General features: G+C 59.3%; 57 protein-coding genes (2 of these 57 cut by a window edge). 26 read left to right on the forward strand and 31 right to left on the reverse strand.

Annotated features, from left to right (window positions below; all coding sequences use genetic code 11):
• The 10 genes from HGP17_RS24290 to HGP17_RS24335 all read left to right on the forward strand — a co-directional run.
• On the forward strand, positions 1–26 hold the 3' end of the coding sequence (locus HGP17_RS24290; RefSeq protein WP_168813020.1) for a chromate transporter. It extends 541 nt beyond the left edge of the window; 26 of the gene's 567 nt are visible here — the last part of the coding sequence; its start codon lies off the left edge, out of view; the stop codon is at positions 24–26.
• On the forward strand, positions 23–547 hold the full coding sequence (locus tag HGP17_RS24295; RefSeq protein WP_168813021.1) for a chromate transporter: 525 nt from the start codon (positions 23–25) through the stop codon (positions 545–547). Before HGP17_RS24290 ends, HGP17_RS24295 begins: the two co-directional genes overlap by 4 nt.
• 153 nt (positions 548–700) lie before the next feature.
• Positions 701–1,267, forward strand: a complete 567-nt coding sequence (locus tag HGP17_RS24300; RefSeq protein WP_168813022.1) for a cytochrome b — start codon at positions 701–703, stop codon at positions 1,265–1,267.
• A 366-nt stretch (positions 1,268–1,633) separates the two neighbouring features.
• Entirely contained in the window at positions 1,634–2,362 is a 729-nt protein-coding gene (locus HGP17_RS24305; protein WP_348648988.1) for an MBL fold metallo-hydrolase, read from the forward strand.
• A gap of 617 nt (positions 2,363–2,979) precedes the next feature.
• A complete protein-coding gene (locus HGP17_RS24310; RefSeq protein WP_168813024.1) occupies positions 2,980–4,815 on the forward strand; it encodes an ABC transporter ATP-binding protein in 1,836 nt (611 codons plus the stop codon).
• A 165-nt stretch (positions 4,816–4,980) separates the two neighbouring features.
• The gene (locus HGP17_RS24315; RefSeq protein WP_168813025.1) at positions 4,981–6,138 is read left to right on the forward strand and encodes a M20 aminoacylase family protein; all 1,158 of its coding nucleotides are present in this window, start codon (positions 4,981–4,983) and stop codon (positions 6,136–6,138) included.
• A gap of 126 nt (positions 6,139–6,264) precedes the next feature.
• The gene (locus HGP17_RS24320; RefSeq protein WP_168813026.1) at positions 6,265–7,971 is read left to right on the forward strand and encodes a peptide ABC transporter substrate-binding protein; all 1,707 of its coding nucleotides are present in this window, start codon (positions 6,265–6,267) and stop codon (positions 7,969–7,971) included.
• Positions 7,972–8,026: 55 nt separating this feature from the next.
• Entirely contained in the window at positions 8,027–9,037 is a 1,011-nt protein-coding gene (locus tag HGP17_RS24325) for an ABC transporter permease (RefSeq protein ID WP_168813027.1), read from the forward strand.
• On the forward strand, positions 9,030–9,950 hold the full coding sequence (locus HGP17_RS24330; RefSeq protein ID WP_168813028.1) for an ABC transporter permease: 921 nt from the start codon (positions 9,030–9,032) through the stop codon (positions 9,948–9,950). The genes HGP17_RS24325 and HGP17_RS24330 overlap by 8 nt, the downstream gene beginning before the upstream one ends.
• 117 nt (positions 9,951–10,067) lie before the next feature.
• On the forward strand, positions 10,068–10,301 hold the full coding sequence (locus HGP17_RS24335) for a BrnA antitoxin family protein (protein WP_168813029.1): 234 nt from the start codon (positions 10,068–10,070) through the stop codon (positions 10,299–10,301).
• A 159-nt stretch (positions 10,302–10,460) separates the two neighbouring features.
• Here HGP17_RS24335 and HGP17_RS24340 read toward each other — a convergent pair whose 3' ends face one another.
• Positions 10,461–11,681, reverse strand: coding sequence for an MFS transporter (locus HGP17_RS24340; protein WP_246704190.1), 1,221 nt, complete (start codon positions 11,679–11,681; stop codon positions 10,461–10,463).
• Positions 11,682–11,972: 291 nt separating this feature from the next.
• On the opposite strand from HGP17_RS24340, the gene HGP17_RS24345 reads away from it, so the two are divergent.
• Positions 11,973–12,416, forward strand: a complete 444-nt coding sequence (locus HGP17_RS24345) for a helix-turn-helix domain-containing protein (protein WP_246704191.1) — start codon at positions 11,973–11,975, stop codon at positions 12,414–12,416.
• A 186-nt stretch (positions 12,417–12,602) separates the two neighbouring features.
• On the opposite strand, the gene HGP17_RS24350 is transcribed toward HGP17_RS24345, so the two are convergent.
• Complete coding sequence (locus tag HGP17_RS24350) at positions 12,603–13,115, reverse strand: Tautomerase enzyme (protein WP_168813030.1); 513 nt, start codon at positions 13,113–13,115, stop codon at positions 12,603–12,605.
• A gap of 96 nt (positions 13,116–13,211) precedes the next feature.
• Between HGP17_RS24350 and HGP17_RS24355 the strand changes: the two genes are divergently transcribed.
• Positions 13,212–14,234 (forward strand): helix-turn-helix domain-containing protein, encoded by a 1,023-nt coding sequence (locus HGP17_RS24355; protein WP_168813031.1) that lies wholly within the window; start codon positions 13,212–13,214, stop codon positions 14,232–14,234.
• Between the two features lie 266 nt (positions 14,235–14,500).
• Here HGP17_RS24355 and HGP17_RS24360 read toward each other — a convergent pair whose 3' ends face one another.
• From HGP17_RS24360 to HGP17_RS24390, 7 genes are all read right to left on the reverse strand, one after another.
• Positions 14,501–14,707: a DUF2945 domain-containing protein gene (locus HGP17_RS24360; RefSeq protein WP_168813032.1), complete on the reverse strand. Its 207-nt coding sequence runs from the start codon at positions 14,705–14,707 to the stop codon at positions 14,501–14,503.
• Positions 14,708–14,896: 189 nt separating this feature from the next.
• Entirely contained in the window at positions 14,897–15,598 is a 702-nt protein-coding gene (locus tag HGP17_RS24365; RefSeq protein ID WP_168813033.1) for an ABC transporter ATP-binding protein, read from the reverse strand.
• Positions 15,595–17,310, reverse strand: coding sequence for an ATP-binding cassette domain-containing protein (locus tag HGP17_RS24370; protein WP_168813034.1), 1,716 nt, complete (start codon positions 17,308–17,310; stop codon positions 15,595–15,597). Before HGP17_RS24370 ends, HGP17_RS24365 begins: the two co-directional genes overlap by 4 nt.
• Positions 17,297–18,166 (reverse strand): branched-chain amino acid ABC transporter permease, encoded by an 870-nt coding sequence (locus tag HGP17_RS24375; RefSeq protein ID WP_168813035.1) that lies wholly within the window; start codon positions 18,164–18,166, stop codon positions 17,297–17,299. Before HGP17_RS24375 ends, HGP17_RS24370 begins: the two co-directional genes overlap by 14 nt.
• 106 nt (positions 18,167–18,272) lie before the next feature.
• Positions 18,273–19,454 (reverse strand): ABC transporter substrate-binding protein, encoded by a 1,182-nt coding sequence (locus HGP17_RS24380; RefSeq protein ID WP_168813036.1) that lies wholly within the window; start codon positions 19,452–19,454, stop codon positions 18,273–18,275.
• Positions 19,455–19,504: 50 nt separating this feature from the next.
• Positions 19,505–21,166, reverse strand: a complete 1,662-nt coding sequence (locus HGP17_RS24385; protein WP_168813037.1) for an amidohydrolase — start codon at positions 21,164–21,166, stop codon at positions 19,505–19,507.
• Positions 21,167–21,454: 288 nt separating this feature from the next.
• A complete protein-coding gene (locus HGP17_RS24390; protein ID WP_205926109.1) occupies positions 21,455–21,913 on the reverse strand; it encodes a cupin domain-containing protein in 459 nt (152 codons plus the stop codon).
• Between the two features lie 300 nt (positions 21,914–22,213).
• On the opposite strand from HGP17_RS24390, the gene HGP17_RS24395 reads away from it, so the two are divergent.
• Entirely contained in the window at positions 22,214–23,440 is a 1,227-nt protein-coding gene (locus HGP17_RS24395) for an alpha-D-ribose 1-methylphosphonate 5-triphosphate diphosphatase (RefSeq protein WP_168813038.1), read from the forward strand.
• A 47-nt stretch (positions 23,441–23,487) separates the two neighbouring features.
• On the opposite strand, the gene HGP17_RS24400 is transcribed toward HGP17_RS24395, so the two are convergent.
• The gene (locus HGP17_RS24400; protein WP_168813039.1) at positions 23,488–23,838 is read right to left on the reverse strand and encodes an ethanolamine utilization protein; all 351 of its coding nucleotides are present in this window, start codon (positions 23,836–23,838) and stop codon (positions 23,488–23,490) included.
• Between the two features lie 102 nt (positions 23,839–23,940).
• Here HGP17_RS24400 and HGP17_RS24405 point away from each other — a divergent pair, with 102 nt between their 5' ends.
• Complete coding sequence (locus HGP17_RS24405) at positions 23,941–24,312, forward strand: hypothetical protein (protein WP_348648989.1); 372 nt, start codon at positions 23,941–23,943, stop codon at positions 24,310–24,312.
• Between the two features lie 81 nt (positions 24,313–24,393).
• Here HGP17_RS24405 and HGP17_RS24410 read toward each other — a convergent pair whose 3' ends face one another.
• From HGP17_RS24410 to HGP17_RS24445, 8 genes are all read right to left on the reverse strand, one after another.
• Positions 24,394–24,999 carry an alkylhydroperoxidase domain protein gene (locus tag HGP17_RS24410; protein WP_168813040.1) on the reverse strand — a complete coding sequence of 202 codons (606 nt, stop codon included), beginning with the start codon at positions 24,997–24,999 and terminating at the stop codon, positions 24,394–24,396.
• A 22-nt stretch (positions 25,000–25,021) separates the two neighbouring features.
• A complete protein-coding gene (locus tag HGP17_RS24415; protein ID WP_168813041.1) occupies positions 25,022–25,651 on the reverse strand; it encodes a CMD domain protein in 630 nt (209 codons plus the stop codon).
• Between the two features lie 31 nt (positions 25,652–25,682).
• Positions 25,683–26,732: a putative FMN-dependent luciferase-like monooxygenase gene (locus HGP17_RS24420; RefSeq protein ID WP_168813042.1), complete on the reverse strand. Its 1,050-nt coding sequence runs from the start codon at positions 26,730–26,732 to the stop codon at positions 25,683–25,685.
• 5 nt (positions 26,733–26,737) lie between these two features.
• Complete coding sequence (locus HGP17_RS24425) at positions 26,738–28,411, reverse strand: ABC transporter ATP-binding protein (protein WP_168813043.1); 1,674 nt, start codon at positions 28,409–28,411, stop codon at positions 26,738–26,740.
• Complete coding sequence (locus HGP17_RS24430) at positions 28,408–29,292, reverse strand: ABC transporter permease (protein ID WP_168813044.1); 885 nt, start codon at positions 29,290–29,292, stop codon at positions 28,408–28,410. Before HGP17_RS24430 ends, HGP17_RS24425 begins: the two co-directional genes overlap by 4 nt.
• Positions 29,292–30,233 (reverse strand): ABC transporter permease, encoded by a 942-nt coding sequence (locus tag HGP17_RS24435; protein ID WP_168813045.1) that lies wholly within the window; start codon positions 30,231–30,233, stop codon positions 29,292–29,294. Before HGP17_RS24435 ends, HGP17_RS24430 begins: the two co-directional genes overlap by 1 nt.
• A 57-nt stretch (positions 30,234–30,290) precedes the next feature.
• Positions 30,291–31,916: a TIGR04028 family ABC transporter substrate-binding protein gene (locus tag HGP17_RS24440; protein ID WP_205926110.1), complete on the reverse strand. Its 1,626-nt coding sequence runs from the start codon at positions 31,914–31,916 to the stop codon at positions 30,291–30,293.
• A 237-nt stretch (positions 31,917–32,153) separates the two neighbouring features.
• Entirely contained in the window at positions 32,154–33,011 is an 858-nt protein-coding gene (locus tag HGP17_RS24445; RefSeq protein WP_168813046.1) for a LysR family transcriptional regulator, read from the reverse strand.
• Positions 33,012–33,313: 302 nt separating this feature from the next.
• Here HGP17_RS24445 and bla point away from each other — a divergent pair, with 302 nt between their 5' ends.
• Positions 33,314–34,201, forward strand: coding sequence for a class A beta-lactamase (bla, locus tag HGP17_RS24450; protein WP_168813047.1), 888 nt, complete (start codon positions 33,314–33,316; stop codon positions 34,199–34,201).
• 171 nt (positions 34,202–34,372) lie between these two features.
• Here bla and HGP17_RS24455 read toward each other — a convergent pair whose 3' ends face one another.
• Both HGP17_RS24455 and HGP17_RS24460 read right to left on the reverse strand, forming a co-directional pair.
• On the reverse strand, positions 34,373–35,068 hold the full coding sequence (locus HGP17_RS24455; RefSeq protein WP_168813048.1) for a siderophore-interacting protein: 696 nt from the start codon (positions 35,066–35,068) through the stop codon (positions 34,373–34,375).
• Entirely contained in the window at positions 35,068–35,763 is a 696-nt protein-coding gene (locus HGP17_RS24460; protein ID WP_168813049.1) for a class I SAM-dependent methyltransferase, read from the reverse strand. The genes HGP17_RS24455 and HGP17_RS24460 overlap by 1 nt, the downstream gene beginning before the upstream one ends.
• A gap of 133 nt (positions 35,764–35,896) precedes the next feature.
• Between HGP17_RS24460 and HGP17_RS24465 the strand changes: the two genes are divergently transcribed.
• Both HGP17_RS24465 and HGP17_RS24470 read left to right on the forward strand, forming a co-directional pair.
• A complete protein-coding gene (locus HGP17_RS24465; protein WP_168813050.1) occupies positions 35,897–36,736 on the forward strand; it encodes a helix-turn-helix transcriptional regulator in 840 nt (279 codons plus the stop codon).
• Between the two features lie 111 nt (positions 36,737–36,847).
• On the forward strand, positions 36,848–37,645 hold the full coding sequence (locus tag HGP17_RS24470; RefSeq protein WP_168813051.1) for a creatininase family protein: 798 nt from the start codon (positions 36,848–36,850) through the stop codon (positions 37,643–37,645).
• On the opposite strand, the gene HGP17_RS24475 is transcribed toward HGP17_RS24470, so the two are convergent.
• Positions 37,633–38,601, reverse strand: a complete 969-nt coding sequence (locus tag HGP17_RS24475) for a LysR substrate-binding domain-containing protein (protein WP_168813052.1) — start codon at positions 38,599–38,601, stop codon at positions 37,633–37,635. The two genes, HGP17_RS24470 and HGP17_RS24475, sit on opposite strands and share 13 nt — an antisense overlap.
• Before the next feature lie 184 nt (positions 38,602–38,785).
• Here HGP17_RS24475 and HGP17_RS24480 point away from each other — a divergent pair, with 184 nt between their 5' ends.
• From HGP17_RS24480 to HGP17_RS24505, 6 genes are all read left to right on the forward strand, one after another.
• The gene (locus HGP17_RS24480) at positions 38,786–39,802 is read left to right on the forward strand and encodes an ABC transporter substrate-binding protein (RefSeq protein ID WP_168813053.1); all 1,017 of its coding nucleotides are present in this window, start codon (positions 38,786–38,788) and stop codon (positions 39,800–39,802) included.
• A 77-nt stretch (positions 39,803–39,879) separates the two neighbouring features.
• Entirely contained in the window at positions 39,880–40,680 is an 801-nt protein-coding gene (locus HGP17_RS24485; protein ID WP_246704192.1) for an ABC transporter ATP-binding protein, read from the forward strand.
• Positions 40,680–41,546, forward strand: a complete 867-nt coding sequence (locus HGP17_RS24490; RefSeq protein WP_246704193.1) for an ABC transporter permease — start codon at positions 40,680–40,682, stop codon at positions 41,544–41,546. The genes HGP17_RS24485 and HGP17_RS24490 overlap by 1 nt, the downstream gene beginning before the upstream one ends.
• A complete protein-coding gene (locus HGP17_RS24495; RefSeq protein WP_168813055.1) occupies positions 41,546–42,859 on the forward strand; it encodes a cytosine deaminase in 1,314 nt (437 codons plus the stop codon). Before HGP17_RS24490 ends, HGP17_RS24495 begins: the two co-directional genes overlap by 1 nt.
• Before the next feature lies 1 nt (position 42,860).
• A complete protein-coding gene (locus HGP17_RS24500) occupies positions 42,861–44,270 on the forward strand; it encodes an FAD-binding oxidoreductase (protein ID WP_168813056.1) in 1,410 nt (469 codons plus the stop codon).
• Positions 44,267–44,848: an NAD(P)H-dependent oxidoreductase gene (locus tag HGP17_RS24505; protein ID WP_168813057.1), complete on the forward strand. Its 582-nt coding sequence runs from the start codon at positions 44,267–44,269 to the stop codon at positions 44,846–44,848. Before HGP17_RS24500 ends, HGP17_RS24505 begins: the two co-directional genes overlap by 4 nt.
• 47 nt (positions 44,849–44,895) lie before the next feature.
• On the opposite strand, the gene HGP17_RS24510 is transcribed toward HGP17_RS24505, so the two are convergent.
• Positions 44,896–45,705, reverse strand: coding sequence for a PhnD/SsuA/transferrin family substrate-binding protein (locus tag HGP17_RS24510; RefSeq protein ID WP_168813058.1), 810 nt, complete (start codon positions 45,703–45,705; stop codon positions 44,896–44,898).
• A gap of 263 nt (positions 45,706–45,968) precedes the next feature.
• Between HGP17_RS24510 and HGP17_RS24515 the strand changes: the two genes are divergently transcribed.
• The 3 genes from HGP17_RS24515 (at position 45,969) to HGP17_RS24525 (ending at position 49,031) form a co-directional block, all read left to right on the forward strand.
• Entirely contained in the window at positions 45,969–46,370 is a 402-nt protein-coding gene (locus HGP17_RS24515) for a cupin domain-containing protein (RefSeq protein ID WP_168813198.1), read from the forward strand.
• A gap of 147 nt (positions 46,371–46,517) precedes the next feature.
• The gene (locus HGP17_RS24520; RefSeq protein ID WP_168813059.1) at positions 46,518–48,251 is read left to right on the forward strand and encodes an alpha-glucosidase; all 1,734 of its coding nucleotides are present in this window, start codon (positions 46,518–46,520) and stop codon (positions 48,249–48,251) included.
• A 96-nt stretch (positions 48,252–48,347) separates the two neighbouring features.
• The gene (locus tag HGP17_RS24525; RefSeq protein WP_168813060.1) at positions 48,348–49,031 is read left to right on the forward strand and encodes a class I SAM-dependent methyltransferase; all 684 of its coding nucleotides are present in this window, start codon (positions 48,348–48,350) and stop codon (positions 49,029–49,031) included.
• Here HGP17_RS24525 and HGP17_RS24530 read toward each other — a convergent pair.
• The 9 genes from HGP17_RS24530 to HGP17_RS24570 form a co-directional block, all read right to left on the reverse strand.
• Positions 49,021–49,818 carry an ABC transporter ATP-binding protein gene (locus HGP17_RS24530; protein WP_168813061.1) on the reverse strand — a complete coding sequence of 266 codons (798 nt, stop codon included), beginning with the start codon at positions 49,816–49,818 and terminating at the stop codon, positions 49,021–49,023. The two genes, HGP17_RS24525 and HGP17_RS24530, sit on opposite strands and share 11 nt — an antisense overlap.
• Before the next feature lie 8 nt (positions 49,819–49,826).
• Complete coding sequence (locus HGP17_RS24535; protein WP_168813199.1) at positions 49,827–50,822, reverse strand: iron ABC transporter permease; 996 nt, start codon at positions 50,820–50,822, stop codon at positions 49,827–49,829.
• A gap of 41 nt (positions 50,823–50,863) precedes the next feature.
• The gene (locus tag HGP17_RS24540; protein WP_168813062.1) at positions 50,864–51,865 is read right to left on the reverse strand and encodes an iron ABC transporter permease; all 1,002 of its coding nucleotides are present in this window, start codon (positions 51,863–51,865) and stop codon (positions 50,864–50,866) included.
• Positions 51,866–51,883: 18 nt separating this feature from the next.
• Positions 51,884–52,852, reverse strand: coding sequence for an ABC transporter substrate-binding protein (locus HGP17_RS24545; protein ID WP_168813063.1), 969 nt, complete (start codon positions 52,850–52,852; stop codon positions 51,884–51,886).
• A gap of 207 nt (positions 52,853–53,059) precedes the next feature.
• Positions 53,060–53,998: a choline ABC transporter substrate-binding protein gene (locus HGP17_RS24550; protein WP_168813064.1), complete on the reverse strand. Its 939-nt coding sequence runs from the start codon at positions 53,996–53,998 to the stop codon at positions 53,060–53,062.
• Positions 53,999–54,055: 57 nt separating this feature from the next.
• The gene (locus HGP17_RS24555) at positions 54,056–54,880 is read right to left on the reverse strand and encodes an SDR family NAD(P)-dependent oxidoreductase (RefSeq protein ID WP_168813065.1); all 825 of its coding nucleotides are present in this window, start codon (positions 54,878–54,880) and stop codon (positions 54,056–54,058) included.
• On the reverse strand, positions 54,877–56,103 hold the full coding sequence (locus HGP17_RS24560; RefSeq protein WP_168813066.1) for an FAD-dependent oxidoreductase: 1,227 nt from the start codon (positions 56,101–56,103) through the stop codon (positions 54,877–54,879). The genes HGP17_RS24555 and HGP17_RS24560 overlap by 4 nt, the downstream gene beginning before the upstream one ends.
• Before the next feature lie 74 nt (positions 56,104–56,177).
• Positions 56,178–56,957 carry a class II aldolase and adducin N-terminal domain-containing protein gene (locus HGP17_RS24565; RefSeq protein ID WP_348648990.1) on the reverse strand — a complete coding sequence of 260 codons (780 nt, stop codon included), beginning with the start codon at positions 56,955–56,957 and terminating at the stop codon, positions 56,178–56,180.
• Positions 56,954–56,977: the 3' end of a choline dehydrogenase gene (locus HGP17_RS24570; RefSeq protein ID WP_205926112.1), read on the reverse strand. Its footprint extends 1,638 nt past the window's final position; the window shows 24 of its 1,662 coding nt (coding positions 1,639–1,662); its start codon lies off the right edge, out of view — the gene reads right to left on this strand; the stop codon is at positions 56,954–56,956. The genes HGP17_RS24565 and HGP17_RS24570 overlap by 4 nt, the downstream gene beginning before the upstream one ends.

Here is a 56,977-nt window from a genome sequence, read left to right on the forward strand (position 1 = left end):
TCGTGACGTGGAGGCTGCGCGCATGACGTCGACGCTTGTGGCGCTTGCCATTCTATTCACCCAGCTTTCTCTCCTCGCCTTTGGCGGTGGCAACTCGATCCTTCCGGAGATGCAGCGGCAGGTCGTCGATATCAATCACTGGATGACGGCCCAGCAGTTCGGTGCACTGTTTGCCCTCGCTCAAGCCGCACCCGGACCCAACCTGATGGTCGTGCCCCTCGTCGGCTGGCACGTTGCCGGTTGGGCAGGCGTCCTTGTGACATCGGCGGCAAAATTCGGTCCGTCGTCCATCGTGACGGGTATCGTGCTGAATGTCTGGAACCGCTTCAAAGACAGACCTTGGCGGAAGATTGTCCAAGCAGGCCAGGTGCCCATGACCGCTGGTCTCGTCACGGCAAGCGCCGCCGTTATTACGGAGGCGTCCGCATTGAACTGGGGGCTTGCTGCAACCGTCGCAGTCTGCGCGATCATTCTGACAACGACCCGTGTGCACCCGTTGATCGTACTTGGGTTTGGTGCCTTGATCGGCCTGAGCGGCCTTGGATAACGCCGACATTCAGGGTCGACAGCTTCAGAGCCACTGAAATAGTCCCCGATCCGTCAGGACCTCTCAAGATCTAAATAGCAAAAAAATTATCGGAGCAGCGAATAAAGCCTTCGCCGAAGTGTTTGCACTGCAGCAATCGAACGGAGGCATTCCATGACCAGCGTGACCGCACAAACTCGCACGACACCATCAGAAACGCGACACGACCCTTTGACGATCACGCTTCACTGGATCACCGCATTCCTCGTTCTCTTCCAATTTTTGAGTGCGCAGGTCTGGGAGTTCCTCGAAAAGGGGACGGCCGGACGACTGGGCCTGATCTATACGCATTTCGCATTCGGGATTCTCCTGACCATCGTTGTGCTTGTTCGTGTGGTTTGGCGCATTGCCAATCGCAATCATCTCCCGGCCGCAACATCCGGCATCAAGCACCTTGCCGCCCAAGCCGTTCACCTCTGCTTATATGGATTACTTCTGGCACAGGTCGCGCTCGGCCTTGCGTTCGGCTGGTCGTCGGGCAAGCCAATTCCATTTTTCAACTTGTTTTCCGTTCCGCCGCTGTTGACGATCGATCCATCGTATCGTCATCAAATCGCCGGGCTGCACAATGATTTCGCCTGGATCATCATCGCCTTCGTCGCCATCCACGCCTTTGCTGCCTTGGCGCACCACTACATCCTGCGTGACAAGGTCTTGATGCGGATGATGCCCGCAAGATAAGGCTCCTTCGCTCCTGTTTCTCAAGAACGAAGAAGTAGTTAGCCTCACATGCGTAAACCTCTACTGGAGAATACGCGGAGTTGGAAATCCGCCAGAAACCAACCGCCGTCGATCGAGGCTTCTGTCTGATGACGGCGATTGTTCGCTTGCATCGATGACCTCATCCCCTAAGCTGCTTATTGCCACCAACGGAAGGATTATCATCCCATGTCGCGCTTCAGCTCCTTGGCCAAGCTTTTGACAGTCGCATCTTGCCTGGTTTGTGTTCATACCCTCGCGCAAGCACAGATGCCGCAGCAACAACCGCAAGCAAAGTCATTCAAACTGGGCAGCCTCGACATTGTAGCACTGCATGATGCGCAATTCGTGCAACCGAATGATAGCAAGATCTTCGGTCTCGACCACAGCCCCGCCGAAGTGGCAGCACTTTTGTCTGCGGCCGGAGCGCCGACGGACACCGTTACGCTCAGCGTTGATGCCCTGCTGGTCAGGTCGGGCAAACATATCGTCCTGATTGACACGGGCGTCGGTGGTGCGTTGCAAGGCAGCCTGGAGAAGGCCGGCGTCAAACCCGACCAGATCGACGAAATACTCCTCACCCACACCCATCCGGATCACATCGGTGGACTGGTTATCGACGGCAAGCTTGCATTCCCGAACGCCACGATCCGCATGAGCGAGGCTGAATGGAAATTCGCAAAGACCAATGAAAAGATCGCGCCGATCGTCAAGCTGATCACGAACAAGGTCAAGACCTTTACACCCGGTGGCTCTGTTGCTCCGGGCATTACTTCGGTGTCACTCCCGGGCCATACGCCCGGCCATGTCGGCTATCGGATCACGTCCGGCAAGGAGCGACTGTTTGATATTGGCGACACCGTCCACAGTTCCATCATCTCTCTGGCGAAGCCCGACTGGGCTGTGTCTTTCGATGGCGACAAGCCTGAGGCAGAGGCAAACCGGTCCAAGACGTTGAGTTCCCTGGTGAAAAGCCACGAGCTGATTTTCGCACCGCATTTTCCGTTCCCGGGTGTCGGTTACATTCAGGCGGAAGGCGATCATTTCAAATGGGACCCCACCGAGAAAGCCGATTAAGGAGACCGCAAGCCAAGGACATAATCTGAGGCCCCCCTGGCTCCGTGTGGTGGCTACTTTGCTCGAGTAGCAGCGTGCGAGCCTGACTTCCGCCACGATACCTTGCGAGCCGGCCAAGTCGGTCTTTCCGGGTCAACGGGACCGATCAGGCACGGCGAATTGTCGATTGTGCTTGCTGTCTTGAGAGCGCCTGTTTCCAGAAAACGGCGCTCCACTCTCCCCCAAAGCAAACACGCAGCATCCCCATCGAACCGGGAATAATGACCGGTTAGGCGCCTTTCCTGCGTCGGACGACAGCGCGATTTCCCGTTCTCGTGCGCGCGCGACAGGCCGAACCACCGTCACGGGAATACTATTCGACGCCCCAGAAGCGCCAGCTCAAAAAGAGTACTTCATCCTCGCAATCGGAGGATTGAGCGGCCCTCACCTGCTGTTGATCGTTGGAAGACGGCACCTCCCTCAGAATCCAAACTCACGATAATGAGGCCGGAGATGCCCGCTGCAGTCCAAAACACAAAAGGGAACATACACATGAACTGGCTAAGGAAACCGATCTCTTCCCTTTTTCGGCTTGAGGGCACTTTCATCGTCGAAGACGGATCGGGGATATAAATCCCGTGGCGGCAAATCCTCTTCCCCAAGACGCCGTCGCCAAGGACAGCGTACTTTCGATCAAGGATCTGGCGGTCGATTTTCGCATAGGCGAAACCTGGCGAAACGTCGTCAAAGGGATCGATCTGCATATCAATGCCGGCGAAACGCTCGCGATCGTCGGTGAATCGGGTTCCGGTAAAAGCGTCACCTCGCTTGCGACGATGCGGCTGTTGCCCCGCTTCATAAGCCGGGTGCGCGGCCAGGTGATGCTGTCTGGCAGAGATCTTCTGGCGCTTCCAGAGGAACAAATGCGTCTCGTGCGAGGCAATGAGATCGCCATGGTCTTCCAGGAGCCGATGACGAGCCTCAATCCCGTCTTTTCCGTCGGCAAGCAGATCCTTGAGGCCCTGGCGGTCCATCGAAAAATGTCGCGGCATGACGCCAAGGCGGAGGTCATTCGCCTGCTGGAGAAGGTTCGCCTTCCAAATGCCAGGAGCCGCTATGCCGACTATCCTCATCAGTTTTCCGGCGGCATGCGCCAGCGCGTGATGATCGCGATGGCGCTCGCCTGCAGGCCGAAGCTGCTGATTGCCGATGAGCCGACGACGGCACTCGATGTGACGATCCAAGGCCAGATTCTCGATCTCATAAAGGAACTGCAAGCCGAAGAGCAAATGGCGGTTCTCTTCATTACGCATGACATGGGCGTCGTCGCAGAGGTCGCGGATCGCACGCTCGTCATGTACCAGGGCGAGGCAATCGAAGCGGGCGACACGGCAGACATATTCCATCGCGGCAAGCGTGCCTACACGCAGGCGCTATTGTCGGCGGTACCGAAGCTCGGCTCGATGAAGGGGCGGCCACATCCGGAGAAGTTTCCCGTGTTCGGCGCATCGTCGACAGCCGCTTCTGATGCCGGTTCCAGGCTCAATGAGCCCGGCGAACCCATCTTGGAGGTCAGGAACCTCAAGACGCATTTCGACGTTCGCTCCGGGTTCCTTGCCAGAAAATCCGGCGCGATCCATGCCGTCGAAGGTGTTTCCTTCACCCTGCATAAAGGCGAAATCCTCTCACTCGTCGGAGAATCGGGCTGCGGCAAATCCACCATCGGCCGCTCCATCACCCGTCTCGTCGAGCCGACCAGCGGGGTCATCAATTTTCAGGACCAGGATATCCTCGCCCTTCGCCAGGACGATCTTCGCCTGGCGCGCAGGGCCATTCAGATGGTCTTTCAGGATCCGTTTGCCAGTCTCGATCCGAGAATGCAGGTCGGCAACTCCATTACTGAGGCGTTCCTGGCCCATAAGATGGGAAGCGCGAAAGAGGCGCGGGACAAGGCCGCCACACTGCTGGAGAGGGTGGGCCTGAAAGCCGATATGCTCGGCCGCTACCCGCATGAGTTTTCAGGAGGGCAGCGCCAGCGTATCGCGATCGCCAGGGCGCTGATGCTCGATCCCAAGGTCATCATCGCCGATGAAGCCGTCTCAGCGCTCGATGTCTCCGTCAAGGCCCAGGTCTGCAATCTGCTGCTCGATCTGCAGTCGCAATTCGACCTTGCCTACCTGTTCATCTCGCACGACATGGCCGTGGTCGAGCGTGTGAGCCACAGGGTTGCCGTGATGTACATGGGAGAGATCGTTGAGATCGGCTCTCGTGCCGATGTGTTCGACAATCCTCAGCACTCTTACACGAAGAAACTGATGGCAGCCGTGCCGGTACCGGATCCGAGCCGACGTGCCCTCAGGCGCAATGTCTCGAATGAGGAAATCAAAAGCCTCATCCGCCCGCTTGGCTACCAGCCGCCCGCGCGAACCTACCAGCAGATTGGCGATCGGCACTATGTGCAAGTCGTCGGCTGATGATGGCGCAGGCATGCTGCGCTTCGGTCATTTCAAGGGAAAATTGGACGTCTGCTCCTTCGGGATGCAGGAGGCCGGAGCGGAATTCGGGACATAAGCTGCGCCGATGGTGCCGTTCCGGCACCGCCGACTTGCGTTTTTCATTTCAGCATTTGGAGGCAGGACATGACAGCCAGGGATAATTACAGCGACGTCGTCGGCTGGCGGCATCAGATTCACCGTCAACCCGAACTGGGTTTCGAGGTTCCAGCGACGGCGAGTTTCATCGAAGCCAAGTTGCGGGAATTCGGCTGTGACGAGATCGTATCCGGCATTGGACAGACCGGGATCGTCGGCATCATCAATGGCAAGGGTGGCGGTTCGCGCACGATCGGCATTCGCACCGAAATGGATGCCTTGCCGATTTTCGAGGAAAGCGGCGTTCCGTGGGAATCAGAGACGCCCGGGAAGATGCATGCCTGCGGCCACGACGGCCATGCAGCCATGGTTCTTGGCGCGGCGCAAGCATTGGCGCGTGACAGAAACTTCTCGGGGCGGGTTGCGCTTATCTTTCAGCCGGCGGAAGAGAAAGGCGGCGGCGGTCGCGAAATGGTCAAGGATGGCATGATGGAGCGGTTCTCCATCGACGCCGTCTACGGCATGCACAACATGCCGGGCCTGCCGGTCGGGCATTTTGGGATCAGCGCCGGCCCGATCATGGCGGAAACCGCAGAGTTCGACGTCAAGATTGTCGGACGAGGCGGACATGCGGCCGCGCCGCATGCCACGATCGATCCCGTCGTGATCGCGGCTCAAATCACGCTTGCCGCGCAGACGATCGCGTCTCGCGCAATCGATCCGCTCAATTCGATTGTCGTGTCGATCACCCGGTTTCTCGCCGGCGATGCCTACAATGTCATCGCGCCGGAAGCGAGCCTGCGTGGAACCATTCGATCGCTCCAGGCGGAAGACACCAAGCTCGCCAAGGAACGTTTCCAGGCGATTTGCGAGGGATGCGCCTCCATGCATGGTGGAAGCGCCGAAGTCACTTACTACGAGGGCTACCCCACGACGTGCAACTGGGATGAACAGACCGAAATTGCGCGGAAAGCGGCGCGTGAAGCGACGGGCCATGACGACCATGTCGTCTCGAGGCGCCCGTCAATGGGAGCAGAGGATTTTGCTTTCATGCTGCAGGAAAGACCCGGCGCAATGATCGTTATCGGCAATGGCGATTCCGCCGGGCTTCATCATCCCAAGTACGACTTCAACGATGAGGCCATCCCTTACGGGATCAATTATTGGCTGCGGCTTATCGACAAGGAGCTGCCGTTGACCGCGTGAGGATCGCCGAACGCATCGGATCTGCGCATTGCGGGCATCGCCTGAGGACCATCGATGCCCGCTTCCAGCATTTCGCCCCCGGCAAGACCGGATGGGGATCAAACGATAAAAATGGGAACAATATAAATGAAGGCACATATTTTTACTCTTGCACTGGCTCTGCCGGTGATTTTAGGGACAACATCCGCCTATGCGGAACGAGGCTCGGATGGCGATTTGAAGATCCTGTCCTGGCAGGCGATTTCGACGCTCAATCCCTATCTCTCCGGCGGGACGAAGGAACAATATGCATCGTCGGTCGTGCTGGAACCCCTGGCGCGATATGACGAGACCGGGAAGATCGTACCGGCTCTTGCCGAAACGATCCCCTCTGTGGAGAACGGCGGTATCTCCAAGGACCTGATGTCGATCACCTGGAAGCTGAAGTCTGGCATCAAGTGGTCCGACGGCACGGATTTCACCGCCGATGATGTCGCCTTTACCTGGCAGTATTGCACCGCGCCGGGAGGTGGTTGCGCGGCGGCATCCTATTTCGACCAGGTCGCCAAGGTCGAAGCGCAGGATCCGCTGACGGTGAAGATTACGTTCAGCAATCCCAAACCATTTCCGTTTTCGGCCTTTGTCGGCGCCATGGCGCCTATCTTGCAAAAAAAGCAGTTCGCTCCGTGTATGGGCGCAAAAGCTTCGAGCTGCACCGCCGAGAATTTCGCGCCTAAAGGAACCGGGCCGTTCATGGTCAAGGATTTCAAGGCCAACGATGTCGTGACATTCGATGCCAATCCTTATTATCGTGATCCCGCCAAGCCGGCCTTTTCGAGCTTGACCATCAAGGGTGGCGGCGATCCTACGTCTGCAGCAAGTGCCGTGCTTGAAACCGGGGAATTCGATTATGCCTGGTTCCTGCAGCTGGAACCGGAAGTCCTGAAACAGATGGAAGCTGCCGGCAAAGGAACCATCGTCGCCTCGTTCGGGACTCAGGTCGAGCGCATCGACGTCAATCCCTTTGCAAACGGCGCTTCGTTGGGCGCCAAGCGCTCGACTGCCGAGGCCGGCCCCAACTCGGTGCTGAGCGATCCCGCCGTGCGAAAGGCGCTATCTATGGCGATTGACCGGGATCTGATCGTCGAAGCCGTCTATGGCAAGGCGGGCCAGCCGACCTGCAATATCCTGCCGGCTCCTGCGGTCAACGCGTCGACCGCTGTCAACTGGTGCCTGAAGCCGGATGTGGATGGCGCCAACAAGCTTCTTGACGATGCCGGATGGGCGTTGGGTTCCGATGGCGTTCGCGCCAAGAATGGCGTGCGGCTTTCGCTCGTGTTCCAGACGTCGACGAACTCGGTTCGGCAGTCCGAACAGGCCCTTTTAAAGGACATGTGGTCGCAGATCGGTGTGCAGACGGAGCTGCGCAATATCAACCCGTCAATCTTCTTTGGTGGGGATGCGGGCAATCCCGATACGATCCGCAAGTTCTATGCGGACGTCGAGATGTTCAGCAACAACTTTCCCGGCACAGATCCGGAAGCCTACATGGCCGGATGGACATGCAACAAGATACCGAACGACAAGAATGCCTGGCAGGGCGCAAACTCCACCCGCTATTGCAGCAAGGACTACGACCAGATCGTTGCGGAGCTCTCCAAGACGCCGGGTGAGGACGCAAGAGGCGCGCTTGCCAAGAAGCTGAACGATCTTCTGGTGAACGATGGAGCAATCATACCGCTCGTCTATCGCGGTGAGGTTGCCGCGCGCTCCATCAGTCTCGACGGCGTTCGGATGACGTCGTGGGATTCGCAACTCTGGAATATCGCGGACTGGTCGCGGCACAAGAAATAGCCGCTCGGCCGCAGCCGGATACACGGCTGCGGCGCCCCCGATAGGAGACAAGTCCATGTTCGCTTTTACAATGCGGCGCCTGCTCTATGCCATTCCGACGTTGCTCGTCATCAGCTTCGTCATTTTCCTGCTCCTGGATCTGGCGCCGGGAGACCCCACAGGCAACTTGCCTCTGACCATTCCGGACGATGTCCGCGAGCAGATCCGGCTGTCGCTGGGTCTCGATCAGCCGTTCCTGATACGATATCTGAAATGGCTCTATCAGTTCGTCGTCAACGAACCGCTGAACATTATTCAGCAGATGACAGGCCTGAATTTCGGGGCGGCAGATCGAACCCGTGTCATATCCTGGGCGACGCGCAGTCCGGTTGCCGATCTTATAGCGCAAAGGCTGCCGCAAACGTTGACCGTCGTCGGCTTCGCCTACCTGCTGGGTATTCTTCTTGCAGTTCCGATGGGTGTCATCTCGGCCTATCGCCAATATTCCGCCGTCGACCAGATCTTCACGTTCATTTCGATGATTGGCTATTCGGTGCCGAGTTTCTTTACCGGCGTGCTGCTCATCGTGATTTTCAGCGTGCACCTGCAATGGTTTCCGTCCGTTTATGACACCAATCTCCATGTGACCGACTGGTCGACATTCATGCAGCAGATAAAGCAGATGGTGCTGCCTGTTCTGGTGCTGACCTTATACAACATGTCGCAGATTGCCCGGTTCGTCCGCGCTTCCGTTCTGGAAAATCTCTACCAGGATTACGTTCGCACTGCGCGTGCAAAGGGCGTCAAGGAACATCTGATCCTCTTCGTCCATGTGTTGCGAAATGGCCTGATCCCGGTTGTCACGGTCGTGGCGCTTGGCGTTCCCACGATATTTTCAGGCGCCATCGTCACCGAGCAGATATTCCGGGTGAATGGCATCGGCCAGCTCCTGATTTCCGCCATTCAGGGAGCAGACCTCCCGCTTGTCCAGAGCCTGACATTCATTTTCGCGATCCTGATCGTGTTGTTCAACCTGATCGCCGATGTCCTCTACGGCATGCTTGATCCAAGGATCCGCTATGACTGATATCTCAATCGAGCCCAAACAGAGCGTCGAATACCGTCCGACGTCCCTTGTGCAAGTGGTGTGGCGGCGCTTCTGCAAAAGTCCGGCCGGCGTGGCGGGTGGCCTCGTCTTTCTGGCGCTTGTCTTCATCGTGTTTCTCGGCCCCCTTATTCATTCGGTCGACCCGGCGAAGATGGATATCCGTGCTCGAAACGTCGCCTTCTCGTTGGCCCACCCGCTCGGGACCGACAATCTTGGTCACGATATCCTTGCGCAGCTGATGGCAGGTGGCCGGATATCGCTGGCGGTGGGATTGACCGCGATGCTTCTGTCCCTGTTCATCGGAACGCTCGTCGGCGTACTCGCGGGAATGATGCCAAGGCTTGATGGCTGGCTTATGCGGCTTGCCGACCTTTTCCTGTCGCTACCATTGCTGCCGCTGCTCCTCGTGGTCATTTTGCTGTTTCGCGATAGTTTGCGTAGCCTGATCGGGGCTGAAGCCGGCATCTTTCTTCTCATCGTCTCCGTGATCGGGGCCACCAGCTGGATGCATACTGCGCGCGTCGTGCGAGGGGATGTGCTTGCTCTGCGAAATCGCGAGTTCATCCTGGCCGCACGCAGTGGCGGCATTCCTGAGAGGCAGATCGTCTTCCGTCATATTCTACCGAACGTGTTCAGCTCTATCCTCGTTTCGGCAACCCTCGGACTCGGCTCGGCAATCGTCGCAGAATCCGCACTGAGCTTTCTGGGGCTCGGGTTCCCGTCGGATTTCCCGACATGGGGGCGTATGCTGAACGATGGCGTCGATTTTATCAGAACGAGTCCATCTCGCGCATTATGGCCGGGCGTTGCGATTTCGCTGACGGTTTTGAGTGTCAACTACATCGGCGATGCCGTTCGCGATGCCTTGTCCACGTCCGGACGCGCGGATTGAGAACTGATCTGTGTTTATGGCACCATCCAATCGGCACCGCGATGCCGAGGCGGTGGATCTATCGTGTGCATCGGACTACACTCGAAGACCGTTATACCCAATGATAGGATAAGCTCTATGGCAACGACGCCTCGCCGACCGGTAAACCCGCTTGATGCTGCCGAAGCCCTGTTCAAGCCCGCGAAGAAGGCACCGGCTGCGGCAACCGAACGGCCGGCCATTCCCAGAGCGACGGAGACGATCTCGCTCAAGATAGACGGCGATGTGCTTGCTTTTTTCCAGGAAGACGGCCCCGGTTGGCAGGATCGCATCAATTCAGCGCTACGGGCAGCCATGGAGGCAGAACGCTAGGGAAGCACCAGCCGACCGCTGCGGCAAATCCTCACGGCGCGCGGAATGACGATGAGGTCACTGGTCGCGATCATCAACCGGAATTTGCCTGACAAGTTTGCTCTCATGATTCCTCCATGTCTGCCATCCAGAAACAGGAATGGCAGCAGTGCTCGGATATCATTGTCGATTGACTACCTTGTTCATCGAGAACACCACGCCGCCAAGCGATAGAGCAAGTATACCCAGCACCACCCATGGAAATGATGCGACGCCTGCGCCATTCAGGAGGAACCCTCCGACGCTCCCCCCAGCCGCAACCGCCGTGTTCCATGCCGTCGTATACATGGCCTGCGCCACGTCTACGGATTGACCGGCGAACCGCGATAATGCGGTTTGCGTGATCGTCGCGAAACCTCCGACCGCTAGCCCCCAGACAATGACGGCGGGATAGATCGTCAATGCACCGGGGCTGCCAATACCCAAAAGAAAGGCAACAGCGCCGAAAAGAGCCACGCTCGCCATGGCGAGAAGCGGCAGTCGACGATCGATCAGCACTCCCACCAGCCATAGGCCGACGATCGAGCCTAGCCCGAAGACGAACAGGATACCGGCAACTTCGGCCGATAGTCCCGCGGGCTGCAACAATGGCTCTATGTAGATGTAGAGAATGTTGTGGGCGACGACGAAGGTGAAGGTGACGAACAACACCGACCGAATCCCCAGCCGCAGAAACACTTTGACGAGGGATTGGCGCTGCGCCCTGACCTGCCCCGGAAAATCGGGGACGACAGCTATCAGCCATATCATCAGGAATAACGAAAGGGCACTCATCAGTCCGAAAGCGCCATGCCAGCCGATCAGGCGTCCAAGCAGGGATCCAAACGGAACGCCGAGCACCAATGCGATGGTCGCCCCGGCGCCGGAGATTGCAATGGCACGTCCACTCAGGTGAGCAGGCGACATACGCACGGAATAGCCTGCAAGGAGGGACCAGACGATTCCACCAAACATGCCGGCGAGGAAACGAGCCGCCACCAGGACATGGTAATTGTCGGAAAGCGCGGTGATCAGGTTGACGACGGTGAAACCGCCGATTGCGACAAGCAGGAGCGGCCGCCGTCGCACGCCTTGCGTCGCAGAGGTGATGGGAATTGCGGCGACGAGCGCGCCGACCGCATATGCGGTGATGAATTGGCCCGCAAGGCTTTCGGAGACCTTCAAGCCACCTGCGATGGCGGACAGCAGGCCCGCCGGCATGATCTCGGTGAGCAGCGTGACAAAGGCAGCGGTAGCGAGCGCCAGCAACCCGGCGAACGGGAGCCCCTGCCGCGATCCTGTCTGCTGCGTTTCTGCCGGCATATCTGCCTGGGCGACGCCAGGCTTGGTCTCGAGTGTCATTCCTGAACCTCTTCAAAGGGTACGAGACCGCGCACGACAGGGCAATCTGACGCCACTTGACCATGCAGCAAGCGATCGCGATCTCGGTTCGATGTCTATGGATAGCGTCGCGTCAAACGACCAATTCGACGCGGTGACGAATGAACGGGCTCAGGGCCGGAGCGCTGGGTTTAAGCCCGCGCCGCTCACTTCAACCCTCTGGCGCGGTAATTATCAATGCATGGTCGGACGATTGAGGTTCGGGATGGGCGGGGATAATCAGAATAGTCATGGCGGTCTCGATGCGGCTTGATGACGCCGCGCATTCTTTTCGCCAAAGGCACTATTGGTCAACTACGCACCTTTTGGTACCTATTGATCATGATCGCACAGCGTAAATCCGGGAATGTCTACGACCCCTCTTGCTCCGCGCGCGACGCGCTGGAGCTTATCGCCAGTAAATGGGCGATGCTGATTCTGCCGGCGTTGGCCGCTGGGCCAATGCGCCACGGCGCCATGCTGCGGAAAATTGGCGGCATCTCCCAAAAGATGCTGACGCAAACCTTGCGGGAACTCGAGCGAAATGGGCTGGTGGTCCGGTGCGACATGCAGACGGTTCCGCCTCATGTCGAATATCATCTCAGCTCCCTGGGCGCCTCGCTCAGCGGCGCATTGGCGGTACTCGATCGGTGGGCGGAGCAAAACTTTCCCGAGCTGGACGAGGCGCGCGCGGAATTCGACCGACGCAAATCGTGATGCGCGATAGAGCAGCTGACATCGGCCTTTTGCCGCGCAGACTCGCGGGCATCACCATTCATACGGACGACGCGCGGTAATTGCGGAACGCCGCGGCAATCGTTCGCCGGGCGCCCCGGGAGCGCTTGTCACTTGCGGGTCGGGAACTGAGGCTTGAGTGCCACGCCGCCTGCCTGAAGATGCCTTTCAGATCGCCTCGGTGATCGCGTCGAGAAGCTCTTTTGCTTTTGCGCGGCGGCGGCGCCTGAGGCGTTCTTCGCCGATCGAGCGCTCGGCTTCTCCCGCGATGAAAGCCTGGATATCGGGCAGAGGGCGGATCATTCCGCGGCTTCCCCACCGGCCGTCAGGCATCTCCGTCGGAAACACCCATACACGCGGCGCCACGCTGGCGAATGTGCCGCCTTCGGCGCGCACGAAGACTTCGGTCAGTTCCTTCACCAGTTGCGCGACGGCGTCCTCGGTATATTGGCCCTCTGGCACCGTCGGGATGATGCGGTAGCGCGGGGCCTCGGCCGGGGCTCCGCCGACATAGACGGCTTCCGGACGATGGAGGAAGACGACAGAGACGCTCTGCGCGACCTCGTTACTCGGTGAAAAACCTTCTGCCTTCAGCAGGATATCCGTCATCTCCTTGATAAGGGCAGCCTCTACCTCGGGGGAAAAGGCATCTTTCGGAATGATGGCATCGATCATTGGCATATCTGGTCTCCTTCAGATTTGGACGACGAGGAACTTGCCTGTTGCGGGTCGTCGATTGAAGTGGCAGATTTGCCATTCTTTATGGGATTTCAGACAATGACGACAACGACTGTCCGCATCTGGGTTTACGACGGTGTTCTGGCATCCGGTGTCGAAAGCTCGATCGACATCTTCTCGGTCGCTAATACATTGATCAGAGAATCCAGCGCCAGTAGCGACGGGCGACACAAGGATTTTGCATGGTCTGTCGAGTCTCTCGATGGCCGTTCTGTTCGAAGTGCGTCGGGTCGGATAGTGCCGGTGGATCGTTCGATTGACGGACACGCCCCCACCGACGCCGTGTTGCTGGCAGCGCCTTACGTCGGCGACATGAAACCGTTCATGGAGCGGAAGGGCGAGATCGCAGCCCTTGTAGATGCGTTACGTCGGCAATACGCCAGGGGCGCCGTTGTCGCGTCCTATTGCACCGGAAACTATCTTCTTGCAGAAGCTGGCCTTCTGGACGCCCGACCGGCGACAACCCATTGGTCGAAGATACAGGAGTTTGCACGCCGCTATCCCAGTGTCCAGCTACGTGCCCAGGAGCTGATCGCCGAGCAGGATGGGATCATATCCGGTGGCAGCGTAACGTCCTATGTCAATCTCGCCTTGAGACTGGTCGCCAAGTTCTCCGGATCGGCTATCGCCGACGCGACGGCGAAGATGATGCTGATCGATACCACCCGTGTGTCTCAGGCATCTTACGTGTCCCTGAGCCCCGATGACCGACACGGGGACGCTTTGGTGGCACGCGCGCAACGGCGCATGGAAGCGATGGTGCAGCAAACTGTCCAGTTAGCAGGCCTCGCCGCCGATCTTTCGGTCAGCGAACGCACGCTTCACCGCCGGTTTAAGCAGGCCCTTGGCATGGGTCCGCTGGATTATCTGCAAACGCTTCGAATCGAGTTGACGAAACGGCTGCTTGAGCAGTCGGACATGACCATCGACCAGATTTGCGCGAGGGTGGGCTATGCCGATACCAGCAGTTTTCGTATCCTCTTTCGGCGAAAGACCGGTTTGTCACCGCGAGAATATCAAGCCCGCTTTCGAGGCTCCGTCCCGGGCGCGACCGGCCCTTGATCCTGAACTACCTCATCCCGGCTTGCACGAACTCACCCATGGCACCATGCAGGGCCTGTTCGCGGTCGGATCAAGGGCGCCGGACGTCGCTCGATATTACTTCAGATGCAAGCAACTTGTTGCTCGCATGGATACAGATATTGTTGATCCGCCGATAATATAAATTATCTAGTGACTATCAAATTTAAGTATTGAGGAAGAGCTTGAAGCTATAATCACTTCATATCAAGCGCCACCATTTTCTACTCCCAGGTTGCGAGGCCAAACTAGATTTTCTTCAACTGATCGGGTTTATGCGCGGCACGTTTTCCCGACTTCTCGCTTTCCACGATAAATTGCGGCTCGGATTTCGATGCCTTCACCTCGTGACCTTTGATCCGCGTCGGGCTGGTTTGCTTCTTCACGACGTTGCCTTTGGTCCTGCCCTGGCTTGTGTTCCAGGCGACCTTATCGCCTTTTTTCAACTCGCTCATGCCTGGCTCCGAATGAAATTAGCTTTCCTTGACGCACAACCGACCAAAAGCCAGGAGGTTCCAAAATTGCGCCTGACTTGAGCGAGGTCGTTCCACTCTGGAGATTTGATCGCATCTACCACGAAATTTGCGGCCCACTCCGCTCATACAAAAAACACGCGGTGGAGATCCACGGTGACGAAAACTGCGTTAGGCGGCGGCATCCCCGAGGTAAAGACGATGAAGCTGCGTAGGATCATCGCCGAGCGCCCTGCAATCGCCATCATACACGATGGCGCCTCTTCGCAGCACATAGGCCCGGTTGCCGATCGCAAGCGCAAGCGCCGCGAATTGCTCCACCAGAATAACCGCCATGCCGGCGTCTGCCAATTGCCTGACCGCCCGCATCAGACGGCTGACGATGACAGGTGCGAGACCGGAGGACATTTCATCGATCATGATCACCTTAGGTCGTGTCAGCAGCGAGCGGGCGATGACGACCATCTGTTGCTCGCCGCCGGACAACATACCGGCCTTGATAGTGCGCCGCTGAAGCAGCTCAGGAAAGAGATCGTAGGCCTCCTGCAGATGAGCGGAGGGATCGAGTGCGACCTTGAGGTTTTCCTCCGTCGTCATTTCCGGAAAGACGGTCCGCCCCTGCTCGACATGGCTGATGCCGGCGCGGGCGCGCAGGCCTGCCCTCAGCTTTAGAAGCTCCACATTATCCAGCGAGACAGAGCCGGCTGCTGCTGGAATGATCCCCGAGAGGCTTTCGAGCAACGTCGTCTTGCCCGCACCGTTGGAGCCGAGCAGGACGCTGATTTCGCCGCTTGAGACGGAGAGATCGACGCCGCGAACGACGGGAATGCCGGAGCGATTGACGACGAGACCCTTGATGGAAAGTGTAGTCATTCGGCGGCCTCCTCGAGTTCGATGCCCATATAGGCTTTCTGGACGATCGGCATGGCAAGGACGGTTTGCGGCGCGCCGTTGGCGATCACGCGTCCGAAATCGAACACCGTGATCGCCGAGCAGGCCCGCCGTACGAGATCCATGTCGTGCTCGATCAGAAGCACGGCACTGCCGAAAGTCTCGGGGATAGCGGCTATGCGCTCGCCCAGCTTCACCGCATCGGCATAGGATTGGCCGGCCGCCGGCTCATCGAGAAGGATGACCGGCGCGCGGGATGCGACGACACCGGCGACATCGAGCAGCCGGCGTGTTCCGGCATCGATGGACGCGATCGGCGTATCGGCCGGCGGGCAATCGAACCATTGCAGGATGGCGGCGAGTTCATGGTCGCTGATCGCGCCGGCCGCAAGCCGCACGTAGTTTCCGACGCTGAGTTCCGGCGCAATGCGCGTCGTCTGCCAGGTGCGGCGAATGCCCAGCCGGGCGCGACTATTGGCCGAAATGCCTTCCAACGCTTTGCCATTCAACCTGATCGAACCATCGTAGCGGGCGAGAAACCCGGCGATGGCATCGACCATGGTGGACTTGCCCGCGCCGTTCGGTCCGACGAGGCCGACGACGGTGCGCGCAGGCACGTGCAGATTGACCTTGTCGAGAGCGACCACGGCACCATAGCGGACCGTGAGATCGCTGATTTCCAACGCCAGCCCCGGCTCATGGACCGCAGCCGGCGGAAGTCGGCCCACCTCGCGATGGGCGCTGGCCGAACGACGCTTGGGAAGCAGCTTGCGACCGAGCCGCCCCCAGGTCTCGCTGATCGTCTCGCCGGAAGAAAGCGCATGCACCGCGCCGATCGCGAAGAAGACGTTGCCGACATCCTGGGGCAGATTGAGTCGGCGCAAGAGTTCCGGAAACAGCGTGATCAACATGCCGCCGATGACGGCCCCGAGAGTGAAATGCGCCCCGACCATTGTCGCTACGGCAAAAAGCGCCAGGGATTGCATCATCGAGAAGTTTTCCGAGACCAGCGTGCCCAGATAACCCGCCAGCAGGCCGCCCGACACGCCGGAAATGAATGCGCTGATGGCAAAGGCGCTCAGCTTCGCCCGCGGGATCGAGACGCCATGCGCCGCAGCTGCCCGCTCCGAATGCCGGACGGCCAGCCAGGAGGCTCCGAGTCGTGACCGGCTGATGAATTCGAGCGTCACGGCAATCACGCCGTAAGTCAGAAGCACGAAGATGAAGAAGCCGTAGTCGCTCTCGAAGAGAGCGGGACGGACCACCTGCGTAAACGTCGTCTGCCCCGGAAACGTGATGGTCGCCAGCACCGTATCGAAGGCTGCTGCGAAGCCAAGCGTGACGATCGCAAGGTTGATGCCGCGCAGGCGCAATGCCGGCAGACCGATGGCGATGCCGACGGGCACTGCCGCGAGGCCGCCGATTATCATCCAGACGAGAAGGCCGCCGGGCGCCTCGATAACATTGAGGTATCCCGTGACCCAGGCGCCGACGCCGGCAAAGGACATCTGGCAGAGCGAGATCATGCCGGTGCGCCCGGCAACGAGACCGAGGCTCTGGAGCGCAATGCCTGTGATGAAAACGGCCGTCAGCAGAAACACCCAGTATTTCGGCAGCAGCAAGAGAATGAGTGCGCCGACGGCCGCAAGCGAAAGGGCCGTGACGAACGCGGCGCGGAAACTAGCGTGCTTCATCCCAGCGGGCTCCTCTCTGCGACCATAGAAGGACGGCAAGAATGACGATGAAGGGAACGGTACTGCGGTACTGGCTGACGAAATCGATGGCGCTCACCGCACCTTCCAGGATGCCGATCGTCAGGCCGCCGAGGAGTGCTGCGCGGAAGCTGGCGAAGGCGCCGATCAGGGCTGCGGCCAGTGCCGGCACGACGAGCAGGCTCAGCGAGGCGAAATCCGGCGAGCGCAGCGGCGCTATGACCATCAGCGCGAAGGAGGTGACGGCTCCGGTCACCGCCCAGACGCCGAGTGCGAGCAGCCGCACCCGAATGCCGATCAGCTCCGCCGCCATCGGCCGTTGCGACAGTGCTCGCAGTTGCAAGCCTATGCGCGTGCGAGCGAGAAACTGCTCGGTAATGATGGTGAAGACGACGGAGAGAAGCAGCGTGGTTACCGCAGCCCAGGTGACTTCGACACCGGCAAGCCGAAACGCCGATCCTGCAATGATTTCCGGAAAATAATGCGGATGCTGGCCGCCGGCCAGCCGTAGGCCGATAGCAATGATGCCGACGAGAAGGGCCGCCGTTACCGCCGCCTTGGTGGAGGCGTTGGTGTTGGCAAACCAGCTCGTCATAACGAGACCGATGAGGACGCCAGCCAGAGCGCCGCCGGCGATCCCCAACAGAGCGGCAAGCAGCAGCGGCACGCCGGCCTCATGCAGCGCGACCATGATGAAGGTGCCGGTGGCGCCGATTGCAGCACCGGTGAAATTCACCACGGCGACGAGCCGGTAGGTGAAAATCGCGCAGACCCCCAGGATGGCATATGCACCCCCTGCAGAAAGACCAGCAACAGCGGCCGTAAAAAGAGCATTCATCGCGGAACTCCGGAAGCGGGCAAATCCTGCCTCGCCAGATCAGATCGTCGCATCGAGGCACCTGCCCGGTCCTGCGCTTCGCAGACAGGACCGGGCACGCGAGCCATTACTTGGCCTTCGCCAGCGTGTACCAATCCGGTGTCTTCACCGTCCATTTGCCATCAACGAGCTGCATGACCTTGGTCGACTTCATCGGCGAATGCGCACGGGCATCACCGAAGACGTAAGGACTGCCGGCCAGCGAGTAGTGCAGCTCTTTGCCTTGCTTCAGCGCCGACGTCACGGCATCGCGAGTGACATCGCCATCGATGCTGGAAATCGTGTCGATCATCACCTTGGCGGCGAGATAGCCGCCCTGCGAGAAGGCGGTCTTTGCGAGGCCGGCCTTGTCCATGGTCTTGATCCAGTCGGCATTGGCCTCGTTGTTCTCGGTATAGGGCTCCCATTCTGTGCCGACATAGATCGGCTGCTTGCTGTCGGCCAAAGCTTTAGCGACACCTTCCGTGTAACCGGGTGCGAGGAACAGCCAGTTGATGCCGGAGATCTTCTGCGCGTCAGCGGTCTTGACCCACTGCACGACACCCGGCTCGACCTGGTTTGTGAGCACCGCATCGCAACCGGCATCGCGCGCCTTGATGACGTAGGGCGTTAGATCGCCCTGCGGCGGCAGGGTCATGTCGACGAGGCCTACCTTGTTGCCGGTCAGCTTCTGCCAGGCAGCGACCGCATTACCATAGGCTTCCTGCGTGCCACCGAGAATCAGGAAGAAGGCGCAGACCTTCTTTGCCCCGAGGTTCTTGGTCGCATAGTCGAGCATGACCGTCGTCAGCGTGAAGGGGCCGACATTGACGGGGGAAATGCTCGGCGCGTTGAAACAAAGCGGATCGACGCCGACGCCCTGAACGGCAAGTACGTCATTACGATTGTATGTGCCGGCGTTGACGGCGCAGTCGAGCAGGCTTGCGCCACCCGCAAGCGCTACCACGCCCTTGTTGTCGATGAGGTCGCGGGCCGCTTGGGCGGCCACTTGCGGATCGCCCTTATCGTCGGCCAGCGAATATTCGATCCTGCAGCCGTTGATGCCGCCAGCCTCGTTCAGCTGCTCGAAAACCGCCTTGGTCGCCTTTGGCGCATCAGAAAAATCGACGACGCCCGTGACCGTGGAGACGGCGCCGATCTTGATCGGGCCGTCCTTGCAGGTCGGACCGGCCGCGAATGCCGACGACCCCGTGAATGCCAGGCCGGCCGCAGCCAGACCCAGAGCGATGAATACGGATCTCAGTTTCATGTTGTTCCCTTCCCTTTTTTGTGCGGCGTTTCCTCTTCGCCGCGCGCCGGTTAGCGCTGGTAGACGGCCTGCCCCGCGAAATAGGTGGTCAGAACCCTGGTATCGGCGATCCGATCGGCCGGCACCTCGAAGACGTTCTGATCGAGCACGATGATGTCTGCGGACTTGCCGACAGTCAGTGACCCCGTCTCCGCGTCGATCCGCATCGCCTTTGCGGAATTCAGCGTGTAGATCTCGATCGCTGAGGCAAGGTCGATCGCCTGTTCTGCCCAGAGCGAGACGCCAGGGAAGGCGCCGGATGGATTCTGACGTGTCACCATGCCTTCGATGCCATTCCACGGGTCGGGGATCGGAATGACCGGCCAGTCTGAGCCGCCGGCAAGCAGCGCTCCGGTGGTCTTCAGGCTCGCGATCGGCCAGAAGCGGGTGGCGCGTTCCTCACCCATCGCTTCCTTGTGCCCTTCAAGGAAGGTCGTCGGATACCAGATCATCGGGCAGAGGTCGGCGACCACGCCAAGCGGGCCGAAGCGGCTGACATCCTCATCCCGGATGTAGCTCGCATGGGCGATATGATGCTTGATCTCTGTGGGACCGTTGAAGTGCCTGACGGCCTCGACCGCATCGAGCATCTCGGTCACGGCATAATCGCCGGTGCAATGGATCTTCAATCCCATGCCGAGCTTTTCGGACTTGTCGATGTGGCGAACGAGATCCGGATAGCTCACCAGCACTTCGCCGCGATAGCCTTCCGGATGGGCGACGTCGGCCACATAGGCATCATGGAAGGCCGCCGTGCGTGCGCCGGGGACGCCATCCAGAAAGATCTTCGTGAAGTTCGGCTTCACATGCGCGCTGCGAAAATCGTCGCGCAAGGCCAGAAGTGCATCGCCTGAGAGACCAAACATGAAGCTCGGTTCGATCAGCGGCAGAGATGTCACGGCCCAGGCGGTCAGCTTGCCCTTGATGTCGAGATGCTTGAGCGCCTTCAGGATCGGCAGCACGGACGCCGCATCCTGGAAGGCCGTGACGCCGTAGGAATTGACGATCTCGATGGCACGGGCGACGGCCGCCTCGCCCATCTCTTCGGTAAAAGCCTCGGCCGCCGTCCGCTCGACTATACCCGCGGCGGATTCGATCAGCAGGCCGGTCAGCCTGCCGGTGACGGGATCGCGGCCGAAGGAACCTTGCGGCGGATCGGGCTGGTTGTCGGAAATGCCGGCAAGCCTCATCGCCTCGCTGTTGACCCAGCGATTGTGCATCGTCTCGTCGCGCAGAAGAACGGGATGGCCGACGCCTGCCGCATCGAGCTTCGCTAGCGAAGCCTCGCTGTTCAACGCCGTGATCATGTCGGCGCCCCATTGATTGGCGATAATCCATTGCCCCTGCGGCACGATCTCGGCCTGGGTACGGACATGGGCGCAGATCGCATCGACCGAGGCACCGGCCGGGATCTGGGTTTCGAACAGGTCTGCCTGTCCGCCCATCATGATGTGATTGTGGATATCGACGAAGCCGGGCATCGCCATCTTGCCGGCAAGATCGACGACCTGCGTCTCCGTGCCCTTCAGCGCTTCGATCTCGGCCCGGTTTCCGACGGCCATGATACGTCCGTCCTTGACGGCAAGCGCTTCCACCCATGGCTTGGTCGATTCAACAGTATAGATTCGTCCATTCATAAGAATGAGGTCGGCAAAGCCGAGCATAGCAGTCATTGGTCTGTTCCCATTCAGGTTCATTATTTGAACCATTTATTCAAATATTAAGGTTGATGCAGACCAATGCGTTTGTCAATATACTTCACACGTTAATTATATAGATATGAGAACACGGACACCCATATCGAGATCGTTTTGTCTCGCGACATCCTAACGAGGGAGCCTTCCGCCTTGCGCTAGCAGCACATCGCCGAACGGCTTGCATGCAGGCTCCCTCGGCATGAGAAGCTCAATTGATCTTCGGCTCGGCCCTCCAGCTTATTCACGCTCGCAAGCGGTGTGATCTCAGAGCGGCAAAAGCGGTGGCCCAACGATCTCTACGCCGGACGCCTCGGCAATTGCGGCCAACTCGGCATAATCTCCGCGCGCGATCAGGCGAAACGCGTGCTCGACACCGCCGGGTGTGACGGTCGCGACGAAACACAGCGGCTTTTCGGTCGGATTGCCCCATGCATGCGGAATCTTCCTTGGAAGGGTAATGGCCGCTCCTGCGTCGACGTCGAAAATCTTGTCACCCAAAGCGATTCGGGCGGTGCCTTCGAGGATCACGAAATGCTCGTCCTCGTTCTGATGGACGTGCAATGGGGTGCTGTCGCCCGGGCTTGAGATGATCTCGACGATCGAATAGGCGCCCTTCGTCTCCTCGGCGGAAACGCGAATGCAGCATCGCTCACCCGGTCTCGTCTGTAGCCACTCGCCCGTCTCCGCAACGATCTTTTCGATATTCTGCATCGTGTTTGTCATGTCTGGCTCCTGTTACAATCATGGGGCTTGCCTGGCGCGCTCCACTCAAACGCGGTGCCGCCATTCAATCGAGGCCCAGCCTCTGTCCGCCCGATGATCATGCTGTTTCAGCCGCTCGCAGACTGGTTACATTTGTCACGAAAGATGCATGATCCGTCCGGCGTCGGCGATGAGATCTTGAATTTACGCCGACGTGCACAGCGGGGTTCTCAAATCTGTCATATGCAGGCACTAGTAAGCATGACCCGAAAGCAGCCCCACATGTGCCGCTCCCACCCTTTCATGTCACGGAACAAGTCAATGCAGTCCAATTCTCCCATCATCGTCGAGGGCGCTACCGTTGTTTTTGGCGATCGTCTGGAGCTCGCATCCGTACGCATCGAAGCGGGGCGCATTGCTGAGATCGACGGCGCGCGCGATGGTGCGGACGTTATCGATGGTCGCGGCTGCATGCTTGCTCCTGCGTTCGTCGACGTTCACGGTGATGCTTTCGAGCGGCAGCTCATGCCACGGCCGGGCACAATGTTACCGGTTGCGCCGGCGCTGCTCGAGACCGATCGCCAGCTTGCCGCAAATGGCATTGCGACGGCGTTTCATGCGCTGACGCTGAGCTGGGAGCCGGGGTTGCGCTCGGTCGAAAACGGCCGCGCGGTGGTCGATGGCCTGGACATTCTGGCTCCGCGTCTGACGGTTGATAATCGTGTGCAGCTGCGCTGGGAGACCTTCTGTTTCGAGGCGATCGACCTCATTCGCGACGCGCTGTCCGGTCCGCGGCGGCCATCCGTTGCGTTCAACGACCACACCTCGATGCTGCTGCTCGATCCGTCGATATCACTGCAGGAACGCCCTTTCGATCTTGATCCGAATTTTCCGGCCCTTGATCCGGCCTCTCCCGTCTTTGCAGACAAGATGGCCGAACGTGCGAAAAGAGCGAAGTTGCCAGTTCCGGATATGATCGCCCTGGCGCGCGCGATGTGGGAACGCCGGCCCCAGGTCCTGGCCGCAATCAACGAGGTCGCGACCCTCGGTCAGGCTGTGGGCGCTCCGATGCTGTCCCATGATGATAGCCAGATCGAAACACGCGAATTCTATCGTGATCGGGGCGCGCGCATTTGCGAATTTCCGATGAACCGCCGTGTGGCGCGTGCTGCGCGTGCTGCCGGTGATTTTATCGTCTTTGGCGCACCGAACGCCACGCGTGGCGGCAGCCACCTCGCCTCGATCGGTGCGGCCGACATGATCCGCGAAGGCCTGTGCGATATTCTCGCCTCCGATTACTATTACCCGGCCATGCTGCTTGGATTGGCACGGCTGAAGGCCGATGGCGTCGGCCCGCTGCAGGATCTCTGGCCGCTGGTCTCCGGAAATCCCGCACGCGCATCCGGCCTTCACGATCGCGGTGTGATCGAAGTCGGCAGCCGGGCCGATCTGATACTGGTGGAATGGCCCGAAGGCGAGGTCCCGGCCATTCGGCGCACCTGGGTGGCCGGTCGTGAAGCCTATCGCGCGGTTGCAGCGGGAGGCTGACGGATCGCGAGACGGCGTGGCGTCACTTCGGCCATCTCGGGCTTAATTTATTCGTGAACTTCGGCCCAATGCGGATAGGTGACATAAGCGGTGAGCGCCCCCTCCCCTTCGGTCGTGATCGTCACCGCCACGCCTTTCGGCATGTAGATGATCTCCCCCGGCCCCGCGATAACGGTACCGGCGCCGGTTGAAACTGCGATCCGTCCTTCCAGAACGATCATGATGTCATCGACGGCCATCGTCTCGGTCAGACTTTGATCCGGGGCGTATCGGCCATATCCGATCGTAACCGGGCCGCCATGCCGTTCGTCCACCAGATTTCCGACATAAATATCGCCATCCTGGCCCGGAGACCTGACGAGTTTCGCGTCGGCGATGTTGAATTTCTGAACCTTCATCGCGGTCTCCCGTTCGTCTTTTGGTAGCTAGCGCAGCTATGAAGCGTGCCAAGAGTGCAAAAGGAACTTGCTGCTGCCCTGGTACGGCGAACGGTTTCGGCCGTGGATGACGTTGAGCCATTTTTGGAGATCCGGATGACGAACGAAAGCTGTCCCATTCTATCGCCTGAACAGAGGCAATTCCTCGAAATACGGGAAGCAGCCGAAAAGGTCATGCTTGAGACGATAGAGCAGGCAATCAGTGACGCGGCTGCGGAGGTGGCGAACAAAATCCGGTCGGCTGGACTGGAGTTCGAGCCAACCGACCGTGACTATTTCGCCTTTACTGCGCAGCAGAGTCTATTCGTCCGCTTGTGCGGCGGCGACCCGCATACCTTCGAGGGCGGAGATCCGGAAATTGGCGACCGCATCCTGCGAAACGGCCGCCACATCATCGACCATTACTGGAAAGCCCGTGGCACACCCTCGCCGTGAATGCGGTTCCGATAGACCTGCCGGGCTTGATATTCCGTAGCCAAGGCGACTAACGGCATTGCCGACCGCTGAACGTCCGTGTCAAGCCGCGGGTGTCGGCTCGCCGAGCGAAAGCATCAACCGGTTTGCCCAGTTGAAAAAGGCGGCTCCGTGGATCACGTCAGCGATTTCGAGATCGTCCAGGCCCTCTTCGCGCAACCTGGCGATCTCGGCGGCGCCGAATTGAGATGGCGTTGACGTCAATGCCGCGGACGTCTCGACAACGGCATTCCATCGGCTGCTGCCAAGATCGGCGTCTAGACCGTCATCCAGCAGACGTTGCACATCGTCCGTGCGCTTCGAATGGTGAGAGGCAAATCGCGAGTGCACCGATGCGCAGAAAATGCAGCCATTGGCTCGTGATGCCGCCGTGGCGGCGAGTTCCCGTTCGGCGCGGGCAAGACCGGCCGACACGTTGTAGAAGATATCCTTGTCCGTCTTCGTGCGGGCCTGCAGAATGTCCGGATCTCTGACAAGCAGCATGAAATAGGGAGACTTTGCACGCGATGCGTCTACAAGGCCCGCCCAATGACGGTCGGTCAGATCCGTTTCAGTGAGCGGCTGCAGCCAGGGCGTCCAACCGATTTCAGCTTGCGTGAAGGTGTTCGGGCGATTTTCGATTGCCGGGTGAAGAGCGGTTTCGGTCATGGAAAATTCCTTGTTCCTCTGATTAGGCTTGCACAGCCTGTTCGGCAATCACAACGCTGGCCGCGAGTGCCCTTAGACCGGTCACGACCCTGATCTGAAACGCCAGAAATGCGACGAGTTGCGATAGGGTTACGATGCCCGTGGTCGTCCATCCGGCATCAAGCAATTTCTGCAAAGCTGCGGCGCTCGCATCCCGCGGGCGGAATACCAGCAGGTGCGCGTGCTCCAGAGCGGCGCTCAGCTTTGGGTCAAGCAGGGTTCGGTTCTCTCTGGAAACCTCGTAGATGAGTCCCGATTGATCCTCATTCGATAGCGGGCCGGCGGGATAATGGCCATAGGGACCAACTGCCGTGCCACGCTCAACCTCGGTCCCGATAACGGCAGCAAGATCAGACCCATGCGCCTCACCTTGCAGTTTGGAGGAATAATAGCTTCTGATCTCCGGGGTCTTGTGCAGACCTGCGACGAAGGTGGCAACGGCAAAGCGTTCCGCCGGAGTGACGCTGCCGAAATGCTCCGGTTCAAAAAGGGCTTCATAACTCTTTTGGGCGTTGAGGCGTGTTTCGGGCCGTCGTGCTCGAAGATCGTCGAGATGGGATCCGGACTCTATTCCCGCGAGCAAATCGATAATGTCTCGTGTCTGCAAAGTCATGGTTTCGATGCCTTTTCTGAAGCGCTGCTGTTCAAACCCGCGCGGCGACGCGCCGTTCGTTCTCGTTGGATATGTCTTGTCGCCAACCGAGCGCGGGGGCGACGTGGGCTGCGGTCAACTCCAGTGAGCGCAGGATATATTCATGCGGCGGGTCGACGGAGTGCACCTGGAAGACGAGATCCGTGACGCGCGCCAGCGCAGTATCTGCCTGAAGCGATGCGACGACATCGTCAGGGGTGCCGACGTGAACATCGAACGCCTTGATCAAATCCGCCGTTGTTTCGCCGGGAACCGCAAAGCCCGTTGCCTTGAAGTGTTCAACGATGCGCCGCAGGCCGATATCGGCGAAGTAAAGGGCCTCTTTCCTGCTGTCGGCGACAAAAAGGCTGCGCGAGCCCAGGATCCGCGGTTGGCGCCCAGACGGCAACGCCGAAAGATAGGCATCGATGATCGGATTCTGGAGGTCGGAAAGCCTGGCATCCGGCGTTTCGGGTGGGCGAGGCTGCGTGCGCGACAACATTAGCCCATCGCCATCGCGACCGGCGCGCAGGCCGCCGCCAACGGAAAATGTTGCCTGCCAGACATGGTCGTGCAAATGCGGCGCTGCGGGATAGAGGCGATTTCCGCCAGTCAGCTCTCTGCCGGCCCATGCGTCGCGCACGACGGCGAGATGCTTGCCGTAGACTTCCGTGCGCTGGCTGCTTTCCAGGCCGAAGGGAAGGAAGGCTTGTGGAGTTCCTCCTGTGCCGAAGCCGATTTCCAAGCGTCCATCAAGCAGCGTGTCGAGCACGGCTGTATCTTCAGCGACGCGCACCGGGTTTTCCATTGGCAGCGTAATGACGCCCGTCCCGAGACGGATGCTAGATGTCCGCGACGCGAGGCCGGCGAGAAACACCAGGGGCGCCGGCAGGCCTCCCTCGTCACCGTTGAAATGATGCTGCGCGATCCAGGCACTGTCGAAGCCATGCCGTTCAGCATGAATAATTTGCTCGGCAACCAGCCTGTAGCGGGTTCTGGCATCTACCTGGTCCAGGACCCGGCTGAAGAAACCCAGTCTCTTCGGGAATGTTGGTGTGTTCATGGAGATCATCCTGCACTGATAAGCGTGGGCGCTGTGATGCGCGGAAACGTCTTGCCGGGGACGGCATCGATCAGCTCGCGCGTGTAAGGGCTCTTGGGATTGGAAAAGACGTCTTCAACGCGACCCGTCTCGACCAGCCGTCCGCCGTTCAGCACGGAAACGGTATCCGCGATCTGCCGCACGACCGCGAGGTCGTGAGAGACGAAGAGGTAGGTCAGCCCGAGTTCGCGCTGCAATTCGCCGAGAAGGTCGAGAATCTGCGCCTGCACCGTCACATCAAGCGCCGAAACCGCCTCGTCCAACAGCAGGATCTGCGGATCGAGCACAAGAGCGCGCGCGATCGCGACACGCTGGCGCTGCCCTCCCGAAAGGGCATTCGGCCGGCGGTGCAATATGTCTGCCGGCAGCCTGACCTTGTCGAGCGTGGTGACCACCTTTGCCAAGCGTTCGCGCCGGGACAGACGTGCGAAGTTCAAAAGCGGCTCTTCGACGATTCTCGCGATCGTCAGGCGAGGATCGAGCGAGCCATAGGGATTCTGGTAGACGAGCTGGATCTTCTTGCGGAAGAGCCGCAGCGTTTCGCCACGCAACGCGGATAGATCGGACCCGTCGACCAGAACCTTTCCGGAAGTGGGGCGCTGAAAGGCGGAAACGATCCGTATGGTCGTCGTCTTGCCCGAGCCGGATTCTCCGACGATGGCATGCGTGCTGCCGCGACGAACACGAAACGAGACATCGTCCACGGCGCGGAAACTGCCATCGCTGCCGGTCCCGAAATCCTGCACGAGACCATCGACCACGATGATGTCGTCTGCCGATATGGCAGGTGCAGTTGAGCGCTGTGATTTCGGCCGCGCGTTTAACGACGGCGCATCGGCGAGCAGGCGTCGCGTATAGTTGCTTTGCGGAATTCGCAATATATCGGCCGTGCGCCCCTGCTCCTGGATGCGGCCGTGCTGCAGGACGATGAGCCTGTCGGATCGATCGGCGGCAACCCCCAAATCATGGGTGACCAGAAGAACGGCCGTGCCATACTCGCGCCTGAGATCGTCGATCAGATCGAGAATGTGTCTTTGCACGGTAACGTCGAGCGCGCTGGTGGGCTCATCGGCGATAATCAGCGAGGGCTTCAACGCGATGGCAATTGCGATCAAGACGCGCTGACGCATGCCGCCAGACAGCTCATGCGGATATTGCCTGGCGCGCAGTTGAGGTTGGCTGAGCCCTACGCGTTCCAGCAGCTCCACGGCCTGAGCGCGGGCCGCCGCTCCAGATGCCTTGCCGTGAACCGTCAGGATTTCCGCGACCTGTTCGCCGATCGTCCTTACCGGATTGAGCGAATTGCCCGGATCCTGCGGGACGAGGCTCATGACGGAACCGCGGATGCCATCCAGCCGCTTCTGCGGCCAGCCGGCGATATTCAGCCCATTCAACAGGATGCTTCCCTGCTGGAGAAACCCGCCTTCGGGCAGGAGGCCGATCAGCGCCTGTGCCGTCGAGCTTTTCCCCGAACCGGATTCGCCGACCAGCGCAACGACCTCACCGGCTCGCACCTTGAAATCGATATCGTGGACGACGGTCCGCAGACCCGTTCTGTCGTGATAGGCAACTCTGAGGCCTGTCACATCGAGGATGGGGGCACCCTTGTCCGTGATTGTTCCAACGATTGGCGCCGTCATTTGCCGATGCTCCCGATTGTCCGGCTGATGCGATTGATGGATACGACGACCAGGACAACGACGAGTCCGGGGGCGGTCGTCAGCCACCAGGCAGTCGCGATGTAGTTGCGCCCTTCGGCAATCAGCAGTCCCCATTCGGGCGTGGGCGGCGGTGCGCCGTAGCCGAGAAAGCCGAGTGTCGCCAATTGAAGGATCGCCCATCCGGCTTGCAGCGCCGCAAAGGCGATCACCGAGGTCAGCGAATTGGGCAGAATATGGCGCCAGAGCACCTTGAAGAACGTACCGCCGCTCCCGAACGCGGCCTCGACATATTCGCTCCGCCGTACCGTGACGACTTCGGAGCGGACCAATCGGGCGAATTTGGCAATCAGCGTACAGCCGACGGCGATTGCGGCATTCAACGTGCCGAAGCCGAGCAGGACGATGATGCTAAGCGACAGGAGAAGATCCGGGATCGAGAGCATGACATCGACCAGCCTCATGATGACCGTCTCGATCCTGCCGCCGAACGATCCGGCAAGCACGCCAAGCGTCGTACCGGCCACAAAAGCGATGGCGACGGCAGCGAGGGCGCCGGACAGCGAGTGGACCGCACCGTAGACGATACGGGCATAAAGATCCCGGCCGAGCGAATCCGTTCCCAGAAGGTGCGCGGCGCTCGGCGGCCGCAGGTGCTGCCCCGGCAGGCCTTGAATCGGATCATAGACGGTGAAGACACCGGGCACGAGAGCCCATAGAACAACCACTGCGAGAATGAGGCATGCAAGAAGCAGCTCGGGCTGGATACGGGGCAGTCGCCTGCCGGCATCCTGCGCATCCCTTGTTTCCCGGTCGGACACGTCAAGGCCGGTCTGATGTTGCGCGGTATCGAGCGTCGCCATCATGCAGCTCCCAGCTTGGATTTCAGGCGTGGATCGAGCACGGGATAGAGAAGATCGACCACCAGATTGATGACCACGAACGCGGTAGCGGCGATGACGACAATCGCCTGCAGAACGGCGACATCCTGGCTATCGACTGACTGTTTCGTGAGGCCGCCGATGCCATTGAGACCAAATACGGTTTCCGTGATCACGGCGCTGGCGATCAACTCCCCGAACAGCAATCCCGCAACGGTCAAGACCGGCAGCAGTGTGTTCTTGGCGACATGTCGCCAGAGGACGTTGCCATGTGAAAGCCCCTTGGCTCGCGCGACCGGCACAAAGGGCCTCGTCAGAACCTCATCTATGTTTTTCAACAGAATCTGCGCAAGCGGAGCCGAAATCGGCACTGCGACGGTGAGAACCGGGAGCAGAAGACCTTCCCAGGGACCCGGGTTGATCACCGGCACAAGCCGAAGCCGGAAGGAGAAAATCTGGATAAACATGATGCCGAGCCAGAATGTAGGCACCGATATGAAGAGCGAGGGAATGGACTGGATCAGGCCGCGCAGCCAGGAAAAGCCGGAGAGATTGCAGGCGATTGCAATCAGTCCAGCAAGCAGCGCCGCGCCTGTGAAGCCCAATCCGGCAAGCAGCAGGGACGGCGGCAGGTTGGTGGCGAGCAGCGAACTCACCGGAACGCCTGCCTGCAGAGAGTAACCAAAATCACCCGTCAGGAAATTCCAGAGGGCATGGACATACTGGTGCAGGAAAGACCCGTCGGCGCCGTAGGCCGCCCGGATATCGGCAAGCTGCTCGGGGCTCAGCCCATAATCCGGGTTCTGGAATTTGATCAGCACCGCGTCGCCCGGGAGCGACTGCAGCAATATGAACGATACGGTAAAGGCTGCCCATAAAACGAACAAAGCCTGCCCGAACCTCGATAATATATATCTTGCCATGCCAATACCGTGTCTTTGGGTCAGGAGGCCCGGCACCGCGCCGGGCCAGCCATATCGTCAGTGTTCAGCAAGCCATGTGCTATAGAAGGACGGACGGCCCACCGCTTCGAAGGCAACGCCCTTCACGTAAGGAGCGCCTGCAAAGACCTGCGGCTCCTCGAAGAACGGGATGACATAGGCTTGATCGAGCAGATATTCCTGCGCAGCCTTGGCCGCAGCCAATCGCTTGGTGCCATCTGTCTCGGAGGCAACGGCTTCCAGGATGCCGTTCAGCTTGTCATCCGAGAAGGACGCTTTGGGATTGAGGCCACCCTTCTGCAAAAGAGCGTCCCGATTCTTGGCGTAGAACTGGCTCTTGATGACGTCGGGATCGGCGCGGCCGACTTCGGCGACCACCAGCGGCGTCTTTGCCGGGTCGACATTATCGGTCACGAGGTTTCCCGAAGTGCCGGCAAGAACCTGAAGCTTGACGCCGAGCTTTGCCCATTGCTGCGCGACAAGCTGCAAGACGGCCTTGTTTTGCGGCTGCGGCAAGGATTCGTAGACGGCGAGCGAAAGCGGCTTGCCATCTTTCTGGCGAACGCCATCCGTACCCTTCTTCCAGCCTGCCTCATCCAGAAGTTTTTCGGCAAGAGCCGGGTCGTAAGTCAGCTTCGACGACAGATCTGTGTAGCCGGCGGCCGCCGAGGAGATGATAGACTTTGCCTGCGGATAATTGGCCGAAAATAGCGTATCGACGATTTCCTTGTTGTTCGTCGCATGCAGAAGCGCTTGACGAACCTTGATATCGGCAACAAGCGGGTTATCCGGCCGGAAGGCGACGCTGTCGTTCACACCGCGCGTCGGCGCTGCATATATCGAAAAGCTTTGATCTGTGACCTGCTTCTCGTCATAGGCCTGTAGCTGGCGGATGAAATCCGCCTGTCCGGAGAGCAGAGCGCCGATGCGGACGCTGTCCTCGCCCGTGATGATGTATTTGATGCCGTCCAGATAGGCGCGGCCCTCATGCTCCAGCTTGCTCGGACCCCAATTGTAGTCCGCCCGCGCTTTCAACGAGAGCTGCTTGCCGAGCGTTTCGCTCTCAACGACAAAAGGACCCGAACCGATGATCTTCGTCGCATCGCCGAGCTGATCAAAGGATAGCGCCAGCGTTTTCAGCGAGACCAGGCCAGAGCCGATAACGGAGGTTCCCTGCAGAAAGCCGGGCGATGGCTTTTTGAAATAGAATTTGACGGTGGAGGGATCGACGACTTCGCTGTGATCGTAGTTATTGATCACTTCGGAAACCGGCTGCTTCAGATCCTTGTTGCCAAGACCGAACGTATCGTAATTTTTCGCAACCGCATTGGCATCGAGCGGTGTGCCGTCCGAGAAGGTCACGCCCTTGCGGATCTTGAACGTATACTCCGTCGCCTCAGCGTTGATCGTCCAGGATTCGGCAATCCATGGCTCGATCTCGAGCGTCTTCGGGTTCTGGTAGGTGAGCTTGTCGGTGATCTGGTTGAGCACGCCGCCGTTCGGATAGAAGCCGCCGGCCGGGGGATAAAGGTTCGTGTGCGCCTGCTGTTCGAGATAGATCAGCGTGCCGCCTTTGACCGGCTGGTCATCCGCAAATGCCAGCGGAGCCGCCGCTAGCCATAGGGTGAGTAAACTCGCCGCTTTAAGTTTGGCTTTGATGCCCATTGTGTATGCCCCTGTAGGAAAACGCACATCAACCTACGGCAAACAACTATATATCTATAGAATTTATATTCTAATTTCTTTGACGCTTGAGAAACGAACGCTTTGCGGTTTCAACCTTGCGGCGTTGAGGCTGGTGCCTCGTTCCAATAGCATTCTGCGAGAAGAGAAAACTGCCTCCTGCAGCACATTGGCTTAGCGTCAATCACGCAAATCGTGATGCATCTGATGACGCCGATGTCAGCCGCCATAAATCTCCGCCGCTGCCGACCATATCTTCTTTGCCTGCGCGCTGGCTTTCGGAGAGCAATAGAGAGAAAACGTATAGGAAAGAGCCGGATTTGAGCGGACCAGGCGTAACCGTCCCGAGTCGATATCCGCATCCACGAGGCTCTTTGGCAAGACACCCCTCCCCTCGCCCGATAGGCAATAGCTTCTGATATCGGCGGCCATATCGTGCTCCAGTTCTTCCGTCACTGGCAACGCGAACCGGCATTTATGCCAGATCTGGCCGATGTAGGTCCGGCTATTCGACACATGAAGCGGAGCGACTGCTCGCTCGTCCATGGCCGGAGGCGAGACGACGACGAGGTTTTCCGTGGCGATCTCGACCGATCGCAGAACGGAAAACTCCTGCGCCTGCGGCACCTTGGGATGGCACGTCACCAGCGCCAGATCGCATTCCGATTTTGCGAGCATCGTTGCGACCGTGTCGTGGTTTGCAAGCCGCGCGACGAAGCTCGCCTGGACAAGGTGCTTTGAAAGCTTGTGTTTGAACGCGGGAAAGACACTGACCGTGGCGCTATGGGGCATGGCGATGATCGCGGCTCCCTCAGCCGCACTCCATGGCCTGCGTCGCGAGCGAAATGCGTCCAGTTCGGCAACGACGCCGCGTGCCACGGGGACGAAATCTCGCCCGGCCTGGCTCAGGGAAACCGGCCGGCTTCTGCGATCGATGAGGTCGCAGCCAAGCCACAATTCGAGCTGGCGCAGGCGTTTACTGAGGTTCGATTGCGTCGTTCCTCGATCCTCGGCGGATTGCGTAAAACTTAGAGTCTCCGCGAAACTCAGAAAATCGTTCACAATATCAATATTCATAACGTCGCTCGGACCTATCTCGATGCACAAGTCTCGCTCGCGTCTGGGGGCGAGAGAATCGGAGCCTTCGCGTGCCAAGATGGCTTTTTTGGCTAAAGTCGAATTTGGACTTTCGTGGGCGCAAAATGGAATAGAAAGCCGGCGCGCTTGCATGAACGGTCGCTTTGTATTTTACCTCGCTCCGCCGAATGAATGCAGAACAACGAGCATATCTATCCGGCAAGACCGAATGAATAAGTATGTGAGGATGAGGGAAATATTTCGAATAATCCCTATTCCCCCGTAATTTCACGAGAGAAACAATGGAAATCAGCGTCACGCGCCGATCTGTATTGACGGCTGCGCTATCTGGTGTTGCGATAAGCTTTGCATCGCGCGCTTTTAGTCAAGAGCAGAAGATCGATATCGTCCCCAAGCTCAAATCGCTCGAGGCGAGGAGCGGCGGAAAATTGGGCGTTGCCGTCCTCGACACGGCAACAGGTAACACCGTCGGGAACCGACTGGACGAGCATTTCGCTCTCTGCAGCACCTTCAAAGCATTGGTGATCGCCCAGGTTCTCGCCCGCGTGGATCAAGGGCAAGAGCGTCTCGATCGGCGCATCCATTTCACCGAGCGGGATCTCGTTCTTCCCTATAAGGCGACGAAACCGAATGTTGGCGCGGTCGGCATGACGATCGAAGAGCTTTGCAAGGCAGCCGCAACCTATAGCGACAGTACCGCTGCCAATCTCCTGCTGGCGAGCTGCGGCGGCCCTGCCGCGCTGACGGCCTATCTACGCTCGATAGGTGACACGATAACGCGTATCGACAAAATAGAGCCTGAACTCAACATCGTTAGATCGGGTGAAGTTCACGACACAACCTCACCCCGCGCCATGGCTGAAACCATGAAACGAATTGTTCTCGGCGATGCATTATCCGACCCTTCGCGCCAGAAAATCACGCAGTGGCTAGAGGGTGGCAAAGATGCCGCGACTCAGCGACTGCGGGTGGGCCTTCCGGCGGGATGGCGCATCGCAAACAAGCCGGGGACCTGGGAAAGAATATCCACGAACGACGTTGGCGTCATCTGGCCATCCCATCGGCCGCCGGTGATCGTCGCTGCTTATCTGGGATACGCACCTGAAACAGTAAAGTCTCAGGAGGCTGTTCTTGCCGATGTTGCCCGGATCGTTGCTGCAGCGCTGTGAGACTCGACAGCGTCGGTAAAACAGACACTGGAACCCGATAGAGCGCAGCGGCAGATCTCAGATGTTTCCTGCTTCTGCCATGCGCCATGAGATCAACAGCTCAGTCTGTGCCTGGGCCGCCGGTTCGGGGATATAGAATGAATGTCAATCGAGACCACGCTTTCCGGGTGCCTAATAGGCTTTGGAGGCAATGCGGCCGGATGGTATGTCCAGCAGCTTCAGGCTCCGCTGCAGCCGTTGGATAAAGCTCGCCCTTCCGCTCAGAATGAAGCCGGAAGTCTCGGCCGCAATGTCGGGAATGACCGCTTCGATCCGTTCGAGATGGGCGTCTTGCGCCTGCCGTTGAAACAGGGATACGTTTTCGATCGCCAGCTTGCCGATGACGTGGCCGCAATCCTTGGTGTCACCCACCTCAAGATAGGCATGGCATGATCGCGTTGGATTTTCCCGAAGCAACGCCCGGGTCAGGCCGATCGAGGTTTCGTCGCCGAAGATAGCCACGGAACCGGTCATTGATCGCGCATCCAGTGACGTGCGCGGGCCGAATATGTCGCACATATCCCCCGGCATCGCGTCTAAAGCCCAATCGCTTCCCGGCCCATCGCCATGCATGTAGCACAAAATCCGCGTGCGGCCTGCGGCGGCGTCCCATTCGATCGGCGTGTAGGTTCTCGTGACGAATGGCGCAGCCATGGCGAGCTGCACTTTCTGGCCGGGTATCCAAGTGACATTCCGAAGCGCTGCGCCCTCGAACGTCAGGAGACGGAAACGGCCGGCAATATCCTCGCACGCCGATACGACGGCGCGTCGCATCAGCAGACGGCGCATCATATCGCTCAGCCGCCCCATGGGTTTGTCCTGCTGCATTATCGGACCCTCACCGTAAATTCGTTTCCGCGACCTTCATCGATAGCAAGCGGTTGAGACACATAGCCATTGTCGGGATTGCGGACATAGTCGAGATAATCCGTGTCGAAGGCGTTTTCGCCGAGAATGACCGAGCCGGGCACCAGAAAGGGCTCGAGCAGCTTCAAGACAGGCAGATAAAGCGAAAAGGCTCCGTCGATCAGCAACACATCGATATCGCCACCGACATCCGCGAGCGTCTCGAGAGCATCTCCTTCACGGATGTCCACGAGGTCGGAGAAACCCGCGACCTCGATATTGGCGCGTGCGCGCCCTGCCTTCGATGGCTGAAGTTCGGAGCCGATCAGCTGTCCGCCGCCATTGTCGCGCAGGGCGGCTGCGAGATAAATCGTCGAAATGCCCATCGACGTGCCGAACTCGACGATCCGCCTTGCATTTCGCGCGCGGGCAATCGTGTAGAGGAAGTGGCCATAGCTCGGCGAAACCGCGAGAAATCGTTCAGCCTGGTCACGATAAACCTTGGCATAATCGGCCTTTTCATCGGCAAGCAGTTTCGCGATCACGGTGTCGAGCGTTTCGCCGGAAGCGTCCAGCTCGCTCATGACATCCGCCATGAGGTCCCGATCGGTAGCGTCCGCCGCCTGATGCAGCGTTTCCAAAGTGCGGCTGACGCGCACATTCTCAAGTGAATTCACGGCATATCCTCTTTGATGATTGGGCCTTACGGCCGCCGATCGATTTGATATGCGCATCGGGCCTTGGCGTCATTGCGAAGAATTGCCATACTATTATTCAAATTCGCCAACGCGTTTGTCTCGGGGAAAGAGCTTGCCGATCCTGAATGAGGCGTCCGATCCTGCCGATTGGATCGAGCCGGACGATGTGCCCAGGCCCGTTGTTTGCTACGGCATCATCCCCGGCGCCTTCGGCGACATCGAGCTGGATTTCCATCATCATGCCAGGGGCCAGATCCTGCTCGTTCAAAGCGGCGCGCTCACGTGTGACGTGGCGGGCGGCCTCTGGATCGTGCCGCCGCGCAGCGCGTTTTGGATTCCCGGCGGCACAATGCATGCCATCAAGGCGACCGGCCTGGTCGAAGGATACGGCGCCTTTGTCGCGCGCGAATTGGGCGCTCGCCTACCCCCGGCCTGTTGCGCCGTCTCCGTGACGCCGTTGCTTCGGGAACTTCTCTTCCGCGCTGCAAACCTGCCGCTGCTATACGAGGAAGGCGGCGCCAATTCGCGGCTCATGGACGTGCTTCTCGATGAACTCGTCGCAGCAAAGGTCGAACAATTGCATCTGCCCATGCCGATGGACCTGCGTCTGCGCAAGATGATCGATCTCATGGTGGCCGAGCCATCCGATCGAAGCACCGCCGATATATGGGCCAAACGCGCCGGTTTGAGCGAACGCAGCCTATTGCGGCTGATGACCCGCGAGACGGGAATGAGTTTCGGGCGATGGCGCCAGCAACTGAGCGTCATGTTGGCGGTCAGGTGGCTGGCCAGCGGGAATTCGATGCAGCAAGTCGCGATCGATCTGGGCTATGAGAGTGTTCCGAGCTTCGTCACCATGTTTCGCAAGGTCCTTGGCGCGCCACCCGGCCGCTATATGGCGGAGCGCTATGGAAACTCGGAGCTTCATGTGAGCGGAAGAGCCTGGGCCTGAAACATCAGCGCACGCAAAAAGGCAGCGGCACGGCCGCAAATTGATGCTTTTCACGCTTGCTGTGCTTGCCGTATCCGTTGACCGATGAGTTGCAGACGCAAGGACACGGTCATGGCAAAGCCCTTCTATTGGAATGAACTCAACACCTATGACTTCGTCGGTCTTTCGCCCGATACGACGATCGCAATCCTGCCGATCGCCTCGACCGAACAGCATGGCCCGCACCTGCCGATCGCAACCGATGTCGCGATCGCGCAAGGCATGCTCGCGGAGTTGAGGGCCCAGCGTCCTGACGATCTCGATTTTCTCGTGCTGCCGATGCAGGAGATCGGCAAAGCCAACGAACACGTCCACGGCCCCGGAACGCTGTCGCTGGGTGCGGAACTGCTGATCCCTATGTGGACGGCCATCGGCGCGAAGGTCGCCGAAGCCGGCATTCGCAAGATGGTCATCGTCAATTCCCACGGCGGCAATCTCGATATCATGGGCATCGTGGCGCGTGAGCTGCGCGTGCGTTATCAGATGGCGGTGGTCGCCACGCAATGGACCCGCTTCGGCACACCAGACGGCATGATCAGCGAACACGAGCAGCGCTATGGCATCCACGGCGGCGACGTCGAGACCTCGCTCATGCTGCATTTCCGGCCGGAACTCGTGCGCATGGATAAAGCGCAGAATTTCGCGTCAAAGGCGGAATGGATGAAGGAGCACTCCAAGTATCTGCAGCCTTTACCACCGCATTCGCTCGCCTGGATCGCCCACGATCTTAATCCTAACGGTGTCGTCGGCGATGCAGCCAATGGCACGGCGGAAAAGGGCGCGCTCATCTGCCGTCACGAGGTCGCGGGTTTCATCGAAATGTTGCGCGATCTCAGAGATTATGCCTTGTCCAACCTCTATTCGAAATAGGCGGCAGAACGGCTGCGTTCGGAAGGCATGAGGATATGCCCTTTCCCCTGCAGCTCCTCCACCATGCCTGCCAGCTCCGCGAGCAGATATTCCACGAAAAGGCTTGTGGCAGCGTCCAGCGGTGCCCGCGTGCGGGCAAACAGCTTCATCGACTGAGATCGTGAATGCGGCTCCGCGATCGGGCGGAAGACAAGCTCGCCGCGCCGGCATTCCGTAATGACATCGAGCGGATTGAGCAGCGTCAGGCCCGCCCCGCATTTGACCAGCTGCTTCAACATTTCCGACGCATTGCTCTCCAGCACCGGCTCAACCTGAACCGGCAGCCGCGCAAGCGTGAGGTTGATGACGTCTCGAAGGCTTGTGCCGGGTTGTGCAAGCAGCAGCCGTTCCTCAACGACATCGGCCAGGTTGATAGGCCCCGTCCCGATCAGGGAGTGGCCGGGCGGCAGTACCACGCCGATCGGTATGTCGAAATTGCCCAGTGAACGGATGCCCGGCGTTGCGGGAATATTGAAGCCGAGCCCGATGTCGACTTCTCCAGACAATACAGGGGCCACCGTCGTCGAGCCGGCGTCATTGCGCAACTGGATGAAAACTCGTGGATGTTCCGAAAGAAATCGCGCAAGGATTTCGGGCAAGGGACCGGCCGTCAGGCCGACCGTTGCAACCATCCGGACCTTGCCTGCCTGCTGCATCTTCAGACTGCGAATGCGACCTTCCAGCCTCTCGTAGTTCTTGAGCACTTCGCGAATGTGCTCGATGCAGAGCTCTCCCGCCGCCGTCAGCCGCAGGCCTCGCGGCAGCCGCTCGAAAAGCGGCGCGCCCATTTCCTCCTCCAACGCCAGAATCTGCCGATTGATCGCCGATGACGCTACATTGAGCCTGGCCGCCGCCTTGCGGATCGAGCCGCAGCGAGCAATCTCGTTGATGTATTGAAGTCGTCTGGAGTGCAACATAGCGGTTCCCATTGCTTAATTTTTATCCAGGCCGCACAATTTAGGCACAGAGCCCGGAACAGATGCCAAAAAGGCATCAATGCGCACGAATTTTGATGCTTTTCAAAGCGCAACGCAATCGCTCAAATGGAGAAAATGGGCGGCAACAACGACGTCCCATGGCAGATAAGGGGAACAGTCAGCCATGTATAAATCATTGACGAGAAAAGTGTTTTTTGCTGCTGCCGGTCTGGCCGCTGCGATCATGGCGGCCGGGCCTGCCAGCGCGCTCGACAAGGTGACCTATGGAACGAACTGGCTCGCCCAGGCGGAACATGGCGGCTTCTATCAGGCAGTCGCCGACGGAACCTATAAAAAATACGGCCTCGACGTCACCATCGTACAGGGCGGCCCCAATGCCGCCAACCAGGCGCTCCTGGTGTCTGGCAAGCTGGATTTCTACATGGGCAGCCCGCAGCAGGAGATCGATGCGGTCAAGCAGGGAATCCCGATCGTCGATATCGCGGCCATCTTCCAGAAGGATCCGCAGGTACTGATCGCCCACCCGGATGCCGGTGTGGAGAAATTCGAGGATCTCGCAAAGCTGCCGACGCTGTTTCTGAGCAAGGATGGCTACGTCACCTATTTCGAATGGATGAAGGCAAACTTCCCCGGCTTCAAGGACGAGCAGTTCAAGCCCTATAATTTCAGCCCGGCACCTTTCCTTGCGGACAAGCAGTCTGCGCAGCAGGGATACGTCACCTCCGAACCTTATGAGATCGAGAAGCAGGCCGGCTGGAAGCCGAAGGTCTTCCTGATCGCCGATGCGGGCTACTCGCCCTATTCGACGATGATCACCACGCAGAAGGCACTCGTCGATAAAAACCCCGATCTGGTGCAGCGTTTCGTCAACGCTTCGCTCGATGGCTGGTACAACTATCTCTATGGCGACAACAAAGCGGCCAACGATCTGATCAAGAAGGACAATCCCGACATAACGGATGGCCAGATCGCCTATTCCATCTCCCAGATGAAGGAACATGGAATCGTCGAATCCGGCGACGCTCTCGACAAGGGCATCGGCTGCATCACCGAAGCTCACTACAAGAAGTTCTTCGACGAAATGGTGCAGATCAAGGTTTTCGACGCTGACGTCGACTATAAGAAGGCCTTCGACACGCAGTTTGTCTGCAAGGGCGTCGGCATGTCGCTCAAGAAGTAAGGCACTCGGCCTCCCGCCCCTGCGGTAGGGAGAGCCGGCAAAGCGCAGGTTGAGACACGATGTCGGATATCCAAACGATGACCATGACTCAGACGCGTCAGCGCCCGCTCGTCATCATGGAGCAGGTCTCCAAGGTCTTCTCCAACGGCACGCTGGCGCTCTCGGGCATGTCGATCAATGTCGAAAGCGGCGAGTTCATCAGTCTTCTCGGTCCGTCCGGATGTGGAAAATCGACGGCCTTGCGGATCATTGCCGGGCTCGGCGGCGCCTCCAGCGGTAAGATCGATTGGCCGAGTTCGCGCATCAATGCAAAGGGTCTGCCGGAGGGTGACATCAGCTTCGTGTTCCAGGAGCCGACGCTGCTGCCATGGAAGACGGTGTTCGGCAATGTTCATCTGCCGCTGAAGCTGCGGGGCGTGTCGAAGGCGGCGGCGCGCGAGCAGATCATGGAAACGCTGGCCACTGTCGGTCTCCAGGACTTTGCCGAGGCCTATCCGCGAGAGCTTTCCGGCGGCATGAAGATGCGGGTTTCCATCGCTCGCGCACTGGTGACAAAGCCGAAACTGCTGCTGATGGACGAGCCCTTCGCTGCGCTTGACGAAATTACCCGGCAGAAGCTGAACGACGATGTTCTCAGCCTATGGCAGAAGACCGGCATCACCGTCATCTTCGTCACGCATTCCGTCTACGAATCCGCCTATCTCTCCAACCGTATCGTCGTCATGAAGGCGCGGCCGGGCCGTGTCCATACCGATTTTCCGCTGCAGACCAGCGGCGAGCGCGATCCGCTTTATCGCTCGTCCGAAGAATATCGTCAGGTGTGCGAAAAGGTATCCCGCTCTCTGATCGAGGCCATCGGCTGGCAGGAGGTCCATTGATGAGCGAGAGTACCAGCCTGTCGGCCACTCTGCCCGCCAAACCGGATGAGGCGCAACCGATCACCACCGCCGCCACGCGCAGCCTCGAACGCACGCTGGGTGTCTTCGTGCCGGTAGTAACCGTTGTCGTGCTTCTCCTGCTCTGGCAGCTTCTGGTCGTCGGCGCCGACATCCCGCAATATATCCTGCCGAGCCCGATTGCTGTTGCCAAGGCGCTTGTCTCCGACTGGGGCATTCTTTGGCCTGCTCTGTGGGTCACGACGGAGATCACCTTCATATCACTGATCCTGGCACTGATTGGCGGCGTCGGTTTTGCTATTTTCCTCGTCCAGTCTCGCTGGATCGAGCTCGCCTTTTATCCTCTCGCCGTCATTCTGCAGGTCACGCCGATCGTCGCGATCGCGCCGCTGATCCTGATCTATGCGCCAACCCGCGAAGCGGCCCTGTTGATCTGCGGCTTCCTCGTTGCCTTCTTCCCCATTCTCTCCAACATGGTGCAGGGATTGAAGAGCGTCGATCACAACCTCCTCAATCTCTTCGATCTCTATGGCGCATCACGCTGGCAGGCATTGCTGCATCTGAAATTGCCGGCTGCACAGCCCTACTTCATGACCGGGTTGAGAATTGGCGGCGGCCTGTCGCTGATCGCCTCTGTCGTCGCGGAGTTTGCCGCCGGCTCTGGCGGTCCGAATTCCGGGCTCGCGTTCCGCTTGCTGGAAGCGCAGTACCGCCAGAACATGCCACGTCTCTTTGCCGCTCTCTTGCTGTTGTCGGCGCTGGGCGTCGCCATCTTCGCTCTTACCTCATTCATCTCATGGCTGAGCCTTCATCGCTGGCATGAGAGCAGCCTCAAGCGGGAAAACTAATGTCCCACGCCTTCATGTCGCCACCGAATGCCGCCCGCTTCGTGCTGAGCAATGCCACAGTTCCCGCCGTGACGCTCTCCGGCTTCAAGGCCGCTGCCAGTGAAGGTCTCGTCAAAGCCGATATTGTCGTTGCCGATGGTCTTGTCAGCGATATCCGCGCCCCCGGTACGGCGCCGGCCGAGTATGCCAAGGTCGATATGCGCGACGGCATGGTCTGGCCGACCTTTGCCGACATGCACACCCACCTCGACAAGGGTCACATCTGGGAGCGGCGCGCCAACCCCGACGGCAGCTTCATAGGGGCGCTCGATGCCGTTCGCACCGACCGTGAGGCCAACTGGTCCGCCGAGGATGTCCGCAAGCGCATGGAGTTTTCGCTGCGCTCGGCTTATGCCCATGGCACCGGCCTGATCCGCACCCACCTTGATTCACTGGCACCGCAGCACCGCATTTCCTTCGAGGTTTTCACTTCTGTTCGCGAGGCATGGAAGGACAAGATCGCGCTCCAGGCCGTCGCCCTCTTTCCGCTCGACAGCATGGTGGACGATGCCTTTTTCGCCGATCTGCTTCGCGTCGTTCGGGAAGCAGATGGCCTGATGGGTGGAGTGACGCAGCTGAACCCGGAACTCGACGCGCAGCTGGATAAACTGATCCGCGCAGCCGCCGACAACGGCCTCGACATCGATCTGCATGTCGACGAGACGGAAGACAAGCAGGTGCTGACGCTGAAGTCGATCGCCGAAGCCGTGCTTCGCAACGGCTTTACAGGCAAGGTGACCGCCGGCCATTGCTGCTCGCTTGCCCGACAGGACGAGGATGTCGCGCGCAGCACCATCGATCTCGTCGCCAATGCCGGGATTTCCATCGTCTCGCTGCCGATGTGCAATATGTATCTTCAGGACCGCCACCCCGGCCGCACGCCGCGCTGGCGTGGCGTCACCCTTCTGCACGAGCTTGCCGCCGCCGGCGTGCCAACAGCCGTCGCCTCCGACAATACCCGTGACCCATTCTACGCCTATGGCGATCTCGATCCGGTCGAGGTGTTCCGCGAGGCTGTGCGCATCCTCCATCTCGACCACCCGCTGGATACGGCGGCAAGGGTCGTCACCACCTCGCCCGCAGCCATTGTCGGCCGCCCGGATATCGGGCGCATCGCCGTCGGCAGCCCGGCCGATCTCGTGCTTTTCAGCGCAAGGCGCTGGAGCGAATTTCTTTCCCGTCCGCAGTCCGACCGTGTCGTCCTGCGCAAGGGCAAAGTGATCGACCGCAGTCTGCCGGATTATCGTGAACTCGACAGCGTCATTGGAGCCTGACATGCCGGATTATCAGCGCATCAAGAAAGAACTCGAAGGTATCGCCATCGAAGACAATCCGGCGCTCGTGCGCCAGAAGAGCCGCGATTTCTACTGGTATTCGCCGATCCTGAAAGCTCAGCTCGACACTGTGACGGCCGATCTCGTCGTCACGCCGAAGACCGAGGAAGAGGTGATCCGTATCCTGAAGGTCGCCTATGCGCATGACGTACCGGTCACGCCGCGCGGCGCGGGCACCGGCAATTACGGTCAGGCGATGCCGCTGTCCGGTGGCATCGTGCTCAACCTCGCCGCCATGAACAAGGTCAAGGAGATCCATCCCGGCCGTGTCATCTGCGAGCCTGGCATCGTCATTGCCGAACTCGATCGCCAGACCAAGGCCCATTCGGGGCAGGAGTTGCGTTTTCACCCCTCGACTGCGCAAACGGCGACCATCGGCGGCTTCATTGCCGGCGGTTCCGGCGGCGTCGGCTCGATAACCTGGGGTGGCCTGCGCGATCTCGGCAATATCCTGCGGCTGCGTGTCGTGACGATGGAGGCGGAACCCCGCATTCTCGATCTCACCGGCTGGGACCTGACCAAGGTCAGCCATGCCTATGGCACCAACGGCATCATCACCGAGATCGAAATGCCGCTGGCACCGGCCTATGACTGGGTCGACGTGCTGGTCAGCTATGACGACTTCATGGATGCCGTACGCTTTTCCGATGCGCTCGCCAAATGCAACGGCATTCTCGTCAAGGAAATCGCGCCGATCGCCGCGCCCATTCCGTACGACTATTTTGCCCGCCACAAACCCTATATCCGGCAGGGGCAATCGATCGTCGCGCTGATGATCGCGCCGCATGCCATGGACCCCTTCATCGCCTTTACCCGGCAGCAGAAAGGCGAGATCACCTTCCGCTCCGACAAGGTGGAAAGCATGAAGGGCATCCCACACGCCTATGAGCTCGCCTGGAACCACACGACCCTGCGCGCCATCAAGGTCGATCCGTCGATCACCTATCTACAGGTTCAGTATCCGGGACCGGATCACGTCGCCAAGGTCCAGAAGATGGTCGAACTCTTCGGCGACGAGGTGCCCGGCCATCTCGAATTCATCAAGTTCGACGGGCAGATCCAGTGCGCCGGCCTGCCGCTAGTGCGCTATACATCGGAGGCACGGCTCGAGGAGATCATCAGGATTCACCAGGATCATGGCTGCCCGATCTTCAACCCGCATCGCTATACGCTGGAGGAAGGCGGCATGAAGCAGACGGATGCCGTCCAGCTTGCCTTCAAGAAGGAGACCGACCCGAAGGGCCTGCTCAACCCTGGCAAGATGATCGCCTGGGACGATCCGAATTTCGACTTCAAATCCGGCAAGAACTATCTCTTCCCGGGCCTTGCGGCGCTGATGGAGGCCTCATGAAGGTTCTCGTCCTTCATTCCCATCCCGTCGAAGAGAGCTTTGGCGGCGCATTGCATAGACAGACGATCGAGAGCCTGAAGCGTGCCGGACATGAGGTCGACGACTGCAACCTCTATGAGGAGGGTTTTGATCCCGTCCTGTCACGCCATGATCGGTTGATCTATCACGACTATCCGGAAAATACCGAGACGCTGAAACCCTATGTCGAACGCTTGGAACGCACCGAGGCGCTCGTGATCGTCACTCCGGTCTGGAATTTCGGTTTTCCGGCCATCCTTAAAGGCTACTTCGATCGCGTATGGCTTCCCGGTGTCTCCTTCGAACTCGTCGATGGCAAGGTGCGCTCCAAGTTGCAGCATATACGAAAGCTCGGTGCTGTGCTGACCTATGGCGCCGACCCGTTCCGCGCCTTCGTCGCCGGCAATCCGCCGAAGAAGATCGTCAAGCGCGTGCTGCGTGCGCAGATCAAACCGTTCGCCCCCATCGTGTTTCTCGCCCATTACGACATGAACCGATCGACCGATCTGACCAGACAGCGGTTTCTCGACAAGGTGCGCCAGAAAATGACGACGTTCTAAGGCGCCGCCTGAACGGCAACCACAGCCCTTGGCGACCGCCTTCGGTTTTACGCGATCACCGGATATCCAAGCCGGGTGGCATAGTCGTCCAGCGACTTCAGCCGCTCGTAATCGGTGTCACTCAAAACATGGATATTCTTGAGCGAAAGCATATTGCGGGCCTCAGCGAGTTGCGGTGAAGCAATCGCTGCAAAAAGTGCGCTCCGCAAAAGGCCAACCTCTTCATCGGAGGCATCGAGCCTCGTGATGAAGGGCAATCCCGGGCCGGAAGGCGTCTCCGTCAGGATCTTGATCCCGTCCAGCCTCTGTGGGTCGAAACGCGAGATGTTTCCGAAGGTGACGCAATCGATCGCCGCAAGATCGGCATCGCCGGTCTTGACGGCAGAGAGACTGGCATCGTGACTGCCGCTTTGCAGGACGGAGGAGAAATACTTTCCCTCAGTTGCGTGGGGCGCGATCAACGCGCGAAGCAGATTGTAACCTGAGTTGCTCTCTGTCTGATTGATGGCAACCCTGGCCCCACGAGTGTCCAGTATATCCTGATATCGGCTATCGTCTCGAACGATGACGAAGCTGCGCATATTCGGCCCTTCGCATCCCGGATAGCCGTATTCGGGTGTCGCGACCAGACGCACGCGCCCGCGCAGCTTCGATACGTAAGGATATCCGCATGTCTGAGACAAAACGAGGCCGGGGCTGAGCCATGCTTCATCATAGCTGACGGATTGGTCCAGAGCCTCGGGCACATCGCCCAAGCCATCCGCTCGAAGCCTGTCACGCACAAAGAACCAGAGATCCTCCGTCGCCTGCTGAAGCGGTGCGAAATTGGCGTACATCTGGATGCTTGCAATGGTCATCTTGTGTCTCTGGCTAAGGGATTGAATGCGACGAAGTTGCCGACAGCCTCATCATGTCTCGGCCGCTTTTGCAACCTCGCTTAGCGACACCGAATCGCCGTCTTCAGACGCAGTGCCGACACCGTCACAACAGACTTGGCCGGCGATACAATGCGTTACAAAAACACACCTATCCGGACACATCCCTTATTCATGGCGCTGTTCAACTGACGGAACACTCAAACACGCACTCGTGCGATTTTTAGAAAGGCAATCCGATGAGCATGTCCAAAACCCGCATTCTGTCCCTCACGCTAGCCCTGATCGCCGGCTCCATCACGGTCAGCCCGCTCGCCGCTGCCGAGCAGGCACTGAAGCGAACCGACCTCGTGAAGGGCGATGTCGATGCGGCAGGCTATGAGGTCGTGCAGGTCCTCGTTGGCTTTGCACCGGGCCAGACCGCCGGAAGCCATCACCATCCCGGCGTTGAAATCGCCCATGTGACGAAGGGAACGCTCGAGTACAGCCTTCAAGGCAAAGCACCAGTGATCGTAAAGACGGGTCAATCCCTTTATATCCCGTCGGGCGTGGTCCACTCGGTTCGCAATGTCGGTGATGGCGAGGCAACAGAGCTTGCCACCTATATCGTACGCAAGGGCGAGACCTTGCTCGTGCCGGTCAAGTGAGCCCCAAGCGCGCGGCAACCCACAAGTCGTCGCGCGCTTCGCTGGGAGGGGTGCACATCGACGACGCGAGCGCGCGGATCGTCGCAGGTCATTGACCGGCGGCCGGTTTGGCACAATTGAGGGCTGGAACGAACGACTGGAGATATCATGGCCGCCCCAACCTCTTCCGCCACTCCCGAAGCGACGCTTGCAACTCAAGCCTGGTGGAAGCGCGCCGTCGTCTATCAGGTCTATCCCCGGAGTTTTTCCGATGCCAATGGCGATGGCATCGGCGATCTGCGTGGTCTGATCGATCGCATCGATTATCTCGCCTGGCTCGGCATCGACGTCATCTGGCTTTCTCCCGTCTATCCCTCGCCGCAAGACGATAACGGTTATGACATCAGCGACTATCGCGACATCGATCCGTTGTTCGGCTCGCTTGCCGATTTCGATGAGCTGATCGAAAAAATGCACGCGCATGATATGCGGCTGCTGATGGATCTGGTGGTCAACCACACGTCGGACGAACACCCATGGTTCATCGAATCGCGCTCTTCACGCAACAATCCGAAGCGCGACTGGTATTACTGGCGGGATCGCAAGGCCGATGGCTCTGCGCCCAACAACTGGCAGTCGCGCTTTTCGGGGTCGGCCTGGGAGCATGACGAGGCGACCGATCAATCCTATCTGCATCTTTTCTCACGCAAGCAGCCGGATCTTAATTGGGAAAACCCGGAACTGCGCGGCGCCGTATACGACATGATGCGCTGGTGGCTGGATCGCGGCGTGGACGGCTTCCGCATGGATGTCATCAACTTCATTTCCAAGGTTGATGGCCTGCCGGACGCCACTGGAACAGGCCCGTCGAGCGATGGTCGGCAGCACTATATCCACGGTCCGCGCCTGCTGGAATTTCTGAGCGAAATGCGACGCGAGGTTTTCGACGGCCGCGACAAGGTCCTGTTGACAGTCGGCGAAACGCCGCAAGCGATCGTCGACCATGCGACAGCGCTGACCGATGAAAAATCGGGTGCGCTCAACATGGTTTTCCAGTTCGCGCACATGCAGGTGGATCAGATCGGCGCGACACGCTGGGCTCCGACCGCGCTGGAACTCCCCAAGCTCAAGGCCGTCATGGGCCATTGGCAGGATGGACTGGCAGTTGCCGGCTGGAACAGCCTCTACTTCAACAACCACGATCAACCGCGCGCGCTTTCTCGCTGGGGCAATACCAGCCGGTACCACGTTCAATCGGCCAAGGCGATCGCGACGATCCTGCATATGCATCGCGGCACGCCCTATGTCTATCAGGGTGAAGAGATCGGCATGACCAATCCCGAACTGAAAACGGTCGACGATCTTCTCGATATCCAGTCGCGCAACTACTACCTCTCACGCATGGCGGCCGACCCCGCGCAGGATTCGGAAGCGTTAATGCGCATCGTCAGGCCGATGGCACGCGACAATGCCCGCAGCCCGGTTCAATGGGATGCCGGCACCAATGCCGGCTTTACGACGGGCACGCCGTGGATGGCCATCAATCCCAATTACAAGACGATCAACGTCGAGACCGAAAAGGCAGATCCGAACTCTGTCCTGCATCACTACCGGCATTTGATTGCGTTGCGGCATGAGAACGATGTGATCGCCTATGGCAGTTCAACGCTTGAAGCGCTCGACGATCCACAGCTCTATATCATCATTCGTGCCCTGGGCGATCAGCGTGCGGTCATGCTCGCCAATGTCTCGTCCGAACCGGCGATGGTCGATGGCGCCGCCTATGCATCAGCTGGTCTCAATCTGGTTTCGAGCAACTATGAAGACTCCCCTCGGCAGCCGGAAGCGGTGAAGACGTTGCGGCCCTGGGAAGCGCTGGTGTTCCTCTCGCCTGCACGATAGGCCGCGATATTCCTTGTCCGATGACCTTCTATGGGTTGAGCCCCATTCTCAACTATGGCATCGACGATGCGAGCGCAGATTGAATGAGGTATAGTGATGACGAACGATGCCATCGAAAAAATCAGCACCTGGTACATCGACCCGGATGCAGAAGATAAAATGGCTGATGGTCACGCCCCGATTTGGCGTCACCTGATAGACATCATCGTTGAGCGCGACCTTTCGTCGAAAAGCGTGCTCGACTTCGGCTGCAATCAAGGCGGGTTGTTGCGTCATCTCTATGCCATGCGCCCTTTTCGCAAGGCGCTCGGCGTCGATATTGCAGAAACGTCGATCGCCAAGGCGGAAGCGCTGAAGGGCAACTTGCCTGTCCAGCATGAGGTTGCCGGCAGACTCGATGGATGGATCGAGGAATTCGACCTGGCGATCAGTCACGAAGTGATCTATCTCGTGCCCGATATCGCCGCTCACGCAGCCGACATCTTCAAAGCGCTGAAATCAGGCGGCGTCTACTATGCCGTGACGGGCTGCCACACGGATAATCCCCTGTGGCCAAAGTGGCGGGAACTGGTGGCAAAACGCACCAACACGGTCGTTCAGGACCGCTCAATCACCGACTACGGCCGCGCCTTCGAGGCCGCCGGCTTCAAGGTCTCGGCGCGTAAGCTTGAATATGACGGCTTCATCCCCTTTGTGGCCGATGGCTGGACACCCGATTTTGCCGATGCGCTGAACTATTATTCGCAGACCAAAATCGTCTTCAGGCTCGTCAAGCCGTAGTTTCGCGAAGGCGAGCGAGTTCGACGTCGAAATGCGGCGGGCTCTCTGCAGACATCCGCACGAAACGGCCTTTGACCCGGAAAATCTGCTGGACGAGTTCCGTCTCAGCCAATTCGTCGGGTCGGCCGTCAAAGCGCAGCTTGCCTTTTTCCAGAAGCGATATGCGATCGCTGACGGCGATCGCCTGATTGATGTCGTGGATGGCCATCACAACCGTGACACCCCTCTCGCGGCTGAGGCGATGGACGAGATCAAGCACTTCGACCTGATAACCGATATCGAGAAAGGAGGTAGGCTCGTCCAGCAGCAAAATACCTGCCTGCTGAGCAAGCGCGGCGGATATCCATGCCCTTTGCCGCTCGCCTCCCGAAAGTTGCTGGAGGCTGCGATCGGCAAGCGCTGAAAGGCCGGTGCTCTCGAGCGCCCAGTCGATCGCTTTCTCGTCTTCCGGTCCATAGGAGCCGAACAACCCCACATGCGCATAGCGCCCCTGACGCACAAGCTGCGCAACGGTCATTTCGTCGGGGGCGGTCGGTTGCTGCGGCAAAAAGGCGAGCTCACGCGCCAAGACGCGGCGAGACATCGAGGCGACCGGCATATCGCCGACCACTGCTTTGCCCTTTGCAGGTTTGATAAGCCCCGCGAGCGCGTGAAGCGCCGTGCTCTTGCCGGAACCGTTCGGTCCGATCAGAGCCCGGACTTCTCCTTTTTCCAAGGTCAGGCTGAAATGATCGAGCGCCGTTCTTTGGCCATAGACGACCGAAAGGTCGAAACAGGATAGGGACATTTTTCGCCTCATGGCGTCTTGCGCAAAAGAAAGAGCATAAGCGGAACGCCACAGACTGCCGTGACGACGCCGATCGGAATTTCCTCGGCTTGTCCAAGCAGGCGGCCGAGAAGATCGCACAGCGTGACCACGACAGCGCCCAACACGATCGTCAGGACGAGTGAGACTCGGAATTCGCGACCGGCCAGGAAACGAGCGAGATGAGGCACGATCAAACCGACGAAAACAATTGGGCCGACGGCGCCAACGGCGCTGGCTGCAAGCATGCAGGACACCATCAGCGCGATCGAGAATTGCCGGCGATAGGCAAGGCCAAAGGAGCGCGCAACGACCGCGTCGAACTGAAGCAGCTCAAGCGGGCGGACAATGACGGGCAGCATCAGAAGGCCGATGATCGTGAACGGCAAAAGGAAGATTGCATGGCTCCAGGTGCGGGCATACAGGCTTCCTGAAAGCCATTCCAGAATGATCTCGATGCGCTCCGACCCCCAGCCCGCAATCAGTCCGACGGCAACCGCATGCAGCACAGCGCCAATCGCCACACCGCACAGCGTGATGCGGATCGCGCTGAGACCGAGGCGAAACGCAAGCAGGTATATCACGCCGCCTGCAAGCATTCCGCCGGCCATGCCTGCGGCGGGCAACCATTCGATTGGCAATTGAACGAGTGTATTGGTGTTGGTTCCGGGATGGACATAGACCGTCAGCAACAGAAAGAGCGTCACGGATAGTGTCGCCCCCTGCGACACGCCCATCAACGAAGGATCCGCAAGCGGATTTCGTGTGATCGACTGAAGCAGATAGCCGGCGAGCCCGAAATTGATCCCAGCGAGAATACCGGTGACGATGCGCGGCAGTCGAATATCGAGGATGATGGTTCGCGCCTCCGCGGAACCGCCGCCCGTGAGAACGGAAGTCACATCATGCAATGGAATATCCGCCACACCGAAGACGATCGCAGCAGCCAGGGACGCGATGCTGAGGATGGCGAGGGAAGCAATCATGCGCATGCCGGGTGCCGGTCGGTGGAGCATCGCGGAAGTCATCACTGCCCCCCGGCCAGATCGAGCCGGCCTTTCTGGACAAGATAGATGAAGATTGGACCGCCGATGAGCGCCGTGATGATCCCGACGGGCAATTCCCGTGGCAGTGCGGCACTGCGACCGATGACGTCGGCGATCGTGACGATGAAGGCGCCGAGCGCCGCGCTAAGCCCGATCTGCAATCCGACCGTTTGTGGTTTGAGCAACCGGGCAATATGCGGAGAGGCAAGACCGACAAACGCCACCGGACCTGCGATCGGCGCGACCCCCGCGACCGGGATGACCGCGAGGACCAGAAGCAGCGGCTTCCAGACGGACAATTGAAGCCCCATTGCCGCTGCGGCATGGTCGCTCAGCATCAGCATTCCAATGACGCGCCGCAGGATCAGCGCACCCGCGAGGCCGACGAAACACCAGGGCAGCATGTAAAAGAGATGAGACCATGTTCGCCCCTGAAACCCGCCGGTCAGCCAAAAGAGCAGCGAGGCCGATTGCGGTCCGGTCAGCAAGAGCACGTAGGTGGTGATCGCCCCCAGAAATAGCGAGACGCTGATGCCGCCAAGCGCAAGCTGCAGCGGACGTGCCTGGCCGCCGCGTGAGACCCAGAACGTAACCGCCGCCGCCGACAGGCCGCCGACAAGGCCGACGAACGGATAAAGCGCTGGTGAAATGAAGGGAGCGAAGACAAGACAGCACACGATAGGCGCCACCGCACCTGCGGTCACGCCGGTAATGCCGGGATCAGCCAGCGGGTTGCGTGTCAATGTCTGGAGAATGTAACCGGATACGGCCAAGCCCGCGCCGCTGGCCGCCGCCGTCAGACTTCGCGGCAGCCGGAGGGTCCACACGAAGATCGAATCGATCTTGCCGTCGGGATGCAGGAGTTCGCGGATTGCCGTCGCCGCAGACATGGGCCGGGTGCCGAGAAGGAGCCCCACGAACACCACTGCGGCCGACAGGATGATGAGCACCCCGATCGTCAGCGCCGATTGCCGTGGGCTCATATCCGCCGTCACCGTCGCTCAGTTCTGCAGTTCCGCCGGGATCATCTTGGCAGCCTCGGCGTGCACATCGACGGCCGGGAAAGCATCCGGATAGAGATAGTGGGCTGCTTCACGAAGGACCATTTGACGAGCGATCGGACCATTCGTCTCGACCCATTCATCACCGACGTAGTAGACATGATTATTCTTCACCGCCGAAAGCTGCGACCAGATCGGATTGCTCTCGTGCGGACGATCCGGTCCGGAATCGTAGACGAAGATCACTTCCGGATCCTTCTCCAGCAGGCTCTCAAGGCTGAGATCCACGCCGAATGGACCACCGGGCGTCTTCGCGCCAACAATATTATCACCACCAAGCGCAGCGACGATCGAAGCGGCGGTATTTTCGGTATGGAATGCGAATGGTGTTGCGCCGCCCCACATGATCACGAAGCGCGGATGGTTGTTCTTGGGCGCTTTGGCGACATAGTCGGCGAGATCCTTACGGAAATCGCTGTTCAGCTGCTCACCGCGTTCCGGCTTACCGAGCAGCTTTGCCAGTTCCGCGATTTCGCGATCGCTTTCGTCGAGAAGTTCCATGTTGTAGGCAACATAGGGCGCGATGTTCTGAAGTTGCGCGGCGTTGCCGATGGTGTAGCGACGAATGGCGACGATCAGGTCCGGCTTTGCTTCTGCGGGGAGTTCCAGATTCGGCTTGGCACGTTGACCGACCTGCTTGAGTTGTGAGGTGAGCCCCAGCAGATAAGCCGGTTCGCGTCCGGCCGTCATGTAGGTGGTCGCAACCGGTTTGATGCCCAACGCAAACGCGACGTCATCGGCAAAGTAGGAAATCGACGCGATCCGCTTCGGCTGAGCCGGCACTTGGACGCTGACGCCACGATCATCGACAACGGAAACGGTTTTTGCGTCCGCAGCGAACGCGGCTCCTTGCGAAAGCATCGTGACAATACCGACCACCGACGCAATTGCGTATCCAACCTTCGCCATTGCAAACCCTCCTATTGACTGCCTCAACAGGACTTAGTCAAAAAAGATGATTTTAACAATCATGATTTTAGATCGGGCGATAAACGATTGCCGCTATGGATCCCACTTCAAGAGGCGGCAACCCGATCAGGTCGCCGCCCTATAGATCGACGCGTAGAGATGACCCGCGGCCATGCCGGGACAAATCCAGCCATCGCTTGAAGCAGATCAGCCCTGCAGCAGGGCGTTGACAGCATTGGCGGCTGGCTTGCCGTCAAAGGTCGTGACACCCTTCAGCCAAGGGGTTACCACATCGGGATGGGCCTTCAGCCAATCCTTCGCGGCGGCCTTCGGCTCTTTGCCGTCGTTGAGAATGCCGTTCATGATCTGGTTTTCCATGTCGACCGTAAAGCGCAGGTTGGTCACGAATTTCGTGACGTTGGGACACTCGGCGCCATAGCCGTTGCGGATATCGGTGTAGACTTCGGCGCCACCATAGTTCGCTCCGAAATACGCGTCGCCGCCGGCGAGATAGTCGATCTTATAGCGGGTGTTCATGGGATGCGGCGCCCAGCCGAGGAAGACGATCCATTCATTGGCCTTGGTCGCCTTCTCGACCTGCGAGAGCATGCCCTGCTCCGACGATTCGATAAGCTCCCAATCCTTCAGTCCGAAGTCGCCCTTGGCGATCATATCGAGGATCAGGCGGTTGCCGTTGTTGCCGGGCTCGATTCCGTAAATCTTGCGCCCGAACTTGTCGGCGAATTTCTGCAGATCCGCAAAGTCCTTTACACCGGCGTCGGCCACATATTGCGGAACGGCGAACGTATATTTCGCGCCTGTCAGGTTCGGGCCGCTCACCTCGATCGACTTGTCGTCCAGAAACGGCTTGCGGTCGGTTTCCATGCTGGGTTGCCAGTCGCCGAGATAGACGTCGATCTGCTTGTTCTTCATGCTTGTATATGTCACGGGAATGGAAAGAAGCTTGCTGTCGGGCGTGTAGCCAAGCGCCTCGAGCAGCGTTGTTGCAACGGCCGTTGTCGAGGTAATGTCGGTCCAGCCGACATCGGAAAAGTGCACCGTTCGACAGCTGTCAGGCTCGGCCGCCGCGGCGACGCCGATCATGAAGGCCAGTCCGAAAGTTGATCCCAGAATTTGTTTCAGCATTGATGTGTTCCCTGTTTTGGTTTCTGTTGTCATGCACTGCGAAACGAAAAAGGCGGCTCACCAAAGTGCGCCGCCCGTGAGCTGGATGTTCTCCATTGTGATGCCTTTTCCACCCTCGCCGCAGAGAAAGGCAGCGAGGGCGGCCACCTCATCGGATTGGATGAGGCGATTTTGAGGATTTTGGCGGGTAATGTCCGAGATAGCGTCCTCGACCGTTCTTCCCCTGCCTTCGCGCTCGACGAGTTCCCGCACATTGTTGCGCATCAGCTCGGTCTCGACCCATGTCGGGCTGATCATCACGCAGGTGACGCGGTGCGGGGCGCCCTCGAGCGCCACGCACCGCGTCAGGCCGAGCAATCCCGATTTTGAGGCGCAGTAAGCCGGATTGTCCTTCCAGCCGACACTCGCTGCCGTCGACCCGATATTGATGATCCGACCCCATTGTCGTTCGATCATGCCGGGAAGGCACGCCCGCGTCATCCGGAAGGCGCCGGTCAGGTTGGTGTCGATAATCCTGAGCCAAAGTTCATCCGAGTGTCCGCAAACCGGCTGCTCACTGGTCATGCCGGCAGAGTTGACGAGAATGTCCGCCGGTCCGCAGACGGCTTCCGCCTCACGTATGAACTGCGCGATCGTATCGGGGTCTCTCACGTCGAGATGGCCGAAATAGACGATGCCGCCATATCCAGAAAGGCGTTCGCGCGCTTCGACAATATGTTCGGATTCGCGAGCGATGGCCTCACCGTTTTTCCGATCAGCCAGCGCACGGGAGCCGACGGCGATCTTTGCGCCCTCGGCGGCGAGAGCCTGCGCGATTGCGAGACCTTGGCCGGTCAGTCCGCCGGTGATGATAGCGCTGCGACCTTCCAGCTTGTTGGTCATGCGCGGAGCAACTGTTTCAGATCGCTGGATGGATCGGCAAGCGTCGACGGATGCGGATTGATGCCCAATTCGAGCATCTTCCTGCCCAGGAGATAGGCCGTCGCGTCGTTCAGCGCATCGACCGACAGGAACACTCCTTCTTTGAAATACCAGACCGAGTAGGTTCTCTCGCGGCTGCCGGGACGCACAAGTGTCTGATCGTAGCCGAGATTGAAGCCGGCAATCTGCAGTTTGACGTCATATTGATCCGACCAGAACCAGGGCTTCGGCCGATAGGGTTCGGTGCCGCCGGCTATCACTGCGGCGATGGCCTCGGCTTGATCGACGGCATTCTGCACCGATTCAAAGCGGATACGACCGCCCTGCCAGGGAAAGGAGGCGCAGTCGCCGGCAGCAAAGATGGATGGATCGGACGTCCGGCCGAATTCGTCAACGACAATGCCGTTTTTGACGTCAAGCTCGGCAGCATCGGCCAGTTGATCGTTCGGAAGTACGCCAATTCCGACGATAACGCAGTCGAGATCGATCACCGAGCCATCGGATAGCTTGGCGGCACAGACATGGCCATCCTTGCCGATGAGGTGCTCGAGGCCGGTCCTTTCGCGGATGATCACGCCATGGGCCTGATGGATCGATCGCATGATGTCGGCCGTTTCGCTGGCGGACGTCCGCTGGAGGATGCGGTCGGCCATTTCGATCACGGTCACGTTCAGCCCGTGATGGCGTGCCACCGCTGCGGCCTCAAGCCCGATATAACCACCGCCGATGATCAATACGCGGCGCCCCGGCAGCATCGCTTCCGCCAGCAGATCTGCGTCCCGCTTGTCGCGCATGACATAGACCCCACGCAACGCGCCGCCGCCGGCCGCAGGCAGTTGGCGAGGCGTCGATCCGGTCGCCAGCAGCAAGGTTCCGTAGTCCAGAACCGCGCCAGTCCCCAACACAACCTGCTTTTTGTCCCGCCGGATTTCCTCGACCCATGTCGAAAGGTGGATGTCGACCCGATTATCGACATACCATTGCTGCGGCCGGAACAGCAGCCGCTCGAAGCTCATATCGCCAACCAGATACTTCTTCGACAATGGCGGCCGCTGATAAGGCAGAACATCCTCCGCCCCGACGATCGTGATCGGACGGTGGTCGTTGAGCGCACGTAGCTTTGCTGCAGCCGCAAAGCCCGCTTGACCGGCGCCAACGATGAGAAGTCTCTCGGCTTTATCCATGGAAAGAGCCTTGTTGCTGGAACGTTTCAACGATTGGCGCAGCGGGACAGGAACCAACCCGACATGGCTTGCTGCTAGGTGCGATACTCGGGCTCCTCGGCATCGAGAATGGCACGCACTTCGGAAAGGTGGTCGATCGCGAGTTGGCCGTATTCCGCCCATTGTTGCTGCGTGACACTCGCCACGTCATCCGAGACGATCCGCAGGGGCCTGCCGGATGCATAGGCGATCATCAGCGTCTCGCAGGCGCGCTCGAAATAGTACATTTCGTCCAGCGCGGCTGCGACCGTATCGGCGGCCACCAGCACGCCGTGATTGCCCATCAGCATCACGTTGTTGTTGCCGAGAAGCCGCGCCAGACGATCGCCCTCATCGTCGGAAAGCCCCATTCCCCCGAAACCGTCGTCGATGGCAAGCCGGCCGAAGAAGCGCATCGTGTTCTGGTCGATCGGAGGCATGCGGCTGTCCTCAAGCGAGGCCAGTGCCGTGGCATAGCGCGGATGCAGATGCATGACGCACCGCGCATGTGGACAGCGTGCGTGGATGCGGCCATGAATGTGCCAGGCGGTCGGATCGGGCGCATCCGGCCGATCGAGCGTTGCCGCGTCTTGCGTATCGAGCAGAATGAGATCCGAGGCTCGTATGCGCGAGAAATGGCGACCGCGCGGGTTCATCAGAAAGTACCGCCCGCTCGGCTCCACGGCGAGGCTGAAATGATTGGCCACGGATTCATGCATGCCAAGCCGGGCAAACCAGCGAAACGACGCGGCGAGATCCTGCCGCATCGTGTCCAGAGTTGCTTTATCGGGCAACGTGTTCGGCGCAGCGGTCGATGAGCTTTGTAGAATGTTCACGCGCTTGTCCTCCGTGCGTG

Origin of the sequence: Rhizobium sp. P38BS-XIX, from assembly GCF_012641435.1 — a bacterium.
Taxonomy (GTDB): Bacteria; Pseudomonadota; Alphaproteobacteria; order Rhizobiales; family Rhizobiaceae; genus Rhizobium.

Coding starts and splice junctions, on each gene's coding strand:
- HGP17_RS24335 (WP_168813029.1), top strand. CDS start 10,068: ATGGCAACGACGCCTCGCCGACCGGTAAACCCGCTTGATGCTGCCGAA.
- HGP17_RS24345 (WP_246704191.1), top strand. CDS start 11,973: ATGACGCCGCGCATTCTTTTCGCCAAAGGCACTATTGGTCAACTACGC.
- HGP17_RS24475 (WP_168813052.1), bottom strand. CDS start 38,601: ATGTTGCACTCCAGACGACTTCAATACATCAACGAGATTGCTCGCTGC.
- bla (WP_168813047.1), top strand. CDS start 33,314: ATGGAAATCAGCGTCACGCGCCGATCTGTATTGACGGCTGCGCTATCT.
- HGP17_RS24540 (WP_168813062.1), bottom strand. CDS start 51,865: ATGAGCCCACGGCAATCGGCGCTGACGATCGGGGTGCTCATCATCCTG.
- HGP17_RS24340 (WP_246704190.1), bottom strand. CDS start 11,681: ATGACACTCGAGACCAAGCCTGGCGTCGCCCAGGCAGATATGCCGGCA.
- HGP17_RS24485 (WP_246704192.1), top strand. CDS start 39,880: ATGACCATGACTCAGACGCGTCAGCGCCCGCTCGTCATCATGGAGCAG.
- HGP17_RS24550 (WP_168813064.1), bottom strand. CDS start 53,998: ATGCTGAAACAAATTCTGGGATCAACTTTCGGACTGGCCTTCATGATC.
- HGP17_RS24325 (WP_168813027.1), top strand. CDS start 8,027: ATGTTCGCTTTTACAATGCGGCGCCTGCTCTATGCCATTCCGACGTTG.
- HGP17_RS24430 (WP_168813044.1), bottom strand. CDS start 29,292: ATGGCGACGCTCGATACCGCGCAACATCAGACCGGCCTTGACGTGTCC.
- HGP17_RS24560 (WP_168813066.1), bottom strand. CDS start 56,103: ATGGATAAAGCCGAGAGACTTCTCATCGTTGGCGCCGGTCAAGCGGGC.
- HGP17_RS24395 (WP_168813038.1), top strand. CDS start 22,214: ATGCAGTCCAATTCTCCCATCATCGTCGAGGGCGCTACCGTTGTTTTT.
- HGP17_RS24385 (WP_168813037.1), bottom strand. CDS start 21,166: ATGACTGCTATGCTCGGCTTTGCCGACCTCATTCTTATGAATGGACGA.
- HGP17_RS24355 (WP_168813031.1), top strand. CDS start 13,212: ATGACGACAACGACTGTCCGCATCTGGGTTTACGACGGTGTTCTGGCA.
- HGP17_RS24490 (WP_246704193.1), top strand. CDS start 40,680: ATGAGCGAGAGTACCAGCCTGTCGGCCACTCTGCCCGCCAAACCGGAT.
- HGP17_RS24330 (WP_168813028.1), top strand. CDS start 9,030: ATGACTGATATCTCAATCGAGCCCAAACAGAGCGTCGAATACCGTCCG.
- HGP17_RS24555 (WP_168813065.1), bottom strand. CDS start 54,880: ATGACCAACAAGCTGGAAGGTCGCAGCGCTATCATCACCGGCGGACTG.
- HGP17_RS24350 (WP_168813030.1), bottom strand. CDS start 13,115: ATGCCAATGATCGATGCCATCATTCCGAAAGATGCCTTTTCCCCCGAG.
- HGP17_RS24455 (WP_168813048.1), bottom strand. CDS start 35,068: ATGCAGCAGGACAAACCCATGGGGCGGCTGAGCGATATGATGCGCCGT.
- HGP17_RS24410 (WP_168813040.1), bottom strand. CDS start 24,999: ATGACCGAAACCGCTCTTCACCCGGCAATCGAAAATCGCCCGAACACC.
- HGP17_RS24445 (WP_168813046.1), bottom strand. CDS start 33,011: ATGAATATTGATATTGTGAACGATTTTCTGAGTTTCGCGGAGACTCTA.
- HGP17_RS24535 (WP_168813199.1), bottom strand. CDS start 50,822: ATGATTGCTTCCCTCGCCATCCTCAGCATCGCGTCCCTGGCTGCTGCG.
- HGP17_RS24365 (WP_168813033.1), bottom strand. CDS start 15,598: ATGACTACACTTTCCATCAAGGGTCTCGTCGTCAATCGCTCCGGCATT.
- HGP17_RS24390 (WP_205926109.1), bottom strand. CDS start 21,913: ATGACAAACACGATGCAGAATATCGAAAAGATCGTTGCGGAGACGGGC.
- HGP17_RS24380 (WP_168813036.1), bottom strand. CDS start 19,454: ATGAAACTGAGATCCGTATTCATCGCTCTGGGTCTGGCTGCGGCCGGC.
- HGP17_RS24360 (WP_168813032.1), bottom strand. CDS start 14,707: ATGAGCGAGTTGAAAAAAGGCGATAAGGTCGCCTGGAACACAAGCCAG.
- HGP17_RS24510 (WP_168813058.1), bottom strand. CDS start 45,705: ATGACCATTGCAAGCATCCAGATGTACGCCAATTTCGCACCGCTTCAG.
- HGP17_RS24500 (WP_168813056.1), top strand. CDS start 42,861: ATGCCGGATTATCAGCGCATCAAGAAAGAACTCGAAGGTATCGCCATC.
- HGP17_RS24505 (WP_168813057.1), top strand. CDS start 44,267: ATGAAGGTTCTCGTCCTTCATTCCCATCCCGTCGAAGAGAGCTTTGGC.
- HGP17_RS24425 (WP_168813043.1), bottom strand. CDS start 28,411: ATGACGGCGCCAATCGTTGGAACAATCACGGACAAGGGTGCCCCCATC.
- HGP17_RS24320 (WP_168813026.1), top strand. CDS start 6,265: ATGAAGGCACATATTTTTACTCTTGCACTGGCTCTGCCGGTGATTTTA.
- HGP17_RS24440 (WP_205926110.1), bottom strand. CDS start 31,916: ATGGGCATCAAAGCCAAACTTAAAGCGGCGAGTTTACTCACCCTATGG.
- HGP17_RS24300 (WP_168813022.1), top strand. CDS start 701: ATGACCAGCGTGACCGCACAAACTCGCACGACACCATCAGAAACGCGA.
- HGP17_RS24420 (WP_168813042.1), bottom strand. CDS start 26,732: ATGAACACACCAACATTCCCGAAGAGACTGGGTTTCTTCAGCCGGGTC.
- HGP17_RS24415 (WP_168813041.1), bottom strand. CDS start 25,651: ATGACTTTGCAGACACGAGACATTATCGATTTGCTCGCGGGAATAGAG.
- HGP17_RS24295 (WP_168813021.1), top strand. CDS start 23: ATGACGTCGACGCTTGTGGCGCTTGCCATTCTATTCACCCAGCTTTCT.
- HGP17_RS24525 (WP_168813060.1), top strand. CDS start 48,348: ATGACGAACGATGCCATCGAAAAAATCAGCACCTGGTACATCGACCCG.
- HGP17_RS24435 (WP_168813045.1), bottom strand. CDS start 30,233: ATGGCAAGATATATATTATCGAGGTTCGGGCAGGCTTTGTTCGTTTTA.
- HGP17_RS24520 (WP_168813059.1), top strand. CDS start 46,518: ATGGCCGCCCCAACCTCTTCCGCCACTCCCGAAGCGACGCTTGCAACT.
- HGP17_RS24315 (WP_168813025.1), top strand. CDS start 4,981: ATGACAGCCAGGGATAATTACAGCGACGTCGTCGGCTGGCGGCATCAG.
- HGP17_RS24480 (WP_168813053.1), top strand. CDS start 38,786: ATGTATAAATCATTGACGAGAAAAGTGTTTTTTGCTGCTGCCGGTCTG.
- HGP17_RS24515 (WP_168813198.1), top strand. CDS start 45,969: ATGTCCAAAACCCGCATTCTGTCCCTCACGCTAGCCCTGATCGCCGGC.
- HGP17_RS24375 (WP_168813035.1), bottom strand. CDS start 18,166: ATGAATGCTCTTTTTACGGCCGCTGTTGCTGGTCTTTCTGCAGGGGGT.
- HGP17_RS24530 (WP_168813061.1), bottom strand. CDS start 49,818: ATGTCCCTATCCTGTTTCGACCTTTCGGTCGTCTATGGCCAAAGAACG.
- HGP17_RS24370 (WP_168813034.1), bottom strand. CDS start 17,310: ATGAAGCACGCTAGTTTCCGCGCCGCGTTCGTCACGGCCCTTTCGCTT.
- HGP17_RS24470 (WP_168813051.1), top strand. CDS start 36,848: ATGGCAAAGCCCTTCTATTGGAATGAACTCAACACCTATGACTTCGTC.
- HGP17_RS24400 (WP_168813039.1), bottom strand. CDS start 23,838: ATGAAGGTTCAGAAATTCAACATCGCCGACGCGAAACTCGTCAGGTCT.
- HGP17_RS24545 (WP_168813063.1), bottom strand. CDS start 52,852: ATGGCGAAGGTTGGATACGCAATTGCGTCGGTGGTCGGTATTGTCACG.
- HGP17_RS24495 (WP_168813055.1), top strand. CDS start 41,546: ATGTCCCACGCCTTCATGTCGCCACCGAATGCCGCCCGCTTCGTGCTG.